General features: G+C 58.5%; 54 protein-coding genes, 1 tRNA gene and 1 pseudogene (2 of these 56 cut by a window edge). 33 read left to right on the top strand and 23 right to left on the bottom strand.

Annotation, left to right across the window (positions count from 1 at the left end; all coding sequences use genetic code 11):
- Positions 1–68: the end of a hypothetical protein gene (locus tag ACTG2U_RS12180; RefSeq protein WP_021231493.1), read on the top strand. 148 nt of this gene lie to the left of the window's left edge; 68 of the gene's 216 nt are visible here — the last part of the coding sequence; the start codon falls outside the window, past its left edge; it ends in the stop codon at positions 66–68.
- Entirely contained in the window at positions 65–1405 is a 1341-nt protein-coding gene (gene rmuC, locus ACTG2U_RS12175) for a DNA recombination protein RmuC (protein WP_439974532.1), read from the top strand. Before ACTG2U_RS12180 ends, rmuC begins: the two co-directional genes overlap by 4 nt.
- A 151-nt stretch (positions 1406–1556) precedes the next feature.
- Here rmuC and add read toward each other — a convergent pair whose 3' ends face one another.
- From add to glnA, 5 genes and pseudogenes are all read right to left on the bottom strand, one after another.
- The gene (add, locus tag ACTG2U_RS12170; protein ID WP_021231491.1) at positions 1557–2558 is read right to left on the bottom strand and encodes an adenosine deaminase; all 1002 of its coding nucleotides are present in this window, start codon (positions 2556–2558) and stop codon (positions 1557–1559) included.
- 141 nt (positions 2559–2699) lie between these two features.
- On the bottom strand, positions 2700–4118 hold the full coding sequence (gene glnG / locus ACTG2U_RS12165) for a nitrogen regulation protein NR(I) (RefSeq protein ID WP_439974531.1): 1419 nt from the start codon (positions 4116–4118) through the stop codon (positions 2700–2702).
- 9 nt (positions 4119–4127) lie between these two features.
- Positions 4128–5182, bottom strand: a pseudogene (glnL, locus tag ACTG2U_RS12160) (nitrogen regulation protein NR(II)).
- Positions 5183–5268: 86 nt separating this feature from the next.
- Positions 5269–5847, bottom strand: coding sequence for a DUF4124 domain-containing protein (locus tag ACTG2U_RS12155; RefSeq protein WP_021231489.1), 579 nt, complete (start codon positions 5845–5847; stop codon positions 5269–5271).
- A gap of 115 nt (positions 5848–5962) precedes the next feature.
- On the bottom strand, positions 5963–7372 hold the full coding sequence (gene glnA, locus ACTG2U_RS12150; RefSeq protein WP_005339672.1) for a glutamate--ammonia ligase: 1410 nt from the start codon (positions 7370–7372) through the stop codon (positions 5963–5965).
- A gap of 351 nt (positions 7373–7723) precedes the next feature.
- On the opposite strand from glnA, the gene typA reads away from it, so the two are divergent.
- Complete coding sequence (gene typA / locus ACTG2U_RS12145) at positions 7724–9535, top strand: translational GTPase TypA (RefSeq protein WP_201981586.1); 1812 nt, start codon at positions 7724–7726, stop codon at positions 9533–9535.
- Positions 9536–9775: 240 nt separating this feature from the next.
- Here typA and ACTG2U_RS12140 read toward each other — a convergent pair whose 3' ends face one another.
- From ACTG2U_RS12140 to def, 5 genes are all read right to left on the bottom strand, one after another.
- On the bottom strand, positions 9776–11218 hold the full coding sequence (locus ACTG2U_RS12140) for a TrkH family potassium uptake protein (protein WP_005341967.1): 1443 nt from the start codon (positions 11216–11218) through the stop codon (positions 9776–9778).
- 96 nt (positions 11219–11314) lie between these two features.
- Positions 11315–12691: a Trk system potassium transporter TrkA gene (gene trkA / locus ACTG2U_RS12135; RefSeq protein WP_005339689.1), complete on the bottom strand. Its 1377-nt coding sequence runs from the start codon at positions 12689–12691 to the stop codon at positions 11315–11317.
- 79 nt (positions 12692–12770) lie between these two features.
- A complete protein-coding gene (gene rsmB, locus ACTG2U_RS12130; protein ID WP_429031137.1) occupies positions 12771–14063 on the bottom strand; it encodes a 16S rRNA (cytosine(967)-C(5))-methyltransferase RsmB in 1293 nt (430 codons plus the stop codon).
- A gap of 60 nt (positions 14064–14123) precedes the next feature.
- Complete coding sequence (gene fmt, locus ACTG2U_RS12125; RefSeq protein WP_439974530.1) at positions 14124–15068, bottom strand: methionyl-tRNA formyltransferase; 945 nt, start codon at positions 15066–15068, stop codon at positions 14124–14126.
- Positions 15069–15080: 12 nt separating this feature from the next.
- On the bottom strand, positions 15081–15593 hold the full coding sequence (gene def, locus ACTG2U_RS12120) for a peptide deformylase (protein WP_005357510.1): 513 nt from the start codon (positions 15591–15593) through the stop codon (positions 15081–15083).
- Positions 15594–15701: 108 nt separating this feature from the next.
- On the opposite strand from def, the gene ACTG2U_RS12115 reads away from it, so the two are divergent.
- The 9 genes from ACTG2U_RS12115 to ACTG2U_RS12075 all read left to right on the top strand — a co-directional run bounded on the left by ACTG2U_RS12115 (position 15702) and on the right by ACTG2U_RS12075 (position 22466).
- Positions 15702–16793, top strand: coding sequence for a LysM peptidoglycan-binding domain-containing protein (locus ACTG2U_RS12115; RefSeq protein WP_429013393.1), 1092 nt, complete (start codon positions 15702–15704; stop codon positions 16791–16793).
- A gap of 1 nt (position 16794) precedes the next feature.
- Complete coding sequence (gene dprA, locus ACTG2U_RS12110; RefSeq protein WP_439974529.1) at positions 16795–17910, top strand: DNA-processing protein DprA; 1116 nt, start codon at positions 16795–16797, stop codon at positions 17908–17910.
- The gene (locus ACTG2U_RS12105; protein WP_005339699.1) at positions 17903–18376 is read left to right on the top strand and encodes a DUF494 family protein; all 474 of its coding nucleotides are present in this window, start codon (positions 17903–17905) and stop codon (positions 18374–18376) included. The genes dprA and ACTG2U_RS12105 overlap by 8 nt, the downstream gene beginning before the upstream one ends.
- A 55-nt stretch (positions 18377–18431) precedes the next feature.
- Positions 18432–18989 (top strand): DNA topoisomerase family protein, encoded by a 558-nt coding sequence (locus ACTG2U_RS12100; RefSeq protein ID WP_005339702.1) that lies wholly within the window; start codon positions 18432–18434, stop codon positions 18987–18989.
- Positions 18990–19063: 74 nt separating this feature from the next.
- Complete coding sequence (gene purE, locus ACTG2U_RS12095; RefSeq protein ID WP_005339704.1) at positions 19064–19567, top strand: 5-(carboxyamino)imidazole ribonucleotide mutase; 504 nt, start codon at positions 19064–19066, stop codon at positions 19565–19567.
- Positions 19568–19702: 135 nt separating this feature from the next.
- A complete protein-coding gene (locus ACTG2U_RS12090; protein WP_101530326.1) occupies positions 19703–20263 on the top strand; it encodes an L-threonylcarbamoyladenylate synthase in 561 nt (186 codons plus the stop codon).
- Between the two features lie 112 nt (positions 20264–20375).
- Positions 20376–21284, top strand: coding sequence for an oxygen-dependent coproporphyrinogen oxidase (gene hemF, locus ACTG2U_RS12085; RefSeq protein ID WP_236272009.1), 909 nt, complete (start codon positions 20376–20378; stop codon positions 21282–21284).
- 103 nt (positions 21285–21387) lie between these two features.
- The gene (gene aroE, locus ACTG2U_RS12080; protein ID WP_252656550.1) at positions 21388–22209 is read left to right on the top strand and encodes a shikimate dehydrogenase; all 822 of its coding nucleotides are present in this window, start codon (positions 21388–21390) and stop codon (positions 22207–22209) included.
- Positions 22206–22466: a DUF1488 domain-containing protein gene (locus ACTG2U_RS12075; RefSeq protein WP_106844297.1), complete on the top strand. Its 261-nt coding sequence runs from the start codon at positions 22206–22208 to the stop codon at positions 22464–22466. The genes aroE and ACTG2U_RS12075 overlap by 4 nt, the downstream gene beginning before the upstream one ends.
- Before the next feature lie 776 nt (positions 22467–23242).
- Here the strand turns inward: ACTG2U_RS12075 and yihA are convergent.
- Positions 23243–23899 (bottom strand): ribosome biogenesis GTP-binding protein YihA/YsxC, encoded by a 657-nt coding sequence (gene yihA, locus ACTG2U_RS12070; protein WP_335843568.1) that lies wholly within the window; start codon positions 23897–23899, stop codon positions 23243–23245.
- Positions 23900–24041: 142 nt separating this feature from the next.
- Here yihA and ACTG2U_RS12065 point away from each other — a divergent pair, with 142 nt between their 5' ends.
- The 5 genes from ACTG2U_RS12065 to hemN all read left to right on the top strand — a co-directional run bounded on the left by ACTG2U_RS12065 (position 24042) and on the right by hemN (position 29001).
- Entirely contained in the window at positions 24042–24659 is a 618-nt protein-coding gene (locus tag ACTG2U_RS12065) for a c-type cytochrome (protein ID WP_005339710.1), read from the top strand.
- Between the two features lie 158 nt (positions 24660–24817).
- A complete protein-coding gene (locus tag ACTG2U_RS12060) occupies positions 24818–25735 on the top strand; it encodes an IS5 family transposase (RefSeq protein ID WP_439974528.1) in 918 nt (305 codons plus the stop codon).
- A gap of 821 nt (positions 25736–26556) precedes the next feature.
- Positions 26557–27144, top strand: coding sequence for a Der GTPase-activating protein YihI (gene yihI, locus ACTG2U_RS12055; RefSeq protein WP_019445784.1), 588 nt, complete (start codon positions 26557–26559; stop codon positions 27142–27144).
- 11 nt (positions 27145–27155) lie between these two features.
- Positions 27156–27596, top strand: coding sequence for a DUF2489 domain-containing protein (locus tag ACTG2U_RS12050; protein WP_439975123.1), 441 nt, complete (start codon positions 27156–27158; stop codon positions 27594–27596).
- Positions 27597–27627: 31 nt separating this feature from the next.
- Positions 27628–29001, top strand: coding sequence for an oxygen-independent coproporphyrinogen III oxidase (gene hemN / locus ACTG2U_RS12045; protein WP_335812535.1), 1374 nt, complete (start codon positions 27628–27630; stop codon positions 28999–29001).
- Between the two features lie 737 nt (positions 29002–29738).
- On the opposite strand, the gene ACTG2U_RS12040 is transcribed toward hemN, so the two are convergent.
- From ACTG2U_RS12040 to ACTG2U_RS12030, 3 genes are all read right to left on the bottom strand, one after another.
- The gene (locus ACTG2U_RS12040; protein WP_005339715.1) at positions 29739–30107 is read right to left on the bottom strand and encodes a hypothetical protein; all 369 of its coding nucleotides are present in this window, start codon (positions 30105–30107) and stop codon (positions 29739–29741) included.
- A gap of 1 nt (position 30108) precedes the next feature.
- Positions 30109–30756 (bottom strand): AAA family ATPase, encoded by a 648-nt coding sequence (locus tag ACTG2U_RS12035; RefSeq protein WP_005339716.1) that lies wholly within the window; start codon positions 30754–30756, stop codon positions 30109–30111.
- A gap of 97 nt (positions 30757–30853) precedes the next feature.
- Positions 30854–31030, bottom strand: a complete 177-nt coding sequence (locus ACTG2U_RS12030) for a hypothetical protein (protein ID WP_005339717.1) — start codon at positions 31028–31030, stop codon at positions 30854–30856.
- A 747-nt stretch (positions 31031–31777) separates the two neighbouring features.
- Here ACTG2U_RS12030 and arcA point away from each other — a divergent pair.
- From arcA to ACTG2U_RS12010, 4 genes are all read left to right on the top strand, one after another.
- The gene (gene arcA / locus ACTG2U_RS12025) at positions 31778–32998 is read left to right on the top strand and encodes an arginine deiminase (RefSeq protein ID WP_058056224.1); all 1221 of its coding nucleotides are present in this window, start codon (positions 31778–31780) and stop codon (positions 32996–32998) included.
- A gap of 62 nt (positions 32999–33060) precedes the next feature.
- Entirely contained in the window at positions 33061–33987 is a 927-nt protein-coding gene (arcC, locus tag ACTG2U_RS12020) for a carbamate kinase (RefSeq protein ID WP_005339719.1), read from the top strand.
- 79 nt (positions 33988–34066) lie between these two features.
- The gene (argF, locus tag ACTG2U_RS12015; RefSeq protein WP_021231476.1) at positions 34067–35071 is read left to right on the top strand and encodes an ornithine carbamoyltransferase; all 1005 of its coding nucleotides are present in this window, start codon (positions 34067–34069) and stop codon (positions 35069–35071) included.
- A 123-nt stretch (positions 35072–35194) separates the two neighbouring features.
- Entirely contained in the window at positions 35195–36601 is a 1407-nt protein-coding gene (locus ACTG2U_RS12010) for a YfcC family protein (RefSeq protein WP_005339725.1), read from the top strand.
- Positions 36602–36733: 132 nt separating this feature from the next.
- Here ACTG2U_RS12010 and ACTG2U_RS12005 read toward each other — a convergent pair whose 3' ends face one another.
- The 5 genes from ACTG2U_RS12005 to ACTG2U_RS11985 form a co-directional block, all read right to left on the bottom strand.
- A complete protein-coding gene (locus tag ACTG2U_RS12005) occupies positions 36734–37225 on the bottom strand; it encodes an arginine repressor (protein ID WP_005339728.1) in 492 nt (163 codons plus the stop codon).
- Positions 37226–37425: 200 nt separating this feature from the next.
- Positions 37426–37890, bottom strand: coding sequence for an aspartate carbamoyltransferase regulatory subunit (gene pyrI, locus ACTG2U_RS12000; RefSeq protein WP_005339730.1), 465 nt, complete (start codon positions 37888–37890; stop codon positions 37426–37428).
- A gap of 15 nt (positions 37891–37905) precedes the next feature.
- The gene (pyrB, locus tag ACTG2U_RS11995) at positions 37906–38826 is read right to left on the bottom strand and encodes an aspartate carbamoyltransferase (RefSeq protein WP_005339735.1); all 921 of its coding nucleotides are present in this window, start codon (positions 38824–38826) and stop codon (positions 37906–37908) included.
- Positions 38807–39001, bottom strand: coding sequence for a hypothetical protein (locus tag ACTG2U_RS11990; RefSeq protein WP_133249581.1), 195 nt, complete (start codon positions 38999–39001; stop codon positions 38807–38809). The genes pyrB and ACTG2U_RS11990 overlap by 20 nt, the downstream gene beginning before the upstream one ends.
- A gap of 99 nt (positions 39002–39100) precedes the next feature.
- Positions 39101–39643 (bottom strand): hypothetical protein, encoded by a 543-nt coding sequence (locus ACTG2U_RS11985; protein ID WP_439974527.1) that lies wholly within the window; start codon positions 39641–39643, stop codon positions 39101–39103.
- A gap of 201 nt (positions 39644–39844) precedes the next feature.
- Between ACTG2U_RS11985 and ACTG2U_RS11980 the strand changes: the two genes are divergently transcribed.
- Positions 39845–39921 (top strand) — tRNA-Trp (locus ACTG2U_RS11980).
- Positions 39922–40065: 144 nt separating this feature from the next.
- Here the strand turns inward: ACTG2U_RS11980 and ACTG2U_RS11975 are convergent.
- Positions 40066–40938 carry a LysR family transcriptional regulator gene (locus ACTG2U_RS11975; RefSeq protein ID WP_439974526.1) on the bottom strand — a complete coding sequence of 291 codons (873 nt, stop codon included), beginning with the start codon at positions 40936–40938 and terminating at the stop codon, positions 40066–40068.
- 100 nt (positions 40939–41038) lie between these two features.
- On the opposite strand from ACTG2U_RS11975, the gene ACTG2U_RS11970 reads away from it, so the two are divergent.
- The gene (locus tag ACTG2U_RS11970) at positions 41039–41536 is read left to right on the top strand and encodes a lactoylglutathione lyase family protein (protein ID WP_042031906.1); all 498 of its coding nucleotides are present in this window, start codon (positions 41039–41041) and stop codon (positions 41534–41536) included.
- A gap of 209 nt (positions 41537–41745) precedes the next feature.
- Positions 41746–43638, top strand: a complete 1893-nt coding sequence (locus ACTG2U_RS11965) for a methyl-accepting chemotaxis protein (protein WP_439974525.1) — start codon at positions 41746–41748, stop codon at positions 43636–43638.
- A gap of 65 nt (positions 43639–43703) precedes the next feature.
- Here ACTG2U_RS11965 and ACTG2U_RS11960 read toward each other — a convergent pair whose 3' ends face one another.
- Together ACTG2U_RS11960 and ACTG2U_RS11955 are read right to left on the bottom strand one after the other, a co-directional pair.
- The gene (locus ACTG2U_RS11960) at positions 43704–44216 is read right to left on the bottom strand and encodes a lipocalin family protein (RefSeq protein WP_005356301.1); all 513 of its coding nucleotides are present in this window, start codon (positions 44214–44216) and stop codon (positions 43704–43706) included.
- A gap of 17 nt (positions 44217–44233) precedes the next feature.
- Complete coding sequence (locus ACTG2U_RS11955; RefSeq protein ID WP_019446575.1) at positions 44234–45136, bottom strand: AraC family transcriptional regulator; 903 nt, start codon at positions 45134–45136, stop codon at positions 44234–44236.
- A gap of 157 nt (positions 45137–45293) precedes the next feature.
- Between ACTG2U_RS11955 and yqhD the strand changes: the two genes are divergently transcribed.
- The 8 genes from yqhD (at position 45294) to ACTG2U_RS11915 (ending at position 55965) form a co-directional block, all read left to right on the top strand.
- Positions 45294–46457, top strand: coding sequence for an alcohol dehydrogenase (gene yqhD, locus ACTG2U_RS11950; protein ID WP_139734458.1), 1164 nt, complete (start codon positions 45294–45296; stop codon positions 46455–46457).
- Positions 46458–46964: 507 nt separating this feature from the next.
- Complete coding sequence (gene pntA / locus ACTG2U_RS11945; RefSeq protein ID WP_421322318.1) at positions 46965–48491, top strand: Re/Si-specific NAD(P)(+) transhydrogenase subunit alpha; 1527 nt, start codon at positions 46965–46967, stop codon at positions 48489–48491.
- Positions 48492–48502: 11 nt separating this feature from the next.
- Positions 48503–49987: a Re/Si-specific NAD(P)(+) transhydrogenase subunit beta gene (gene pntB / locus ACTG2U_RS11940; RefSeq protein ID WP_439974524.1), complete on the top strand. Its 1485-nt coding sequence runs from the start codon at positions 48503–48505 to the stop codon at positions 49985–49987.
- 98 nt (positions 49988–50085) lie between these two features.
- Positions 50086–50865, top strand: coding sequence for a substrate-binding periplasmic protein (locus ACTG2U_RS11935; RefSeq protein WP_439974523.1), 780 nt, complete (start codon positions 50086–50088; stop codon positions 50863–50865).
- A 147-nt stretch (positions 50866–51012) separates the two neighbouring features.
- Positions 51013–51681 (top strand): helix-turn-helix transcriptional regulator, encoded by a 669-nt coding sequence (locus ACTG2U_RS11930; RefSeq protein WP_439974522.1) that lies wholly within the window; start codon positions 51013–51015, stop codon positions 51679–51681.
- 21 nt (positions 51682–51702) lie between these two features.
- Positions 51703–53004, top strand: coding sequence for an L-cysteine desulfidase family protein (locus tag ACTG2U_RS11925; RefSeq protein ID WP_439974521.1), 1302 nt, complete (start codon positions 51703–51705; stop codon positions 53002–53004).
- Between the two features lie 133 nt (positions 53005–53137).
- On the top strand, positions 53138–54538 hold the full coding sequence (locus ACTG2U_RS11920; RefSeq protein WP_005339766.1) for an L-cystine transporter: 1401 nt from the start codon (positions 53138–53140) through the stop codon (positions 54536–54538).
- A gap of 98 nt (positions 54539–54636) precedes the next feature.
- Complete coding sequence (locus ACTG2U_RS11915; RefSeq protein ID WP_439974520.1) at positions 54637–55965, top strand: CoA-disulfide reductase; 1329 nt, start codon at positions 54637–54639, stop codon at positions 55963–55965.
- Between the two features lie 135 nt (positions 55966–56100).
- On the opposite strand, the gene ACTG2U_RS11910 is transcribed toward ACTG2U_RS11915, so the two are convergent.
- Positions 56101–56856, bottom strand: coding sequence for an outer membrane protein assembly factor BamD (locus ACTG2U_RS11910; RefSeq protein WP_019446583.1), 756 nt, complete (start codon positions 56854–56856; stop codon positions 56101–56103).
- Positions 56857–56973: 117 nt separating this feature from the next.
- On the opposite strand from ACTG2U_RS11910, the gene rluD reads away from it, so the two are divergent.
- Positions 56974–56999, top strand: partial view of a 23S rRNA pseudouridine(1911/1915/1917) synthase RluD gene (rluD, locus tag ACTG2U_RS11905; RefSeq protein WP_005339771.1) — the start only. The gene runs 955 nt beyond the window's last position; 26 of the gene's 981 nt are visible here — the first part of the coding sequence; its start codon is at positions 56974–56976; its stop codon lies off the right edge, out of view.

Genomic DNA, 56999 nt, shown 5'->3' with positions numbered 1-56999 from the left:
ACGTGGTGATCTGGATCCTGGTTAACCGTTATCTCGAACTCTTCCTGCGTCAGCGGAGCCGCAAATGATTGACCCCGGACTCTGGGGGATCTTGCTGCCTGCCGCCGCACTGGCCCTCGGGCTTGGCTGGCTGATCGGGCGGCGGGCTGCCACGGCGCAAGCTCAGGAGCTGCTGCTGGCGCAGGAGCGTTATCAGGCGCTCCAGGATCGCTTCGACGAGTTGCAGGATGAGCGGATGCAGGGCCAGCAGAAGCTGGATCAGCAGCAGACCCTGCTGATCAAGCTCACCGCCCGCCTCAAGGATGCGGAAGCGACCCTGCGCAGCGAGCGGCTGGCTGCCGCCGAGAAGCTGCAACTGCAACAGGAGGCGGAGCAGCGCCTCAGCCAGCAGTTCGAGAATCTCGCCAACCGGATCTTCGAGCAAAACTCCGGCAACTTCCGCGAATTGAACCAGAACAGCCTCGATCTGCTGCTCACCCCGCTCAAAGAGCAGCTCGAGGGCTTTCGTCGTCAGGTAGGCGAGACCCACGCCCAGGAGACGGCCCAGCGCCACAGCCTCAAGTTCGAGCTGGAGCGTCTCGCCGAGCTCAACGCCCGCATGACCGAAGAGGCGGCGGCGCTGACCCGCGCCCTCAAGGGCGACAGCAAGCAGCAGGGCAACTGGGGGGAAGTGGTGCTGGCACGGATCCTCAGCGAATGCGGCTTGCGCGAAGGCCACGAGTACCACACCCAGGTCAATATCGAGGTGGAGAAGGGCAAGCGCTACCAGCCCGATGTCATCGTCCACCTGCCGCAGGAGAAGGACATCATCATCGACGCCAAGGTGTCGCTGACCGCCTACGAACGCTGGTACAACGCCGATGACGAGCTGGAGAAGGCGGTGGCGCTCAAGGAGCACGTCGCCTCGGTGCGCAGCCATATCCGCGAGCTGGGCCGCAAGGATTACCAGCAGCTGCCCGGGGTGCGCACCCTTGACTATGTGCTGATGTTCGTGGCGGTGGAGCCCGCCTTCCTCACTGCCATGGAAGCCGATCCCTCGCTGGTGCGTTACGGTCTCGACAACAACATCCTGCTGGTGAGCCCCACCAACCTGATGGTAGCGCTGCGCACCATCGAGAACCTGTGGCGCTACGAGCGGCAGAACCAGAATGCCCGCCAGATTGCCGAACGGGCCGGTCGCCTCTACGAAAAGCTGCGGCTGTTTGTCGAGGAGATGCAGCAGATGGGCGGCAGCCTGCACAAGGCGCAGGAGAGCTACGACAAGGCAATGGGACGGCTGGTCAACGGCCGTGGCAACCTGATTGCGCAGGTCGAGCGTTTCCGCGAGCTGGGGGTGGAGGTGACCAAGAGCCTGCCCGATCCGCTGGTGGAGCGGGCGCTGGAGCGCGACAAGGAGCAGGAGTAGTTTTTACCTGCACCGCAATCAGCAAAAGGCCCAAACCCGGTTTGGGCCTTTTGCTATCTGTCAGCTGGCCAAGTGCTGACCCATCATCAGAAATCCGCAAAGCAAACGGCCCACCGAAGTGGGCCGTTGTTATTTGCAGTGCCGGTGTTAATCAGCGGCTGGCTGCGCGGGCGCTCAGCTCGGCTTTCTCGCTATCGCTCAGGAAGGCCAGGGTCAGGCCGTTCTGCTGGGCGGTGCGGATCTCGCTGGCGGTCATACCAGCAGCCGGAGCGGCCACCTCATATTCGTGCGGCAGGTCGATCCCTTCCACCGCCGGGTCATCGGTGTTGAGGCAGGCCAGCACGCCGGCGGCCAGGAACTGGCGGATCGGGTGTTCGGTCAGGCTCGCCACCGTGGTGGTCTGGACGTTGGAGGTGAGGCAGGATTCGATGCCGATGCGGTGCTCGGCCAGATAGGCCATCAGGGCCGGATCCTGAATCGCTTTGACGCCGTGGCCGATACGCTCGGCGCCCAGTTCGCGAATGGCTTGCCACATGCTCTCGGGGCCAGCGGCTTCACCGGCGTGTACGGTGACGCGCATGCCTGCATCGCGCACCTTGCGGAAATGGTCGACAAAGAGTTCGCCCGGGAACCCCAGCTCGTCACCAGCCAGATCGATGGCCACCAGCTTGTCGCGGTGGGCCAGACAGGCGGCCAGCTCCTGATTGCACTGCTCGGTGCCGAAGGTGCGGCTCATGATGCCGATCAGGTTGGTCTTGATACCGAAGTCACGGCTGCCTGCGGCCACGCCGTCGATGATAGCTTCTACTACACCCTGCGGGTGCAGCTTGTGGGTCATCGCCATATAGGCAGGGCTGAAGCGTAGCTCGGCATAGTCGATACCGGCGCGCAGCAGATCTTCCACGTTTTCGTAGGCAACCCGGCGGCAGGCGTCATAGTCGGCCAGCACGGCCACACCCCAGTCCAGTTTCTTCAGGAAGGCAACCAGACTTGGCTCGTTTTCGACGATCTGTACGTGGGGGCGCAGCGCTTCCAGTTCGAAGGCGGGCAGCTGGATATTGTGTTGGCGACCCAGCTCGAGGATGGTTTGCGGGCGGATGTTGCCGTCCAGATGGCGGTGCAGGTCGGTCAGGGGGAGAGATCTGTCAATCATGGGGGCGCCCTCGTCGAGTCAGGTTTGAAAGCCTGCCATTCTAGGCGGGGCTTTCAAAAAAGATACCCCGTTTATGGTTAAACGGGGTTCTGGCGGACGGTGATTTGTCAGGGCGTGATGGGAATCGTTTTTCCCCGGGACTCAGGAGAGATCGAGTTCCTTCAGCTTGCGGGTCAGGGTGTTGCGGCCCCAACCGAGCAGGCGCGCCGCCTCCTGCTTGTGGCCGTGGGTGTGTTCCAGCGCCGTCTCCAGCATGATCCGTTCGAACTGGGGCATGGCATCGGCCAGGATGTCTGTCTCTCCCAGCGCCAACTTGCTGGCCACCCACTCTTGCAACTGTTGCTGCCAGCAACCGGGCAACGCCGGTTGACCTGGTTCGGCGTTGTGGGTGATGGGGGTGAGCAGCTCGGCAGGCAGGTCGCCGACCAGCACTTCTTGCCCCGAGGCCATCACGGTAAGCCAGCGGCAGACGTTCTCCAGCTGGCGCACGTTGCCCGGCCAGGGCAGGCGGCTGATATAGGCCTGGGTATCCGGGTGCAGGCTCTTGGCCTCGACGTTCAGCTCTTTGGCGGCGCGCAGCAGGAAGTGACGGGCCAGCTGGGGGATATCCTCACGGCGCTCCTTGAGGGCGGGGATGTGGATTCGGATGACGTTGAGGCGGTGAAACAGATCCTCGCGAAACTCGCCATCGGCGACCCGTTTCTCCAGATTCTGGTGGGTGGCGGCGATGATCCGTACATCCACCTGCACCGGCTGGTGGCCGCCGACTCGATAGAACTGGCCATCGGCCAAGACCCGCAGCAGCCGGGTCTGCACATCCAGCGGCATGTCGCCGATCTCGTCGAGAAACAGGGTGCCGCCGTCGGCCTGCTCGAAGCGGCCATGGCGGATGTTGTTGGCGCCGGTGAAGGCCCCCTTCTCGTGACCGAACAGCTCCGATTCGATGAGATCTTTCGGGATAGCCGCCATGTTGAGGGCGATAAAGTTCTTGTGGGCGCGCGGGCTGTGCTTGTGCAGGGCGTGGGCGACCAGCTCCTTGCCGGTACCGCTCTGACCGTTGATCAGCACCGAGATGCTGGAGCGTGACAGGCGACCGATGGCGCGGAACACCTCCTGCATCGCCGGTGCTTCACCGATGATCTCGGGAGTGGCGGTGGTCTCTTGCTGACGAGCCTTGCGCTTGGTGCGCTGCTCCTTGAGGTGATTCTCGGCGCGGCGCACCAGGGTCACCGCTTCGTCGATGTCGAACGGTTTGGGCAGGTACTCGAAGGCGCCGCGCTGGTAGGCGTTGACCGCGCTGTCGAGATCCGAGTGGGCGGTCATGATGATGATGGGCAGATCGGCCTGACGGCGATGGATCTGCTCAAGCAGGCTCAGGCCGTCGATGCCGGGCATCCGGATATCGGAGAGGATGACATCGGGCGAGCGCAGCTCAAGGGCGTGCAGCAGGGCTTCGCCATCGGCAAAGCTCTCGCAGTTGAAGCCTTCGCTGCCGAGAGTGCGCTCCAGCACCCAGCGGATAGAACTGTCGTCATCGACGATCCACACTTTGGCGGTCATGGGGTTCCCTTACTTGCGAAGCGGTAGAAAAATGGTGAATTCGGTGTGACCCGGCCAGCTGATGCAGTCAATCCGCCCCTTGTGTTGGTCGATCAGGTTCTGGGCGATGGAGAGGCCGAGCCCTGTTCCCCCTCCTTGCCGGTGATCATGGGATAGAACAGGGTGTCGCGAATGGCATCGGGAATGCCGGGACCGTTGTCGATGATCTTGATCTCCGCAGCCAGCCGGTAGCGCTGGCCGTGGATGGTGATCTGGAACGCGGTGCGGGTCTTGATACGGATAAGCCCGGTTTGATCGCCGAGCGCTTCGGCGGCATTGCGCACTATGTTGAGAAACGCCTGCTGCAGCTGATCCGGCTCCATCTCGAATTCGGGGATGCTGGGGTCGTAATCCCGCTCGATGCGAACAGAGGGAGGGAGTTCGAGCTCCACCAGTCGGCGTACCTGCTCCAGCACCGAATGGACATTGTGCATCTGGTGGCGGCCGGGGCGCTGGGGGCCGAGCAGCCGATCGACCAGTACCCGCAGCCGGTCAGCCTGTTCGATGATGATGCCGGTATATTCGCGCAGGGCCGGGTCCGGCAGCTCTTTTTGCAGCAGTTGGGCCGCGCCGCGCAGGCCGCCGAGGGGATTCTTGATTTCGTGGGCCAGCCCGCGCACCAGCTCCTTGGCCGCCAGCTGTTGGGCATGTTGCTGCTGCTCCTGACTGATCTTCTTCTGCTGGTCGATCTTGCGCAGCTCCACCACCAGCAGACGCTGTTCGTGGTCGGCCATCGGGGTTGCGCTCAGCTCCACCAGTCGCGGTTCTCCCTCTACCACCAGAGTCACTTCGCTATCGGTAAAGCCTTGCCCTGAAACGAGGCACTGCTTGAGCCGCTGCAAATCGAGGGAGATATGTTCCAGCAGATGGGGCAGTTCGATGCCGATTAGCCTGCGTTCACTGAGGGAGAGCAGCTGTTCAGCCGCCGGGTTGACGAACTGGATGCAGAGCCGCTCATCCATCAGGATCACGGCGGTCAGCAAATTATCCAAGAGTGTTTTGGCGTTGTCCGAGCGGGTTGGCACAGGTTTCTCCCTAAAACGGTGCTATACACCTGTTATGCACCGATATGGTGCATAGAGTTTACCCGCATCGGTGCGCTATATCACCCCTAGTCGGCTTTGGGGGTGGGTTTGGGAGCCGGTGTCACGCTCGCTCTATGCAGGTAAAAGGTGACTGCACTGGATTTAGCAAGGATCGTACCGTCTTTGGCGAGCAGCTCGAGCTGAGCTTCGTGGGCGCCGCGATCGACGTTTTCGACGCGGACAGAGAGGCTGTTGCTGACGATGGGGGCGGCTTTGCCATCCAGGGTCAGGCGCACATCATACTGGGTCGGAGGTTTGGGGCTGATGGTGCCCTGAAAGACGATGTTGCCTGTGTTGTCGCGCAGGGTGCTGCCCTGTTCCGGGGAGAGCAGTTCGATAGTCAGCTTGGCCGCCTCTTTCTCTTTCTTGGCATCGGCGCCGGTCAGGCTGTTGAAGTTATCCACCTGCACCGATCTGGGCGCGCTGCTGCCCAGCAGCGGGGCGACCCGCAGATCGACCTCTTTGGCGTTTTTGCCGGGTGGTGGCGCATCCGAGTAGTGGGTGATGCCATTGCCATCGACCCAGGAGTAGACCTTGGCCGCGTCCGCAGCGAACGAGGTCAGCAACAGGAGGCTGAGCACCCCTATGCCATGCTTGTTGTTCATCCATCTCTCCTTGACGGTATTTTGCTTAATCCTATCAGAGAAAAAACCCGCCAGATGGCGGGTTTTGTCACGATTAAGCAAGCTGACCAGATTTAAACGGCCAGTCTGCTGAGACTTAGACGGAGTAGTACAGCTCGAACTCCAGCGGGTGCGGGGTCATGCGCACACGGTCAACATCCTGTTGTTTCAGTTCCAGATAGGAGTTGATGAAGTCATCGCTGAACACGCCGCCACGGGTCAGGAACTCGCGGTCAGCATCCAGAGCGGCCAGGGCTTCGTCCAGAGAACCGGCAACGGTCGGCACTTCTGCGGCTTCTTCCGGCGGCAGGTCGTACAAGTTCTTGTCCATGGCATCGCCCGGATGGATCTTGTTGATGATACCGTCCAGACCGGCCATCAGCTGGGCTGCGAAGGCCAGGTACGGGTTGGCAGCCGGATCCGGGAAGCGCACTTCGATACGACGGGCTTTCGGGCTCGGTACCACCGGGATACGGATGGAGGCAGAGCGGTTGCGGGCAGAGTAGGCCAGCATGACCGGTGCTTCATAACCCGGAACCAGACGCTTGTAGGAGTTGGTGGTCGGGTTGGCGAAGGCGTTGATGGCCTTGGCGTGCTTGATGATACCGCCGATGTAGTGCAGCGCCATCTCAGACAGACCGCCGTACAGGTCACCAGCGAACAGGTTGACGCCGTTCTTGGCCAGAGACTGGTGGCAGTGCATGCCGGAGCCGTTGTCACCGAACATGGGTTTCGGCATGAAGGTAACAGTCTTGTTGTAGGCGTGGGCCACGTTGTGGATCACGTACTTCAGTACCTGTACTTCGTCAGCTTTCAGCGTAAGAGTGTTGAAGCGGGTAGCGATCTCGTTCTGACCGGCAGTGGCCACTTCGTGGTGGTGAGCTTCAACGACCTGGCCCATCTCTTCCAGCACCAGACACATGGCGGCACGGATATCCTGGGAGGAGTCGACCGGTGCAACCGGGAAGTAACCGCCTTTCACGAACGGACGGTGACCCTTGTTGCCATGCTCATAGGCAGTGCCGGAGTTCCATGCGGCTTCTTCAGATTCGATTTTCACGAAGCTGTGGCCCATGGTGTTGGAGAAAGTAATGTTGTCGAACATGAAGAATTCCGGCTCCGGCCCGAACAGCACGGTGTCAGCGATGCCGCTGGACTTCAGGAAATCTTCTGCACGCTTGGCGATAGAGCGCGGATCGCGATCGTAGCCCTGCATGGTGGCAGGCTCCAGCACGTCACAAACGATGTTCAGGGTGGTCTCTTCGGTGAACGGGTCCAGCTTGGCGGAGGCTGCGTCCGGCATCAGTACCATGTCGGATTCGTTGATGCCCTTCCAGCCGCCGATGGAGGAACCATCGAACATCTTGCCGTCTTCGAAGAAATCTTCATCAACCTGGTGAGCAGGGATGGATACATGCTGCTCTTTACCCTTGGTGTCGGTAAAGCGCAGATCAACAAACTTGACTTCGTGTTCCTGGATCAGGGCCAAAACGTTCTGGGCTGACATGCTAAGTAACCTCCGGTGTTAAAACTCTCTGGGTGAATGCGTCGTCGTATTCACATAAGCCAGTATCGTGCCAAGTTTGTGACAGCTTGATTTCAGGGCAATCTCGCTGAAGAGGCTCCCCAAAATCAGGCGATCTCGACTCGCGTTGCATCAATTTAGTGCGATGGTGGATCGTTTTGGTGCACTGTAATGGTGCGCGAAATACGGTCACCGCCCATCTAAGCAGGGTTTGTCAGAGAGGTCTATGATCCAGATCTGTTGTTATGCGCGAATGTACTGCAATTCTGCTAGGCAGATCACAAAGGCAAGAGTACAATTAGCGCCCAATTTTACCCGGTGATTGAGGCGAGAATGTTAGAGAATTTACGCAATATTGCGATTATTGCGCACGTTGACCACGGCAAAACGACTCTGGTTGATAAGCTGCTGCAGCAGTCCGGCACCCTGGACCGCTCCACGGAAGGCCAGGAACGGATCATGGACTCCAATGATCTGGAACGGGAACGTGGCATCACCATTCTCGCCAAGAACACTGCGATCCGCTGGAATGACTACCGCATCAACATCGTTGATACCCCGGGTCACGCCGACTTCGGTGGTGAAGTAGAGCGCGTACTGTCCATGGTTGACTCCGTGCTGCTGCTGGTTGACGCCGTAGACGGCCCGATGCCGCAAACCCGTTTCGTGACCCAGAAAGCGTTCGCTCAGGGTCTGAAGCCGATCGTGGTCATCAACAAGGTTGACCGTCCGGGTGCTCGTCCTGACTGGGTAATGGATCAGGTATTCGACCTGTTCGACAACCTGGGCGCGACTGACGAACAGCTGGATTTCAAAGTTGTTTACGCCTCTGCACTGAACGGTTGGGCCACCATGGATCAGGACGTCGAGTCCGAGAACATGGAGCCGCTGTTCCAGGCTATCGTTGACAACGTTGAAGCGCCGAAGGCTGATGCCGAAGGTGGTTTCCAGATGCAGATCTCCCAGCTGGACTACAACTCCTACGTGGGCGTTATCGGTATCGGCCGTATCACCCGTGGTCGCGTCAAGACCAACCAGCAAGTCACCATCGTTGGTGCTGACGGCAAGACCCGTAACGGTAAAGTCGGTCAGGTGCTGGGTTACCTGGGTCTGTCCCGTACTGAAGTTGCCGACGCGCAAGCGGGTGACATCATCGCTATCACCGGTCTGGGCGAGCTGAAAATCTCCGACACCATCTGTGACAACGGTGCCGTTGAAGCCCTGCCGCCGCTCTCTGTTGACGAGCCGACCGTGAACATGACCTTCCAGGTCAACACCTCACCGTTCGCCGGTAAAGAGGGCAAGTTCGTGACCTCCCGTAACATTCTGGAGCGTCTGAACCAGGAGCTGGTCCACAACGTGGCCCTGCGCGTTGAAGAGACTGATGATCCGGACAAGTTCCGTGTATCCGGTCGTGGTGAGCTGCACCTCTCCATCTTGATCGAAAACATGCGTCGCGAAGGTTACGAACTGGCTGTGTCCCGTCCGGAAGTAATCCTGCGTACCGTTGATGGCGTTCTGCAAGAACCGTTCGAAACCGTAACTGTGGACGTTGAAGAAGCCCACCAGGGTTCCGTGATGGAGCAACTGGGTCTGCGTAAGGGCGAAATGACCAACATGACCCCGGATGGCAAGGGTCGTGTCCGTCTGGACTTCATGATCCCGAGCCGTGGCCTGATCGGTTTCCAGACCGAGTTCATGACCATGACCTCAGGTACCGGTCTGCTCTACCACACCTTCGACCACTACGGTCCGCACAAGGGTGGCAGCATCGGCGAGCGTCAGAATGGCGTGCTGATCTCCAACGCTACCGGTAAAGCACTGACTTACGCCCTGTTCGGTCTGCAAGACCGTGGTCGTCTGTTCATCGGTCACGCGACCGAGGTGTACGAAGGCCAGGTGATCGGTATTCACTCCCGTTCCAACGACCTGACTGTTAACTGCCTGAAAGGCAAACAGCTGACCAACATGCGTGCCTCCGGTACCGACGAAGCTCAAGTGCTGACTCCGCCGATCCGCATGACTCTGGAACAGGCTCTCGAGTTCATCGATAACGACGAACTGGTAGAAGTGACTCCGAAGAACATCCGTATCCGCAAGAAATTGCTGACCGAACTGGATCGCAAGCGCTCTGGCCGTGGTTAATGCTATGTGCTGAGTCTCGGCAGCCCTTGCGGCCGCTGACGGTTCACTGATAAACGGACCCAAACCTCTGGTTTGGGTCCGTTTTTTTATGCTTGTGATCCGCTCTGGCCATCCTGATGAGCTCGTTCAGGCTATCCGGTAATGGGGCTGATGAGCGTTGAGCGAAGGTCGTGGGGATGGGTGAGATAAAAAGCCGCAGCGGATGAACGCTGCGGCTTTTTGCTGGCTTGCAGTGAGGGATTACTGGCGCCAGAAGGAGGGGAAGAAGAGCACGGCGACCGTCAGGATCTCCAGTCGTCCCAGCAGCATGCCGAATGACAGCAGCCATTTGGCCGATTCCGGCAGGCTGGCAAAGTTGGTGCTGGGGCCGACCACAGGGCCCATGCCTGGGCCGACGTTGGCAACTGCGGTGATGGAGCTGGATATGGCCGTCAGAGGGTCAAGCCCGATGGCGCCCAACAGTGCAGCTATCACCAGAATGATGGCGAAGTAGGCTAGTACGAATGAGATCATCGAGCGGATGATGGCGTCATTGACCGTCCGGCCGTTGTACTTCTGCGGGAAGACAGCAGAAGGGTGCATCAGTTGGCGCATCTGCTTTCTGAACAGGGCGAATGCCACCTGTACCCGGAAGATCTTGAGACCACCCGCAGTGGAGCCTGAACAGGCCCCAAGAGCCAGCAGCACGATGAAGACGATGCTGGCGAGCGGCCCCCAGGTGCCGAAGTCACCAAGGCCGTAGCCGGTGGTGGTGAGCACCGAGACGATGTTGAAGCAGCTGATGCGCAGGGCATCCCAGAAGCCGAACAGGTCTCTCTCCCACAGATAGAAGGTCATGATGACGGTGACCCATACCACCAGCCAGAAGAAGCCTCGTACCTGGGCATCCTTGAACAGGCTGTTGTCCCTGTGGTTGAGGCTCTGCACATAGAGCAGGAAGGGCAGGCCGCCAAGGAACATGAACAGGGTGCCAATCCAGTGGGCCGAGTTGGAGAAGTGGGACATGGATTGATCGGAGGTGGAGTAGCCGCCGGTACTGAGAGTGGTCATGGCATGGTTGATCGCCTCGAACATGTTCATGCCGCTGGCCCAGTAGGCCATGAAGCAGAGCATGGAGAGCACCAGATAGACTACGACGATGTTGTTGGCGACCGTCTTGGCACGCGGGGCGCTTTTGTCCGACCAGTCCGAGCTCTCGGTCTGGAACAGCTTCATACCGCCGACGTTGAGGTAGGGCAGCACGGCTACCGCCATCACGATAAAGCCGACCCCGCCCAGCCACTGCAGGATGGAACGCCACAACAGGATGCTGTGAGCCATGTTGTCGAGGCCGGAGAGCACGGTAGAGCCCGTGGTGGTCACCCCCGACATGGTCTCGAAGTAGGCGTCGGTGAAGTTGATGTGGGTGATGAAAACAAAAGGCAGGGCGCCGAAGGCGCAGGCCACCACCCAGACCGAGGTGGTGAGCAGGAACATCTCCCGCACCCCAAGATGAAACTCCGCCTTGCGGCCATAGTGGAGGCAGAGCAGGGCGGCGCCGTGGGTGATCAGCACGGACTTGAGAAACTCGACAAATCCCTCTGACCCGGTGAGCAGTGCCAGCAAGGTGGGCAGCCACATGAAGAGCGCCAGCTTGGAGAGCACCAGCCCGAGGGTGAAGATAATGGGACGCAGCTTGATCATGTTCGATAACCTGGTCGTTGATTAACAAAAGACCCGGACCATCCCCTTGGGGGAGCTGAGCCGGGTCTGGTTTGACAGCCTGTGCGCATGAAGACGTTACAGGAAGAAGGGGCTTGGCTGGAACAGCCGCTCCACTTCCGGGATGTACTTCTTGTCCACCAGGAACATGACCACGTGGTCATCCTGCTGGATTTTGGTGCGATCGTGGGCGATCAGCACCTCATCCCCGCGCACCACGGCACCTATGGTGGTGCCCGGCGGCAGCTTGAGCTCGCCCACCGTCTTGCCGACCACCTTGGAGGTGTTCTCATCGCCGTGGGCAATCGCCTCGATCGCCTCGGCCGCGCCGCGGCGCAGGCTGTAGACGTTGGCGATATCGGCCCGGCGCACGTGGGTCAACAGGGCCGAGATGGTGGCCTGCTGGGGCGAGATGGCGATATCGATGGAGCCACCCTGCACCAGATCGACGTAGGCGCCGCGCTGGATCAGCACCATGGTCTTCTTGGCGCCCATCTTCTTGGCGAGCAGCGCCGACATGATGTTGGCCTCATCCTCGTTGGTCACGGCGATGAATACGTCGATCTGATCAATATGCTCCTCGGCCAGCAACTCCTGATCCGCCGCATCGCCGCAGAAGACGATGGTGTTCTCCAGCAGTTCGGAGAGCTGCTCCGCCCGCTTCTGGTTGCGCTCGATAAGCTTGACGCTGTAGCGCTTCTCCAGCTGGCGGGCGAGACCCGCGCCGATATTGCCACCACCGACGATCATGATGCGACGGTAGGGGCTCTCGAGGCGCTGCAGCTCCGACATCACGGCACGGATATGGCCCGCGGCGGCGACGAAGAAGACCTCGTCATCCGCTTCGATGATGGTGGTGCCTTGCGGACGGATCGGGCGGCCCTGACGGAAGATGGCCGCTACCCGAGTTTCGATGTTGGGCATGTGCTCGCGCAGGGTCGAGAGGGCGTTGCCCACCAGCGGGCCACCGTAGTAGGCCTTGACCGCTACCAGACCGACGCGGCCACCTGCAAAATCAACCACTTGCAGGGCGCCCGGATATTCGATCAGGCGACGCACATAGTCGGTCACCAGCTGCTCCGGCGCGATCAGGTGATCCACCGGCACCGATTCGGGCAGGAACAGGCGATCCCGTTCGGTCAGATAGGCTGGCGAGCGGATCCGTGCCACCTTGTTCGGGGTGTTGAACAGGGAGTAGGCCACCTGACAGGCGATCATGTTGGTCTCGTCACTGTTGGTGACGGCGACCAGCATGTCGGCATCCTGAGCGCCCGCTTCGCGCAGCACCTTGGGGTGAGCGCCGTGACCGTTGACCACCCGCAGGTCAAACTTGTCTTGCAGTTCGCGCAGGCGCTCGCTGTCGGTATCGACGATGGTGATGTCGTTGTTCTCTCCGGCCAGGTTCTCGGCCAGAGTGCCGCCGACCTGGCCGGCTCCCAAAATGATGATCTTCATAGGGAACGTCTACTCACGTTGAGGCAGTAAAGGGGCATTTCGCCTGCATGGCGATTGCCCCGGAAGAAGCATGTCAGCGTCACAGCTTGACCAGCTTGGCGTAGTAGAAGCCATCCATCTCGGCTTCACCCGGCAGGAACTGGCGACCCGGGCAGTCCGGAATGTCCTGTTCGTGCAACGGTACCAATTTGGCATCTTTGGTCGCGGCAAGGAAGGCGCGGATCTGGTCGCGGTTCTCTTCCGGCAGGACGGAGCAGGTGGCGTAGAGCAGGGTGCCGCCGCTTTTCAGCTTGCCCCAGAGGGCATTGAGAATGCGGCGCTGCAGCTCGGCCAGCTCGCGGATGTCCTGATCACGGCGCAACCACTTGATGTCGGGGTGGCGACGGATAACACCAGTGGCGGAGCAGGGGGCATCCAGCAGGATGCGGTCGAACTGGCCCTCCGGCCACCACTGTTCCGGTGCCGCGGCATCGCCGTGGATCACTTTGGCGGTCAGGCCGATGCGATCCAGGTTCTCCTGCACCCGCTTGAGGCGGTTCTCGTCGGCATCAACGGCAACCACGCCAGCCAGCTTGGGCTGACGCTCCAGCAGGTGGGCGGTCTTGCCGCCGGGGGCGGCGCAGGCATCCAGCACCCATTCACCCGGTTGCGGGTCGAGCAGGGCGGCAGCCTGTTGTGCTGCACCATCCTGTACCGAGCAGTCACCGACCTCGAAGCCGGGCAGCTTGGTCACATCGCAAGGACGCTCCAGCAGGATGCAATCCTCGCCCTCTTCACCGGCCACGGCATTGATGCCGGCTTCGGCCATGCGAGCCAGCATGGCATCGCGGCTCTGGCGCTGGCTGTTGTTGCGGATCCACATGGGGGGGCGCTGGTTGTTCGCCTCCATGATGAATTCCCACTCATCGTGATAGGCCTGACGCAGGCGCTTGGTGAGCCACTCCGGATGACCGAGGCGAATGCTGGGAACGCGGTCGATACGCAGCAGAATGACTTCGGCGCTGCGCTGGAAGTTGCGCAGCACGCCGTTGATGAGGCCACGCAGGGAGGTGCCCTTGAGCAGTTTGACGGCGTTGACGGTCTCGGCCACCGCGGCGTGAGCCGGAATGCGGGTGTAGATGAGCTGATAGAGACCGACCAGGATGAGGTAGTGGAAAATGCGGCTCTTGTTCTTGAGCGGTTTGTCCATCATCTCGTTAACTGCCGCATCGAGGCGGGGCAGCCAGCGCAGGGTGCCGTAGCAGAGTTCTTGCAGGAGAGCGCGATCACGGGGCGCAACCTTCTCCTGGGCAGCAGGCAGAACAGCGGAGAGGGATTGACCCTGATCCAGCACCTGTTGAATAACGAGAGCGGCCTGTGCACGTGTTTTCATAGAGTTACCTTAGATGCGCAAGTCGGGGCCTGGGCCCCGCTTGTGTCAATTCAATCCAGTTCAATTCAATTGCGTGCCGGGTTCAAACCAGTCGCGGCGAGAGTTGAGCAGATCCGCAACGGACATCGCCTTCTTGCCGGGCGGTTGCAGGGTCAGCAGGCGCAGTACCCCTTTGCCGGTGGCGATGTCGATCCCCTGCTTGTCGGCCTTGAGCAGGGTGCCGGCGGGTTGGCCGTGGTCGCTGTCAATGACGGCGGCTTGCCATACCTTGACGGTCTGGTCAGCCACTTCAAACCAGCTGATGGGCCAGGGGTTGAACGAGCGGATGCAGCGTTCGATGGCAACAGCCTCCATCGACCAGTCGATGCGGGCCTCTTCCTTGGAGAGCTTTTCGGCGTAGTTGGCCAGCGCATCATCTTGCGCCTCGGCAGCGGTTTCACCGGCGGCCATGGCATTGATGGTGTCGACCAGTGCTTGCGGGCCCAGCTCGGCCAGCTTGTCATAGAGGCTGGCGGAGGTCTCGTCGGCGGCGATGGGGCAGATCACTTTGCGGATCATGGCGCCGGTATCCAGTCCCACATCCATCTGCATGATGGTGACGCCGGTTTCGGCATCGCCCGCCCAGATAGAGCGCTGGATCGGTGCGGCACCGCGCCAGCGGGGCAGCAGGGAGCCATGGACGTTGATGCAGCCCAGCCGCGGGGTATCGAGCACCACCTTGGGCAGGATCAGGCCGTAGGCCACCACCACCATCAGGTCGGCACCCAGTGCAGCAAGCTCGGCTTGTGCCTCTTCCTTGCGCAGAGAGGCAGGTTGGTAAACCGGCAGGTTGTGGGCCAGTGCCAGCTCTTTGACCGGGCTGGCGGTGAGCTTCTGGCCACGGCCAGCAGGCTTGTCAGGCTGGGTATAAACGGCAACGACCTCGTGGTCGGAAGACAACAACGCCGCCAGGTGACGGGCGGCGAAGTCGGGAGTACCGGCAAAAATCAGTTTCAGCTTATTCAATGGGGCAGATCCTCAGAGGACTTTGCGATCTTCACGGGCCATCTTTTCCAGCTTCTGGCGAATGCGCTGGCGCTTGAGCGGGGACAAGTAATCCACAAATAGCTTGCCGACCAGATGATCCATCTCATGCTGGATGCAGATGGCGAGCAGATCGTCGGCTTCCAGCTCGAACGGCTTGCCGTTGCGATCCAGGGCGCGGATTTTGATCTGTTCAGCGCGAGGCACCAGAGCACGGCTGCCGGGCACGGAGAGGCAACCCTCTTCAATGCCGGTGCTGCCGCATTGCTCGATGACCTCCGGATTGATCAATACCAGAGGATCTTCACGGTTTTCAGAGACATCGATCACTATGATGCGCTGGTGAATGTCGACCTGAGTCGCGGCTAGGCCAATGCCTTCCTCCGCGTACATGGTTTCGAACATATCATCTACAATCTGTTGTAACTCGGGTGTAAAGGTCTCGACAGGGGCTGCAACGGTGCGCAGGCGCTCATCGGGAAAACGCAATACATCTAGAATGGCCATAGTTTTTTCTTTAGTTTCGTATAAATGCAGTCAATATTGGCGTAATTCTAGTCATTTACGCCGACAAAAAACAGCAACACTTTGCGTACAGAAGTAACAGGGAGTGTTATGTATCTGAAGCAAACCATCCTCGCCTGCCTGCTGGTGACCGTGAGTCAGGCAGCATTGGCCGATCAGCTCAGGCTGAAAGCGGGTTACCCCGAAAGTTATGTAGTGCAAAAAGGCGACACCCTGTGGGATATCTCCGGCAAGTATCTTTCCGAACCCTGGCTCTGGCCCCGTCTCTGGAACATCAATCCGCAGATTGCCAATCCTCACTGGATCTACCCCGGTGATGTACTGCATCTGAGCTGGGTCAATGGTGAACCCCGGCTCGGCAAGGCGATGCAGGGTGGCAAGCAAGTCATCCGTCTCGGCCCGAAAACCCGTTACGAGAACAAAGCGAACCCCATTCCGACCCTGCCTATCAGCGAGATCGGCCCCTTCCTGCAAACCGACCATATTCTGGCTGAGAGCCAGCAGCAGAAAACCTTGCCCTATCTGCTGGGGTCGGATCAGAAACATATCGGCATGCTGGAGGGGGACACCCTCTATGTACAGGGCTCCCTGACACCGGGGCAGGTCTATGGCATTTATCACCCCGGAGTGGTCTACAAGGATCGCGAAACCGGTGAACTGCTGGGCCAGGAGGCGATCTTTGCCGGTGTGGTGCGGGCCGTGGCGCGTCTTGATGGCGATCGGACCGAGGTGACTCTGACTCATAACCAGCGCGAAGTGCTGCAGGGCGACAAGGTGATGCCGCTGCCCGCTCAGGAGAACATGCCCGCCGTCTTCACACCGAAAGCGGCACCTGCCATCACGCCTGGCTATATCATCGATTTGCCGAACAAGACCCGGGGCGGTGGCAAGTTTGATGTGGTGCTGATCAACCGGGGAGGCCGCGATCAACTGGTCGCAGGGGATGTACTGGATGTCAGACGGCCCGGTGCTGCTCTGGTCACCAAGAATGGCGATGTACAGTACAAGGAGCTCTCGTCGGTTTTTAACCGGGTGTTTTACAGCAGCAACAAGAAGGCACCACTGCCCTCTGAAGCGATTGCCCGTGTCATGTTGTTCAAGGTGTATGACAAGCTGAGTTACGGTCTCATCATGCAGAGTAACGACATGGTGAGTGCGGGCTATCAGGTCACTCACTTCTGACGTGAACTACCCCGACGCACGTCTGGCGCTCTGGCTAACTCTCGATGCGGTCACCGGTATCGGTCCGGTGACCGCTGCACGTCTGTTGGAACGGGCTGGGGGAAGTATTGAGGCCCTGTTTCAGAGCGATGAAGCGCAACTGCATGGTATGGGTTTGTCGTCAGAGCAGGTCAGGCAACTGCGCTGGCCCTCGCCGGTGGTTGAGCTGAGCCTGGCTTGGGCCGCGTTGCCTGACAATCTCCTTATTCCGCAAGATCACCCGATTTATCCACCCTTGTTGCGGGAAATTCCCGCGGCCCCCCTGTTGCTCTACTGTCGTGGCGATCTTGCTGCGCTGTCGCTACCCCAGCTGGCAATGGTGGGGACACGCCATCCTACCTATGCAGGCAAAGATAATGCGTCACGCCTCTGTAGCGAGCTGGTTGGATGCGGGTTCGCCATCACCTCGGGTCTTGCTCTTGGTATCGATGGTGTCTGCCATCAGCAAGCGCTGGCTGGTGGCGGTATCACCCTTGCCGTGTTGGGTTCCGGGCTGGATTGCCTCTACCCCAAACGCCATCAGGGGCTGGCAGGCCAGATTCTGGAGAGCGGTGGTTTGCTTATCTCCGAGCTGGCGCCGGATAAAGGGCCGCTGGCTGAACATTTTCCTCGTCGCAACCGTATTATCAGTGGTCTGTCGCTGGGAACTCTGGTGGTGGAGGCGACCGAGCAGAGCGGTTCGCTGATCACTGCCCGCTATGCATTGGAGCAGGGGCGCGAAGTGTTTGCGGTACCCGGCGCCCCGCAAAATGCCCAGGCGATAGGGTGTAACAGATTAATTCAGCAGGGGGCCAAACTTGTGCTGAGTGCGGCCGATATAGTGGAAGAGCTGCCAGAGTGGGTCGCACGGCCACATTCCTCGGTCATACCATCTGAGCAACCGCATAATAGCGAATTGCCTTATGCCGATTTGTTGGATAACGTAGATTATGAGACCACGAGCGTGGATACCGTTGCCGAGCGGGCCCAGCTTCCTGTCGAAGTGGTATTGGGCAGGTTGGTAGAGCTGGAGCTGGCCGGTGCAGTGATGGCGGTAGCCGGTGGATACGTCAGAGCGAGGAGGGCGAATCATGTTTGATGTATTGATGTACCTTTTCGAGACCTACATCCACAGCGATGCAGATGTGATGGTCGAGCAGGATGAGCTCACCGACGAGTTGAGCCGGGCCGGTTTCGATAAAGAAGAGATCGACAAGGCGCTCGACTGGCTGGAGCGGCTGGCCAATCTGCACGACAGCGAGCGGGAGGTCTATGTTACCGCCAGCGCGCAAGGCTCGATGCGTATCTATGCTCCGCAAGAGCTGGCACGCCTCAGCACCGAGTGCCGCGGCTTCCTGCTCTTTCTGGAACAGGCCCAGGTGCTGAATGCCGAAACCCGCGAGATCTGTATCGAGCGCCTGCTCGAGCTGGACAAGCCGGATATCGAGCTGGATGACCTGAAGTGGGTCGTCATGATGGTGCTGTTCAACGTACCGGGCAGTGAAAATGCCTACCAGCAGATGGAAGAGCTGGTGTTTGATGAGTCAGACGGCGTCATTCACTGACAGTCCGGTGCCGCGCTGGTAGAATTCAGGCCATCTGGATTTCAAGGCGCGGCCTATGTCAAAAATCGATCATCACCTCTTTTCAGCCCACGAACATGCCTTCGAGCGCGAGCCGTGCCCGCAGTGCGGGGCCGAGCTGGTGATCCGCCAGGGCAAACATGGCCCCTTTCTCGGCTGTTCTGCCTATCCTGCCTGTGATTACATTCGCTCCCTGACGCCATCCGGCCGCGACATCGAAAAGGTGCTCGAAGGCTCGGCCTGTCCCGATTGCGGAGAGCCGTTGGCGATCAAGAAGGGGCGTTACGGTCTCTTTGTCGGTTGTACCCAGTATCCGGCCTGTCAGCACATCGAATCCCTGCAGGAGAGCGATGATACCCAGATCCTCTGCCCCGAGTGCGGCAAGGGTCATCTGGTGAGCCGCACCTCCCGCTACGGCAAGCAGTTTTACTCCTGTGATGGCTATCCACACTGCAAATATGTGGTGAACGACAAGCCGATCCCCATGCCTTGTCCCGCGTGTGGTTGGGGCATCATGGTAGAGAAAAAAGTGAGGGGAACTCTGCGTTGGGTCTGTCCGCAAAAGAAATGCGGCCACCAAAGTGAGCAGGTATAATCCCGCCGCCGCAACCGGATTGAAACGTTTTCGGTGAACTTCAACCCCCCACTTGGAGTAAGGAAATTCCCACCATGAATAAACCCTTTGTTGCCGTATTGATGGGCTCTGATTCTGATTTCCCCGTGATGCAAACCACCCTCGAGGTGCTCAAGTCATTTGATATCGCAGTGGAAGTCAAAGTCACCTCCGCGCACCGCACGCCGGCTGCGACCCATCAGTATGTGACCGATGCCGAGGCCCGTGGCTGCAAGGTCTTTATCTGTGCTGCCGGTCTGGCGGCGCATTTGGCGGGTGCCGTAGCCGGCATCACGACTCGTCCCGTGATCGGGGTGCCCATCGATGGTGGCCCGCTTAAGGGGCTGGATGCGCTACTCTCCACCGTGCAGATGCCGGGTGGTGTACCGGTGGCGACCGTGGCGATCGGCAAAGCCGGTGCCAAGAACGCAGGTTATCTGGCAGCCCAGATGCTGGCAGTAGCCGATGATGAACTGGCGGCCAAGGTTCGGGCCGAACGCCAGAAGAATGCCGAAGAGGTGATGGCCAAGGATGCCGCCCTGCAGGCTCAACTCAAGTAAGTGAATAGGTGGCGATCCGGATGTGTCGTATTTTTCCTGTGCAACAGCAACACGTCACTTTGCCATGGTCGCCGCCATACGGATTCAACTTGCTACTAAGTGACGAGGCGGCAGCTTGGCTGCCGCATTTTTCCTATGCCAAATGAATTTGAACAGGCGGTTGCCGCCCTCCAGCAGGAAGGGGTGATTGCTTATGCGACCGAGGCCGTGTTTGGTCTGGGGTGTGATCCCGACTCCGAAGCTGCGGTGCAGCGACTGCTGGCCATCAAGCAGCGTCCGGTTGAGAAGGGGTTGATCCTGATTGCTGCCGACATAGCACAGCTGCAGGACTACATCGATCTGAGCCAGCTTAGCGATGAACAACTTGCTCGGGTTGAAGCCAGCTGGCCCGGCCCCTTTACCTGGATCATGCCTGCCCGTGCAACGACGCCGACCTGGCTGACCGGGCAGTTCGAGACCCTGGCGGTACGCGTGACGGCTCATCCTCAGGTGCAGGCCTTGTGCCGTGCCTTTGGCAAGCCGCTGGTCTCTACCAGCGCCAACCTGACCGGTGAGGAGCCTGCCCGTCGGGTGGCCGATATTGGTGAGCGGCTGGCAAGCAAGTTAGCCTATATCCTGCCCGGTGAAGTGGGTGGTCAAGCTAACCCATCCGAGATCAAGGACGCCCGAACCGGCGCCATTATTCGCCCCTCCTGAGCTGGCGGATACGTCATGATTTGCTATCAATCCGCTGAACTGTGAGCTCATCGGATTGATTTAACTATAAAAATGGACAGGGCGTTCACGATCCTGCCTGACTGGAGACAAGATGAGCAAACCGGATGTGGCCCAGGTCAAGGCCTTCCTGTTGCAGTTGCAGGACGAGATCTGCCGTGGTCTGGAGCAGGCCGATGGCAGTGGACACTTTGTGGAAGATGCCTGGAGCCGTGAAGGCGGTGGCGGTGGTCGCACCCGTGTGCTGCGCCACGGCGCGGTGATCGAGCAGGGGGGCGTCAACTTCTCCCATGTCTATGGCGATGCCATGCCTGCCTCTGCTACAGCCCATCGGCCCGAGTTGGCCGGTCGCAAGTTCGAGGCGATGGGCGTGTCGCTGGTGATCCATCCGCACAACCCCTATGTGCCGACCAGCCACGCCAACGTCCGTTTCTTCATCGCCGAGAAAGAGGGTGAAGAGCCCATTTGGTGGTTTGGCGGTGGCTTCGATTTGACGCCATTCTACCCGTTTGCCGAGGATGTCCAGCACTGGCATCAGGTCTCCCGTGATCTCTGCCAGCCATTTGGTGATGAGATCTACCCCGAGTTCAAATCTTGGTGCGATCGCTACTTCTTCCTCAAACACCGCAACGAGACGCGGGGGGTGGGCGGTCTCTTCTTCGACGATCTGAATCGCTGGCCCTTTGCCGACTGCTTTGCCTTTATGCGGGCGGTAGGTCGGGGTTATCTCGACGCCTACCTGCCGATCATCGAACGACGCAAGGCACTGCCCTATGGCGAGCGGGAGCGGGAGTTCCAGCTCTATCGTCGCGGCCGTTATGTGGAGTTCAATCTGGTGTATGACCGTGGCACCCTGTTCGGGCTGCAGACCGGCGGACGTACCGAGTCAATCCTGATGTCGATGCCACCGCTGGCACGTTGGGAGTATGACTGGCAGCCGGAGGCGGGCACTCCTGAAGCCTTGCTCTACACCGATTACCTCACGCCGCGAGAGTGGCTGTGACCCGAGGGACCATGATGGTCCCTTTTTACTGGCCGTTATTCGGCTTGTTCCCGAGAGTGAAAACCCGTTAAATCGGAATATTGCCCTCTGATGGAACTCTTTGATGGATCGTTATCTGGTTTTTGGCCACCCGGTGCGCCACAGCAAGTCCCCCTTCATTCACACCCTGTTTGCCAGACAAACCCAGCAAGAGCTGGAGTATGGGCTGGCTGAACCCGCCGTCGACGAGTTTGCCCAAGCCCTGTGCACCTTCTTTGACCAAGGGGGCAAGGGCTGCAACGTCACTGTGCCGTTCAAGGAGCAGGCATTCACTCTGGTCGATCGCTTGAGCCCGAGGGCCAAGCGGGCGGGCGCGGTCAATACCATCAAGCTGACCGATGATGGCGTGTTGCTGGGGGATAATACCGATGGCGCTGGATTGGTCGCCGATCTCAAGTCCCATGGTGTGACGCTGGCGGATAGCCGGATCCTGCTGCTGGGTGCCGGTGGCGCTGCTCGCGGTGCATTGGCGCCGCTGCTGGCTGAGTTGCCGAGCGAGCTGGTGATCGCCAACCGCACCCACACAAAAGCGCAACAGTTGGCTGCCGAATTCTGCGATCTGGGGCCTGTGACTGCCCAGACCTATGAGCAGTTGGCAGGGCTATTCGATCTCGTCATCAATTCGACTTCTGCCAGCCTGCAAGGAGAGCTGCCGCCGTTGGCCCCTGCCCTGATCCACACTGATATTGCCATCTACGACATGATGTATGGCGCCTCGGATACGGCGTTTATCAGTTGGGCCAAACAGCATGGGGCCCGTCAAACCATGGATGGACTCGGCATGCTGGTGGAACAGGCAGCCGAAGCGTTTACCGTGTGGCGCGGAATTCGTCCCGGGACTAAACAGGTATTGAGAGAGTTGAAGCGTAACTTGGGGGTGATATGAACCAGGGTATTCTGTTTCCCGACCTGATGGAGTGGCAGGCTGACCAACAGCGGGTGCATTTTCCTGCCCAGCAGATGGGGGCGCTGATAGATTGTTACATTAGCCAGCGGCGACTGGAGAGAATGACAGGTCTGGCGCTGACGAGAGAGGATGACATCGTCAGAGCCTTCGAAAGTGTACGTTTTGATATTGAAGATATGGCTGAAAAACTCATTGAAGAACAAGAGTTTGCTGAAGATGGCGCTATCTACCTCTGATTTTTCAAAGTTTTTTTGTTTTGTAGCGGAACTACTTTGAAATGGCGCTGACTAACTAGATAGTTGAGGAAGTGCTAGCTAGTCACCTTTATAACTCCCCGGTATTCGTACTGGGGATTTTTTTATCTGCATGAAAGTAAAAGATTTTTTCTTGATCTGAAAGTTGTGAAACTAAATTACATAAATTACTTTCACTTTCTGCTGCTTTGCTGTACAGTTGACTGCGTAGGGTACAGAGGTAAGATGTTCTATCTTTCAGACCTTTTATTTCACGTAATTGAATGTGGCTGAATAGCTGCCCCGATGAGGTTCTCGTCGGGGTGTTTTTTTATGCGCACCATTTAGAGTAAATGCTTTAAATTGGCGATGCATTTGATAGAATGAGGCTGCTTCTTGAGGAATACCTGTCGTCTGGTACTCAAGATTCAGCTTCTTCCCAATTTTTTGAACTTATTATTTCAGGCTGGATGGCATCACTGTCGTCCGGCCTCATTTTTATCCCTTCCGGTTAGATCTTGTAATTAAATTTCATTTTTGTCTCTTTTTGTAATTATTGTTCGTTTTGAAAGAACGAATTTGAAAACGCTATCAACGCCTACTTAAGTTAATTCTTTATGTGAATTAACTGCCTATCTATATGAACTGTAAGCGGTAATAGATATAGCAAGGGAGCCGAATGCGGGGTGTTTGTCGTGAGGCAGGTGAAAGCGGCAATCTGAAACCCTTTCAATCAGCGGAGGAGTGCTCCGCCAATTGCAAGGAGAGCGAGGAGTAGATTACTCCTCGGCAGGTTGCTGTTTGTCAGCGTTCAGCAGGTCGGTATCGTCACCACTGACGTACCATTCGGTCAGGGTTTGCGCCAGCTTCTCCACACCGATATTGGTGAGAGAGGAGAATGCTTCGACCTGGATCTGGGAACCGAGGTTGGCAACGGCCTGGCGCACCTTGATTACCTGGTTGTTGCGCGGGCCGGGGCTCAATTTGTCAGCCTTGGTCAGCAGCAGCATGACGGGCAACTGACGGTGCGAGCTCCACTCCAGCATGTTCATGTCGGTATCTTTGAGCGGGTGGCGGATGTCCATCAGGATCACCAGGCCTTTCAATGACTCACGGCGCTGCAGATACTCTGCCAGTGACTTTTGCCACTTGAGCTTCATTTCCAGCGGAACTTGCGCATAACCATAACCCGGCAAGTCGACAAGACGCTTACCCGGTTCCAGTTCAAACAGGTTGATCAGCTGGGTACGACCTGGAGTCTTACTGGTGCGTGCCAGGTTCTTGTGTTTGGTTAAGGTGTTCAATGCAGATGACTTACCGGCGTTGGAACGGCCGGCAAACGCGATCTCGACACCTCCATCATTTGGCAGGTGACGGATGTCGGGTGCGCTGGTCACAAAATGCACCTTATTGAAATTCAGAGTTTGTGTATCCAACGTAAATTCCCCATGGAGATAGAGGGTTATAGAGTTACTTTTTTGTAAAATGGTGTAAAATAGCGTCGCTTAAACGCGTTTATTTTAACATGCCTTCAGCGGCATGGGATCTGGAAGCCTAATAACGAAAAGTTGGAACGCCATGAAGAACCTAGTCATTACTCTTGCTCTGATGGTTGGCGTAACGGGGATGGCACAAGCCAAGGGCGATGCCGCTGCGGGACAGACCAAGGCTGCCGTTTGTGCGGCTTGTCATGGACCGGACGGAAACAGCCTGGTTGATATGTACCCCAAAATTGCTGGTCAGCACGCATCATATATCAAAAAGCAGTTAGTTGAACTGAAGGCTGCCGCTTCTGGTCAAATTGGCCGGGTTGCGCCAGTGATGGGGCCGATGGCGTTACCTTTGTCGGAACAGGACATGGATGACCTGGCGGCTTATTTCTCCAGCCTGAAGGTTACCCCTATCGCTGTCCCTGACGACGTGGTCGAAGCGGGCAAGGCTCTCTATATGGGTGGTGACATGAGTCGTGGTCTGGCAGCTTGTACGGCTTGCCATGGTCCCCGTGGCTCGGGTGTCGAACAGGCGAAGTATCCAAACCTGTCCGGCCAGCATCCTGCCTATATCAAAGCTCAGCTCACCGCATTCCGTGCCGGCACTCGTGACAACGATCCGAATGGCATGATGCGGGATGTTGCCAAGAAACTGACTGATCAGGATATCGAAGCCCTCTCCAAATATGTGGCGGGTCTGCACTGATATAGTCGATACGGTCGATTTGAGTTGAAACGGGGAGCCTGGGCTCCCCGTTGTTTTTATGGCTTTCAGAGGCGTTGTTTCCCAAATCGATGCCGCTTGAATGGAACTAACTGAGGACTTGGTGATCTGATCACCACCATCCTCTTCAAGTCTGCATCATGGGCATATCGCTTCATCCCATCACCAACTGGCCTCAATACAACAAGTCTTTGATTAACCGTGGTTCACTCACTTTCTGGGTTGATGCTGAGGCCATGAGCAACTGGTTTCACCACGACCATCATGGGCGGCGGGGCCGCAGCCAGCTTTACACTGACCAGACCATCGCAACCTTCCTGATGCTCAAGGGGATTTTCAGCCTCACTCTGCGAGCAACACAGAGACTACTCGACTCCCTGTTCGAGTTGATGAACGTACCGCTGTGTGCACCGGACTATAGCTGCGTAAGTAAGCGGGCCCGTACGGTAGCTGTGGCCTATCGACAACCCGCCAAGAGACGTATCACCGACCTGGTTATCGACTCAACCGGCCTGAAGGTATTTGGTGAAGGCGAGTGGAAGGTCAGAAAACACGGCGCCGAGAAACGGCGAGTGTGGCGCAAGTTGCATCTGGCGGTAGACCCTGTGACCCACGATATCGTGGCGGCGGAAGTGTCGTTGGAAAATGTCCATGACGCCGAGGTGTTGCCCACCTTACTCAACCCTCTGCGGCGTAAGCTGGGACATGTTTATGCGGATGGCGCTTATGACAGCAACGCCAGCCATCAGCTTATCTCGCGCAAAGGGGCGACAGCCTGTATCCCGCCCCGCAAGAACGCTGGGCTATGGAAAAAGGGGCATCCAAGAAATGAGGCCGTGCTGGTGATGCGCAAGGAAGGGCTGGCGAACTGGAAGAAGATATCGGGGTATCACCGTCGCTCGCTGGCAGAGACGGCGATGTATCGGTTCAAGCAGTTAATGATGGGCAAAATCAGTCTGCGAACATACAACGGTCAGGTAGGGGAAGTGATGGCGTATGTGAGTGCGATAAACAAACTGAACAGGCTTGGTCTGCCAGTCAGAAAGCCCCGAGTGTAACGGTCACCTGGGGCTGGGGAAGCCATGACTTTTTAGCTGATTTGGGAAACAACGCCGCTTTCAGATAATTCTCGGTTTAATCCCCCCGTTCTGTAAGAGATCTCCCATTCTCAAGGCAGGTCAAGGCTCATAAAATTGCATAAAATATTAAATAATCATTATTTATCAATGAATTATATAAATATTGATATTTTTCGACATGTTGAGAATGTTTTGAGTGGATTGAGCCGCTTTATAGAGTTGGTACAGTAGGCTTAATGGATTCACCCACGGATTGGGTGGCGGTTTCACGACAGGGTGTTGTGAGCAGAGGATGGCTAGCGTGGCGGGATGCCATGGGCTCGGATGAGCTGGCAAAGGATTGAAGGATCAGGATGGTGACCATCTCCGGAGCGGGATGGGGTTGCGGGATGCAGACTCCCCGGCACGATGGCAGGATGCGGTCGAGACGGGTCAAACAGGCACACGCACATTCAGGAACGACCAATATAAGGTCAGGATGACCACACAACGATATGATGCGGCGACAAGTTGTCACGGAGAGGACGAAACAGATTGTTTTGCCATTCAGGATGGCGCACGCATGAACATATCAAGGCAGCTTCGGCTGCCTTTTTTCTTTTGGGTCATTAACCCGATTAGCCATTCTGTGTCAAAATACCAGCAACATGCCCAGAGGATACCGATCCTGCGGTGTTCAGTGGCCTGATTGGTGCGGGATCCTGCTCTTGTTCCAGCCTTACTGTTCCTCGCATCGTATCCCACCGGGTGAGATCATCCCGGGTACGGGTCAAACCAGTTATTTTCGGAGTTAGCCATTCATGTCTGCCAAACAACCCACTCGCAAGCCTACTGGCAAGCGCAAAGAATCTGATGTCAGTGCTCAGGAAGGCCGTGAGCGTAAACGGGCTGCCAAGCGCAAGGGCCTGAAGGCTGGTTCTCGTCAGCAAGTTGAGCAGCCGAAGAACAAGTCTGGCAACAGCCAGTCCAAAGATCCGCGTATCGGTTCCCGCAAGCCGGTAGTTCTGGTGGTGGATGACAAACAGAAGAAGCCGGCAGCACCCAAGGCGGTGAAAGAGAAGAAGCTGGTGATGACGCCCGAGCAGGAGCTGGCTTCCATCGAAAACGATGACCGCTTGAATGATCTGCTGGATCGTCTTGATGCCGGTGAAACCTTGGAAGCGGCCGAGCAGGCCTGGGTTGATCAGCGCGTCGACCGTTATCAGGAGCTGATGGATGAGCTGGGCATCATCGACAACGACGATGATGAAGATGACGAGCTACCGTTTGATGATGGCGATGACGCCGAGTTCGACGAGCAGAAACCAGCTTCCGAAGAGGAGCTGTGGGACCGTTTCAACCAGGTCGATTTCAAGCCGGAACCCAAGCCTGAGCCGAAGAAAAAGTGATGAGTGGATGGATGCTGGCCGCCCTGTTGGGCGGCCTGATTTTGTCAGGATTGGCCATCTATGCAGGCATGCTGCTGGCCAGGCTGAGACGACAGCAAGCGATGCAGTGGCAGGCGATTACCGCTCGCAATGAACGAATTCTGGAGAGCGTGCGGGTCATTGCTCATGCGGTGCAGGAGGGGCAGTGCGATTACTCCGAAGGCGCCATTCGGCTGACCAATCTGCTGGATGCGTTGCAGATCAAGGGGGGGCGGGCGTTCGTTGCCGAGTTCCCGGGTCTGTACGGGCTGTATGAGAAGGTGAAAGATATGCCGACTCATGAGGCCAGACGCGCCCTCAAGCGCAATGAAGTGATGAAGATGGATCTCGAACGAAGCGGCTACGAGGCCGAGCTGGAGGCTCAGATCCTCAAGGATGTTGCCCAGCTGAAGCATTTTCAGTTAGGTCGGTGAGCCAACAATAACAACAAGAGAGGAAGCGAGCGTGCAAGCAGAACAGATTGTGTGGGATCAGGCCCTGATCGAAAAATATAACTACAGTGGCCCGCGATACACCTCTTATCCCACTGCGCTGGAGTTCAACGAGAGCTTCGGCTATCCGGATTTTGTCCGCGCTGCCGGCCAGTATCCTGAGCGCAATCTGTCGCTCTACGTGCACATCCCTTTCTGTCACAAGCTCTGCTACTACTGCGGCTGCAACAAGGTCATTACCCGCCATCAGCACAAGGCTGACGAGTACCTCGACTACCTGGAGCAGGAGATCAAGGCGCAAGCCCCGCTCTTCAAGCACCGTCTGGTCACCCAGCTGCACTGGGGTGGCGGTACACCCACCTATCTGGATGAAGCGCAAACGCGCCGCCTGATGGCCATGCTGCGTGAGCACTTCCATTTCGCCGAAGAGGGGGAGTTCAGCATCGAGGTCGATCCGCGCGAGATTGCCATTACCATGCTGGATGTGCTGCGAGACGTCGGCTTTAACCGCATCAGCCTCGGGGTGCAGGACTTCAACAAGGATGTACAGGTCGCAGTCAACCGCGAGCAGGACAACGACTTTATTAAAGCCATGTTGGAACGGGCTAGAGAACTGGGTTTCCGCTCGACCAACCTCGACCTTATCTATGGCCTGCCGCATCAGGATCGTGCCAGCTTCCACCATACGCTGGAAGAGGTGCTCAAGACGGATCCGGCGCGCCTTTCCATCTTCAACTATGCCCATCTGCCGAGTCGCTTTGCCGCCCAGCGCAAGCTGAAAGAAGACGACATGCCTGCTCCGCAAGAGAAGCTGGCCATGCTGCAGGACACCATTGCCTTCCTCACTGGCCAGGGTTATCAGTTCATCGGTATGGACCATTTTGCCAAACCCGATGACGAGCTGGCGGTCGCGCAGCGCGAGGGCAAGCTGCACCGCAACTTCCAGGGCTATACCACCCAGGGAGATTGTGATCTGCTGGGGCTGGGGGTCTCCTCCATCAGCATGATCGGTGATGCCTATTCCCAGAACCAGAAAGAGCTCAAGGCGTATTACGCACAGGTTGCAGAGCTGGGTCATGCCCAGTGGAAAGGCTGCTCGCTCAATCAGGATGATCTGATCCGCCGTGAGGTGATCAAGCGGCTCATCTGTGATTTCCGCCTGAACTTTGCCGCTGTCGAGCAGGCGCACGGTCTCAATTTCAGAGAGTATTTTGCCGACGATCTCAAGCTGCTGCAGACCTTCATCAACGATGGATTGGTGCGTATGACGGAGGATGGTCTGGAGGTCTCCTCCACGGGGCAGCTGCTGATCCGCAATATCTGCATGTGTTTCGACGTGTACTTGCGCAACAAGGCGCGCCAGCAACAGTTCTCTCGCGTGATATAAGCTTGTTTGCCGATTAGAAAACAGAAAAGGGCGCCATCGTGGCGCCCTTCTCATCTGTATTTTTGCTTAAGCAGCGGGTCGGAAAGGTTCTGGTAAGAAGTCTCTGCGCTGAGGCAAGCAATTGAGAGCCAAGCAAGGGGACGGTGAAATGCAGATAAAAAGATGGGGGCGACTTGCGTCGCCCCCGGTAGTCGTATCGCTCAGATCCTTGAACGAAGTTGCTCCCTGCAATCCCTGACTGTTTACCTCTTCCTTTAGGTTTCCCCTTCCCAATCCTTTGGGGTGTCCTTTAGCCATCTTGGCCTGACGAGTCATCCTGTCCCGTCGCACTTTCTCCGTCCTGGGAGGTGTCCTTTACCACATCCTGTGGTGAGTCCATTTGCCCAACCCTGGCAGCCAGTCTTCCTGACCGACTTCATTGCGTCCGTGCTTGAGTAACTATAAGGATTTTCTAGCCGGCTACAACGCCAGATTGGAAAACGTTTTTGTCATTAGCTATTTCGAAAGTAATGAGTTTCGATTTATTCATTTATAAACAGCTAGTTAAGTTGCTCATCTTCATGTTTTAAGATCTTATCTTCCGATTATCTCGGGGATCTTTTCGGCTGTTGGCTTACATGTGGAATGGCAGATATCTTACACGGCGTTTTGGTTGCTTCAGAAACAGATTTTGCAGTCTGATGATGGTCATTCGGGGTGAGTTGGCGAGGCACACAAAGAGCGGCTGAATGGAGAAATTATGAGCGCTGGTTGAGTCGCTCATAGATGGTCTGGCGCTCTTCCGGGGTGAGCGAAGAGAAGTAGTGGGTAAAGAGGCGCAGCAACAGGGACTTGTTCATGCCATCTTGCTGGGTCAGATTACCCAGCTCGTCGATGGCCACCGTGCTCATGGAGAAGGTGGCTTTTTTGTAGCTGGGCTTCAGGTGCTCGCCGCTCTCGATAAAGGCCAGCGCCGACAAGGCTTCGTCACGATGCAGGCCCAGTTCGAGGCTGACCACCTTGGGTTTGCCCTTGGCGTAGAACTCCGCATCTTCGATAAATTCGTCGACGGTGAACTTCTTCTGGTGATGCAACTGGTGCTTTTTCTTCAGATCGGCCAGACCCATCTCACACCCCTACTTGCAGGAACTCTTTGGCGATGGCCCGGATCTCTTCGGCGGATTTGCCATCCGGCTCGATCTCCATCACCGACAGTCCCTTCTCTTCGCTGTCGTCATAGACGTTGCGACCATAGGTGATGGCGTTCAGGACGTCGACACCGAACGAGGAGCAAACCTCTTTCGCTTCGAGAATGCGTTTTACCTGATTGGGCAGGGCGGGGCACTGGGTCAGCACTACTGCTGCATTGAGGGTCGGGTTGACCATCTTGCAGGTGGTGATGAGATCTTCCATGTGGGGCAGGGTCTTAAGGTCGCGGCGTTTCGGACGCAAGGGGATCAGGGCGTGGGTGGCGACAGCCATGGTGGAGCGCAGAGCCCGGTTATCTTGCCCGCCGCAATCGACGATGACATAGTCGTAGCGGTTTTTCAGGCTGAGCAGGTCGTTGCGAATATTGCCATAGAGCTGTACGCAGTTGATTTGTGGCAGCTCCGGGTTGTCGTTGCGCTCCTGAATCCAGTCAGAGGTGGTGCGCTGCGGGTCGCAGTCGACCAGTAACACCTCCCCCTGAAATTGGGATCTGAGGTAGACCGCCAGATTTTGTGCCAGGCAGCTCTTGCCACTCCCCCCCTTCTCTCCACCGACCAACAAGATCATGACGTTCCCCTATCCATGAGAAAACCGCTGATTTCAGTATAGGAGGGGCCAGTCTCATCACAAGGCGAGAGGAGTGATGCTCCTCTCGTTGTTTCGACTAGTAATGAACGCTGCCTCCCTGCCAGCGGCAGACATAGTCAGGCACCAGCATCTGGGGGGCCTTGTCGACATGGCATACCACCATGGGCATGGCAGGAGCTCCTTCAGCCTGACTGAGGGTGGGGAGCGCAGAGAGCAGCAAAGTCGCGAGCAACAGCATGGGTTTCATCTTCATAACAACTCCTTGGTAGTGCCATTCCTGTGTGATCTGGATCACTTTCTGAGTTAAGTCGAGGTTGGCGCCAGCGCAAGGTGAGACGAATAAATTCAATTAATGAAAAAAGTATCAAAAGGCGTTGTGGTGACCGACGAGGATGGCTGCCCACCTTGATGCGGACTTTGTGCATATTAAGTTGAACTGCACAAAGAGGTGATGACTGATGAGGCCTGGCCTGATGGGGTTGGCATCAATGCCATGATCTGGAACAAGAAAAGATTTATGCAGTGAATGTGGTCGAGGTGAATATTTATTTCTCCCGCGTTCCTCCCGTCACGGCGATGTATTCAATACCTAGGGAGTAATATTCAAATTTTATTTGTAAAGTTATTTATGATAATGATTTTTAACGGTTTTTGTTATTTTCATTTAATCACTCCAGTGAACTGGCATGAATAAAAAATGAATCAATCTGAAATATAGCAGGGTGGTTTTGCATGGTTATTCGGTGCGCTTTGTGTGGAAAATGCGCAATTTGCTACCGGAGTCATAGATTGGATGGTGAATATATTCAGTTCTGGGTGAATGTGATCAATGTCTAAGTTTGTCGTGATTCGCAGGGCTAACCTCGGTCTCGAAAGGCAAGGGCAGGATAGAACATAAGCCGATTACCCTACATAAAGAATATCCCGCCTTAGCCACGAGCATGAATAGAAGGAATCTATTCAATCACTCGCAGGGACCACTGCTAGACGGAATATAATCATGAGCAAATTTTATGTAGGTTCTGAAGTTGGCCAATTGCGCCGTGTCATGTTGCACCGCCCCAACCTCAGTCTGAAGCGTCTGACTCCTTCCAACTGCCAGGATCTGCTGTTCGATGACGTCCTGTCAGTTGAACGCGCCGGTCAGGAGCACGACAAATTCGCTCAGGTACTGCGCGATCAGAATGTCGAAGTTTTCCTGCTGACCAATCTGCTGGCCGAGACCCTGGATGTGCCGGAAGCCAAAACCTGGCTGCTGCAACATCAGGTCTCCGACTACCGCCTCGGCTCTTCTTTTGCCAATGACGTGCGCTGCTTCCTGGCTGACATGCCGCACCGCGAACTGGCCCGCATTCTCTCCGGCGGCCTGACTTACTCCGAGATGCCCTACAGCGGCATCAACATGGTAGTGGGCATGCACGCTCCGACCGATTTCATCATCGAGCCGCTGCCCAACCACCTCTTTACCCGTGACACCTCCTGCTGGGTTTACGGTGGCGTCTCCATCAACCCGATGGCCAAGCCGGCTCGTCGCCGCGAGACCAACCATGTGAAGGCCATCTACCGCTGGCACCCGATGTTTGCCGGTCAGGACTTCATCAAGTACTTCGGTGACGAGGAGCGTGACTACGACAACTCCACCATCGAGGGTGGCGACGTACTGGTGATCGGCCGCGGCGCTGTGCTGATCGGGATGTCCGAGCGCACCACCCCGCAAGGTGTCGAGCATCTGGCTCGCAGCCTGTTCAAACATGGTCAGGCCAAACAGGTCATCGCCATGGAGCTGCCGAAACACCGCAGCTGCATGCACCTGGATACCGTGATGACCCACATGGATATCGACACCTTCTCCGTCTATCCGGAAGTGATCCGCAAGGATGTGCAGTGCTGGAGCCTGACTCCGGGCGGCGCCACCGGCATGAACATCAAGGAAGAGGGTTACTTCGTCACCGCTATCGAGAAAGCACTGGGCGTGGATCAGCTGAAGATCATCACCACTGGCGGTGATAGCTTCGAAGCCGAACGCGAGCAGTGGAACGACGCCAACAACGTGCTGACCGTACGTCCCGGCGTGGTGGTGGGTTACGAGCGCAATACCTACACCAACGAGAAATATGACAAGGCCGGTATCACTGTTCTCTCCATCCCGGGTGATGAACTGGGCCGTGGCCGCGGCGGCGCCCGCTGCATGAGCTGCCCGATGGAACGCGACAGCATCTGATGAGACGGCGTGGCGCCGGCAGATGCTGGCGCCACACAGAACCAAACTCGAGATTAACCACTATGAAAAAACCAACTGTCGTCGTCGCTCTGGGTGGCAATGCACTGCTCCGTCGTGGTGAGCCACTGGAAGCGGATATCCAGCGCAAGAACATCGCAACTGCCGCCAAGACCATCGCCCTGATCGCTCAGGAGTACAACGTGGTGCTGGTGCATGGCAACGGCCCGCAAGTCGGCCTGCTGGCCCTGCAAAACAGCGCCTACACCAAGGTATCCCCCTATCCGCTGGATGTGCTGGGGGCCGAGTCCCAGGGCATGATCGGCTACATGCTGATCCAGGAACTGAAAAACCTGATGCCGAGCCGCAACGTCACCGCGCTGCTGACTCAGGTGCAGGTCGATCCCAAGGATCCGGCGTTTGCCAATCCGACCAAATTTATCGGCCCCGTCTACGAAGAGGCTGAAGCCCGCACCCTGGCAGAAGAGAAGCACTGGGTGGTCAAGGCTGACGGCAAGTTCTTCCGCCGCGTAGTGCCATCCCCGCTGCCCCAGCGCATCGTCGAAGGCGACGCTATCGAGACTCTGATTGCCCAGGGCCATCTCATCATCTGTACCGGTGGTGGCGGTATCCCGGTGACTTGGGATGGCCAGAGCCTGACCGGTATCGAAGCCGTCATCGACAAAGACATGTCTGCCGCCTACCTGGCCAAGCAGATCAAGGCCGACGCCCTGCTGATCCTGACCGATGCCGATGCCGTCTATCTGGATTGGGGCAAACCGACCCAGCGTCCGCTGCGGGTCACCAGCCCGGACGAGCTGGCCGGGGTCAAGTTCGACGCAGGTTCCATGGGACCGAAAGTCGAAGCTTCCTGTGAATTTGTCAAAGCGACCGGCGGCATGGTCGGCATCGGCTCGCTGGAAGATGGCCTCGCCATCCTCAAGGGTGAAGCCGGCACCAATATCGTCGCCACCCGCACCGTACATGCGTAATTACCGATATCTGTACTGAGAATGCGTAGTCAACACTACTGCCCGAACTGGTCTGAAACATATATAGAGAGAACTCATCATGGCTTTTAATCTGCGTAACCGTAACTTCCTGAAACTGCTGGACTTCACCCCGCGCGAAATCCAATACATGATCGACCTGGCCATCGACCTGAAGAAAGCCAAATACGGTGGCTACGAGCGCAAGCATCTGGTCGGCAAGAACATCGCCCTGATTTTCGAGAAGACCTCCACCCGTACCCGCTGTGCGTTTGAAGTAGCGGCCTTCGACCAGGGCGCACAAGTCTCCTACCTTGGCCCGAGCGGTTCCCAAATCGGTCACAAGGAGTCCATGAAGGACACCGCCCGTGTATTGGGTCGCATGTATGACGGTATCGAATACCGCGGCTACGGTCAGGAGATCGTGGAAGAGCTGGGCGCCTACGCCGGTGTTCCGGTCTGGAACGGCCTGACCAACGAATTCCACCCGACCCAGATCCTGGCCGACTTCATGACCATGCTGGAGCATGGCAAGGGCAAGCGTCTGGATCAAATCAAGTTCGCCTACCTGGGTGATGCCCGCAACAACATGGGCAACTCCCTGATGGTCGGCGCCGCCAAAATGGGCATGGATATCCGTCTGGTCGCGCCGAAAGCCTTCTGGCCGGAAGAGGAGCTGGTTGCCAAGTGCCGCCAGATCGCCGAAGAGACCGGCGCACGCATCACCCTGACCGAAGATGTGAAAGAGGGTGTGCTGGGTGCGGACTTCCTCTACACCGACGTCTGGGTATCCATGGGTGAAGCGAAAGAAGCCTGGGATCAGCGCGTCAAACTGATGACCCCGTATCAGGTCAACATGGATGTCATCAACGCCACCAAGAACCCGGATGTGAAGTTCATGCACTGTCTGCCGGCGTTCCACAACGACGAGACCACCATGGGCAAGGAAGTGGCTGACAAATATGGCATGAAAGGCCTGGAAGTGACCGAGGACGTGTTCGAATCCGAGCACAGCATCGTGTTCGACGAGGCCGAAAACCGGATGCACACCATCAAGGCAGTGATGGTTGCTACGCTGGGCGACTAAGGTCGCAGTAGTGGTGCCGGGGGGCGACCCCCGGCTTTTCGACCATGTGACAGCGGCATAATACCTCTAACCCTACAACCCGCAGCCTGCATGGATACCACACCCACAGAAGGAAGCTGGACCATGACCAAATTCAAGTTCCCGTCAGCCTATACGATACTGTTTGTGCTGATCGCCCTGGTGGCCGCCCTGAGCTGGATAGTGCCGGCCGGCAAATATGAGATGACCATGAACGAAGCCCTCGGCAAAGAAGTGCCGGTGGCGGGTACCTACAAACTGGTGGAGGGAAATCCCCAGGGGATCGTCGACGTGCTGCTGGCACCTATCGATGGCCTCTACAACCACGACACCTATGAGGCCGGTGCCATCGACGTCTCCCTCTTTATCCTGATCATCGGTGGTTTTCTTGGCATTGTGACCAAGACAGGTGCCATCGATGCCGGTATCGAACGTGTGACCGACCGTCTGCGTGGCCGTGAAGAGTGGATGATCCCGATCCTGATGGCGCTGTTCGCCGCAGGCGGCACCATCTACGGCATGGCCGAAGAGTCGCTGCCTTTCTACACCCTGCTGGTGCCGGTGATGATGGCCGCCCGCTTCGACCCTGTGGTCGCCGCGGCAACCGTATTGCTGGGCGCCGGTATCGGTACTCTCGGTTCCACCATCAACCCGTTTGCGACCGTTATTGCTGCCAACGCCGCCGGTATCTCCTTCACCGACGGTATCTGGCTGCGCGTTGCCATGCTGGTGGCTGGTTGGTTGCTCTGCGTTGCCTACGTCATGCGTTACGCCAAGATGGTGCGCAGCGATCCGAGCAAATCTCTGGTGGCTGACAAGTGGGAAGAGAACCGTGCCCACTTCCTCGGCAACAAGAGCGACCAGATGCTGGAGTTCACCCTGACCCGTAAAATCGTGCTGGGTATCTTCGTCGCCGCCTTTGCCGTGATGATCTACGGTGTGGCCGTGCTGGGCTGGTGGATGGCGCAGATCTCCGGCGTGTTCCTGGCTGCTGCCATCATCGTTGGTCTTATCTCCCGCATGAGCGAGGAGGAGCTGACCTCCAACTTTATCGATGGTGCTCGCGACCTGCTGGGGGTGGCGCTGATCATCGGTATCGCCCGCGGTATCGTGGTGGTGATGGATAACGGCATGATCACTCACACCATTTTGCACAGTGCAGAAGGGATCGTGACCGGCCTCTCCACCATCGTCTTTATCAACGTGATGTTCGTGCTGGAGGTGGTGCTCTCCTTCCTGGTGCCGTCCTCCTCCGGTCTGGCCGTACTGACCATGCCGATCATGGCGCCGCTGGCCGACTTCGCCAACGTGGGCCGCGATCTGGTGGTGACTGCTTACCAGTCTGCCTCCGGTCTGGTGAACCTGGTGACCCCGACCTCCGCCGTGGTCATGGGTGGCCTGGCCATTGCAAAGGTGCCTTATGTACGCTGGCTGAAGTGGGTGGCTCCGCTGCTCGGTATCCTGACCGTGCTGATCGTGGTCTGCCTGAGTCTGGGCGCCGTGCTCTCCTGAGGGATAACAAGCAAGATGAAACGGGAGCCTGCGGGCTCCCGTTTTTTATGGGCGCAAGAAGTGATGGACACAAAATAGCAGGCAACAAAAAGGCGACCCGCGGGTCGCCTCAGTGCATTTTGGGGAGAGAGCTTAGCGGGCCTGCGCCAGCGTGCGCACTACGGCGGCGTGGGCCTGACGGGTGCGGCTGATATGGCGCGGCGCGACCAGCACAACGTCATTGCCCGCGACAGCGCCCATGATTTCGGGATTGGCGTTGCGATCCAGCAGGCGGGCTACCACGGTGGCGGCTCCCGGAGTGGTGTGGATCAGCACCATCTGCTGGTTGTGTACCACTTCGCGCACCATGTCGTGGATCGAGCGGGTGCTGCCGGCGGGTTCCAGCTGCTCATCGACCAGGGTGTAGACCTTCTTGCCGTTGGCATTCTGCGCCTTGGCAACGCCGAGACGGCGTAGCAGGCGGGAGATGGTGGACTGGCTGATGTCGGCAAAGCCGCGCTCCGACAGCTCGCGGCGGATCTCTTCCTGGGTGCTGTAGCAGTGCTGACCGATGATCTGGCGACAGGCATCCAGCTGGGCCAGATCGGGCTCTTGGGCAACGGGACGACTGAGGGTTTTGACCACGGCGAATTCCTTTGATGATGACCGGAGGTAAACGCGCGATATCTGCCATGGCAGTCAGTTATCAGGTAAAAACACTGATAATCAACCTATATGCAGGGAATGAACGGGCATTACCATCTTGCGATGGCAAATTATAGCTGACTGGAAATTTGGTGATGTGACAGGGTTCAAAAATGGGCCCCGCGGGGCCCAATCAGATATCAGTAACGCTCGCTGACGATGTCCTGAGTGAAGGACTTCTCGCAATATTTGCACTTCATCCGTACCACGCCTTTCACTTCGCGCACCCGGAAGTAGCTGTCCACCGGCTCGTTGTGGGAGATGCAGTTGGAGTTGGGGCAGTGGAACACCCCGGCAATGAACTCCGGCAACTCCAGCTGGTGCTTCTTCACCACATTGAAGTCTTCGATGATGTTGACGGTCGCTTTCGGGGCGAACAGCGCCAGCTGGTTGGCCTGTTGCTCGGTCAGGCGGGTGTTCTCAATCTTGATGAGATCCTTCTTGCCCAGCGCGCCGGATTTCAGGTTGAAGCCGACGGTGATCCGCTCCTGGGTTTCGACCAGCTGGAACAGCTTGAGGATCTTGATGCCCTGGCCAGCGGGGATGTGATCGATGACGGAGCCGTGACGGATGGCTTCGACTTGCAGTTGGTTCTTGTCAGACATGATATTCCCCTAAGCTCAGACAGTTTCGTTCAGTACCAGTGCCAGCAGTGCCTGGCGTGCATAGACCCCGTTCTCCGCCTGCTGGAAGTAGCAAGCGTGGGGGGTCTTGTCGACCGCTACATCGATCTCGTCGACGCGGGGCAGGGGATGCAGGATCTTCATGGTGGGCTTGGCCCCTTCCAGAGTCGCCAGTTCCAGAATGAACTTGGCGGCCATGTGCTTGTATTCGGTCTCGTCGAAGCGCTCTTTCTGGACGCGGGTCATGTAGAGAATGTCCAGCTCCGGCATCACCTCTTCCATGGTCTGGTGGACGCTGAACTGGATACCCTTCTCTTCCAGCTCTTCGCAGATGTAGTCCGGCATCGCCAGCGCTTCCGGGGAGATGAAGAAGAAGCGGCAGTTGAACAGGCTGAGGGCCTGGGCCAGCGAGTGCACGGTGCGGCCATATTTCAGGTCACCGACGAAGGCGACGTTGAGGTTGTCCAGACGACCCTGGGTCTCATGGATGGTGAACAGGTCGAGCAGGGTCTGGCTCGGATGCTGGTTGGAGCCGTCGCCGCCGTTGATGACCGGCACGCGGGAGAACTCGGAGGCCAGACGGGCCGCGCCCTCTTTCGGGTGGCGCATCACCACCGCATCCGAGTAGGAGCCGATGATCTTGATGGAGTCAGCCAGCGTCTCGCCTTTCTTGGCGCTGGTGTTGCCACCGTCGGCGAAGCCGATGATGTTGCCGCCAAGGCGCTGTACCGCGGTCTCGAACGAGAGGCGGGTGCGGGTGGAGGCTTCGAAGAAGCAGCTGGCAACCAGCTTGTCTTTCAACAGGCTGGTGTCAGGTTCAGCCTTCAACCGTTGTGCGGTTGAGACTACCAGTTCCATTTCTGACCGGGTCAGGTCCGAAATGGAGATGACATGTTTCTTATAGAGTGGATTGGTCATCGTCTGCATTCCCTTTGACATCATTGGAGGTTTTTCGGGCACAAAAAAAAGCCCCTGAAACAGGGGCTTTTTTTAAAAATAACTGGGGATCTTTGGGGTGAGAACCGGAAACAACGGGGCCGCTCTGGTGCGCACCACCCGTCTGCAAGGCTGTTTTCTGAATCAAAAACTGCATCGTTTCGTCCCGACCTTTTTCAAAACCGGACAGATTATAGGGCCGGTTTTTTAATTGTCAAAATTTTATTTACGATGCCAATTTCAGCATGAAAAACGTTTAAGTAGCGGAAACATGACGACAAATCCACACTTTGTGCGTCTCTTGCAGCGATTCCCCATCGCGGGCCATGGCGCGCAAATAACCGAGTCTGTGGTGCCCTTCCAGCAGGCAGTAGGGGCGGGGCAGGGGATGGCCGTTCGGGTAGCTGGTTCCCTCCTCCGGCGCCAGTACGATGGCAGGTTCGGGCCAGGTGCCGTCGCTCAGCATCTTCTCGCCGAGCCAGGAGCGGCGCACATAGCGGTTGCTGCGCAGCATCTCCCCCCAGCGCTCGATCACCTCCATATGGCGGGAGTCCACCTGATCCACCAGTTGCGCGGTGGGCCAGCTTTCACAGGTGAACTGATGGCTGGCGAGATCGATAAAGCTCCAGTTGGACTCAAAACCGCGCCAATGACGGTAAATCCACTGGGAAAGCACATTTTCAGGAATAAAGGGCACCAGCGGCGCGACCCGTTCAAGATAGGCGGGCAGGGACTCTGTCTTGCGTTCATCCCTGAAATTGAGGGGCGCCAGTTGTTGGAGCAATCGGTAATTGAGCATAAGTGGCCTCCCGGTACCTGATTTCACCCTACCCCCATTTATGTCCCATTCCTACCCCGGCAGGGCTGCAAATACAGCAAGTTATCCCGCTTTGCTGCACAAACAACCGCGACTTGTTCGGGATTTGTGCAATCGCATCGAAAGCGTAAAAAAAGCCTTTACCTTTGATCTCCACTTTGTATACTACGCCTCGTTTGTTGCAGGGGCGTAGTTCCAATTGGTAGAACAGCGGTCTCCAAAACCGATGGTTGCGGGTTCGAGTCCTGCCGCCCCTGCCATTTTCAGAAAGGCCAGCTCATTGAGCTGGCCTTTCGCATTTCCGGCGTTCGCCAATTTATCCCTCTCTCCTTTCTCTTCTCCTTCTTGCCGCTAGCCCTCGGTGACTGTGGCCACATTGATCTCTATGTCTGCCGCAAGAGCGTTCAATGTGCTGCAACCCGCTGTTTCAGCACGGTGACCAGCCGCTGGTGGCGGGCGGGGAGCGGCCACTCGGCGCGGTAGATCAGCCAGAGGGTGTCGATCACTTCAATGCTGCTCTGGATCACCCGGATCTTCTCCTGCTGGGCAAAGGCGGTGACGGCGAAGCGGGGCAGCACGGTAAAGCCGAGGCCGCGGGCAACCGGCTCCAGGATCAGGCCGATCTGGTTGGTAAAGCCGCGCAGGGGGATCTCGTCAACGCGCTGGCCGGGGTAGCGTCGTCCCAGCAGGCGTTGTGCCATGCTGCGGCCATCCGGGTGATCGATAAAGCCGAGCTGACAGAGGTGCTGCCAGCTCTGCTCCTCGCCGTCGTTGGGTACCACCAGACAGAGGGGTTCGCGGGCAAAGGGCTCGGCGGCGATGCTGGGGTGCTCCGGCGGTTGATCCACCAGTCCCAGATCGCTGCGCCCTGCCAGTACCGCCTGCACTATGTCGGGGGTGGGGGCAAAGCGGTGCTGGATGGTGAGTCCGGGATGCTCCTGTTGCTGGTCGAGCAGCAGGGGATAGAGCAGCAGGCCGATGCTGCCGGGGGTGCTGAGGGTGATGGCGCCGCGGTGAGGATCGTCGTCAGAGAGACGGGCTCGCAGCTGTTCGGCGGCCTGCTCCTGCTGGCGAGCAAAGTCGAGCAGCACCAGCCCGCGCGGGGTGAGCTCCAGCAGACGAGGCTTGCGCAGCAGCAGGGGGCCAAATTCGGCCTCGAGGCGCGAGATATGCTGACTGACGGCGGCCTGAGTGAGATCCAGCCGATCGGCGGCACGGGTAAAACTGCCGGTTTCATGCACCACCACCAGGGTGTGGAGCCAGAGTGGATTAACCATAAATTTAATTTATGCCTTCCATTAGTTTGACCTTATTTTTCATTATGGCGCCTCTTCCTATCATGTCACCTGTTTCCCACACACAATTTCAAGGTGACTTATGACTTACCCGCGCAACTTCTCCCACATCGGCATCACGGTGACTGACCTCGACAAGGCGGTCGAGTTCTATACCAAGGTGATGGGCTGGTATCTCATCATGCCGGCGACCACCATCAGCGAGGATGACTCCGCCATCGGCGTGATGTGCAACGACGTGTTTGGCCCGGGCTGGGGCTCCTTCCGCATCGCTCACCTCTCCACCGGCGACAAGATCGGCATCGAGCTGTTCGAGTTCCCCAACAGCGAGCAGCGCGAAAACAACTTCGAATTCTGGAAGACCGGAGTGTTCCACTTCAGCGTGCAGGATCCGGATGTCGAGGGGCTGGCGGCGCGCATCGTCGCGGCGGGCGGCAAGCAGCGGATGCCGGTGCGCGAGTACTACCCGGGCGAGAAGCCCTACCGCATGGTCTACATGGAAGATCCCTTCGGCAACATCATCGAGATCTACAGCCACAGCTATGAGCTGACCTACTCCGCCGGTGCATATCAGGGGTAAGTGACAGGCCGCCTTCGGGCGGCCTGCTGCTTTGTTGTGGTGATGGTCAGTAGCATGGAATAGCGATCTTGCTCACACGGATAGCGGCTTCTGTTGTTGATAGATGTAAAAGTATACAGATTCACTAAAGTCTGTTCAGAGAGTGGCCGATAGCCTCTATTACATCAGGGTCTTTCCCTGCTTCGTCACAACAACAAGGATCTGTCGTCATGACCCTCTCTTTGCGCGGCAAGCTGCTGGCAACCAGTCTCGGGGTGGTGCTGCTGATGGCATCACTGCTCGGCATCGTTGCCTTTCACACCCTCAAATCCCGCACCATGAGCGCCATCCAGAGCGAGGCGGTCAACTATGGTCACGCCTACTCGGTCGCCATCGGCGAATGGATGACGGATCGCAAGAACACAGTCCACGCGCTGGTCAACCTGATCAGCGATAACCCCCAAGCCGAGCTGGTGCCCCACCTGAAGCAGGCCTACACCTCCGGTGGATTCGGGCTTACCTATTTTGGCTCCGCGCAGGGGGTGATGACCCGGCAGGACCCCTCCCTCAACACCGGTAACTATGACCCGCGCGAGCGCCCCTGGTATCAGGATGCGGTGAAAGCGGGTCAGCTCATCGTCACTGCCCCCTATGTCAGCGTCACCATGCAGAAGCTGGTGGTCACCCTCTCCGAGCCGGTACGCCATCAGGGCGAGCTGGTCGGTGCCGTGGGGGCCAACCTGGCGCTCGACAAGCTTATCGACGAAGTGCTGGCGATGAAGGTGCAGGGTGAGGGCTACGCCATGCTGCTCGACAGCAGCGGCCTCATCGTCGGCCATCCGCAGAAGGATCTGGCGCTCAAGCCCATCGCCGAGCTGGCGCCGGGACTCTCGGCCGCCACCTTCCAGCAGTGGGGCCGCGAAAACAGCGAGCTGCACGCCGCCACTCTCGACGGGCGGGATGCGCTGCTGGCGGTACAACCGGTACCGGGCACCGACTGGCTGCTGGCCATGGTGATGTATCGCGATGTGCTGGAGGCTCCGCTCAGCAGTCTGCTGTGGGAGCTGGTGGGGCTGACTCTGGTGCTGATGCTGGTATTCAGCGCTCTGCTCACCGCCACCTTCAAATACCTGTTCGCCGATCTCGGTCGGGTCGCGCACGCCCTGCACGACATTGCCCACGGCGAGGGGGATCTCACCGTTCACATCAACACCCACAGCAAGGATGAGGTGGGTCAGCTGGCCCAGAACTTCAACCAGTTCGTGGCGCGGCTGCACGGCATCGTCAGCCGGTTGCGGGATGTGACCGTCGAGCTGGCGGCCCAGTCTCGCGCTCAGGCGGCCGGGGCGCAGGCCCGCAGTCAGCGGGTGCGCCAGCAGCAGGACGAGATCGTGATGGTGGCGACCGCGGTGACCGAGATGGCCTCCGCCACCCAGGAGATCGCCGGCAACGCCGAGTTTGCCGCCACTACCGCCACCGATGCGGTTGCACTGGCGGTCGCCGGTCAATCCCAGGTTGGCCAGAGTCAGCGCAGCATTACCGGTCTGGCGGACGAAGTGGCCGATGCCAGCCAGATCATCAATGAGCTGGACAGCCATGCCCAGAAGATCAGCGGTATTCTGGCGACCATCAGCGGCATCGCCGAGCAGACCAACCTGCTGGCGCTCAACGCCGCCATCGAGGCGGCCCGGGCCGGTGAGCAGGGCCGTGGTTTTGCGGTGGTGGCGGACGAGGTGCGGGTGCTGTCACGTCGTACCCACGACTCCACCGACGAGATCCAGCAGATGATCGAGACCCTGCAGCAGACCACCCGTCGCGCCGTGGGTGGCATGGAGACCAGCCGTCAGCTGGCGGGTACCAGCGTCGAGGATGCGGAAGCGGCCAACCAGAGCCTTGCCCGGATCAACGAGGCGATCGGCTCCATCAGCGACATGGCGACTCAGATCGCGGCGGCGGCCGAGGAGCAGACTTCGGTGACCGGCGAGATCAGCCGCAATACCGAGAATATCCGCCACGTCTCGCAAGAGCTGGCCGAGCAGGCGGGCAGCGAGGCGGCGCAGTCGGCCGAACTCAAGTCGCTGACCGAGCGACTGGAGCAGGAGATCGGCCGCTTCCGGCTCTGACATCCCGCCACGCCAGCAACAGAAAGGGCAGCCCGTGGGCTGCCCTTTGTTATTTTACGGCTGGCTTAAGGGGTCTGCTTGACCCAAATCAGCTGGTCGGTGGCAAAGCCCAGCGACTTCGCTTTGGCGACCAGCGCATCCACCTTCGCCTTGGGCGGGTTGGGTGAGCGGGAGAGGATCCAGAGGTAGTCGTGGTTGTAGCTGGTCACCAGCGAGAGCTGGTAATCGGGGTCGAGGTCGATGACGTTGTAGCCGCCGTAGAAGGGGCCGAAGAAACTCACCTTGAGCCGCGCCTCGTCCGGGTTGCCGACGAAGTAGGCCTTGCCCTCGGCTTCGCGCCAGCTGCCATCGCTCTGCTTGCCGCGGTTGAGCACCTTGACGCCGCCATCATCCCGCAGGCTGTAGGTGGCGCTCACCTGCTCCAGCCCCCGCTCGAAGCTGTGGTCGAGGCGGGCAATCTCATACCAGGTGCCAAGATAACGATCGAGCTGGAAGCCGGTGACGGGGCGAATGCCGTCGGCAATCCCGGTACAGGCCGTCAGCAGTAAAGCGGTGAACAGGCAAAGCAGTGAACGCATAAGTAATCCCTCTCTTGTTATCCCTCGATGATGCGCAGCTGGCCATCCCGGAAGCGGGAGGCCTGATCCGTCGGCGTGCTGCCGAAGAAGCGCTTGTACTCCCGACTGAACTGGGAGTTGCTCTCGTAACCGACTCTGGCTGCCGCGGTGCCCGCCTTGATGCCATCGTGCAGCATCATCATCCGCGCCTTGTGCAGGCGAAACGACTTGATGTACTGCAGCGGCGAGGTGGCAGTGACCGCCTTGAAGTGGTGGTGAAAGGCGGAGACGCTCATGTTCACCTCCCGCGCTAGCTCCTCCATGGTGAGGTTGTCGGCATAACGAGACTCTATCATACGCAGCACCCGTGCGATCTGGCCCACATGGTTGTGGCGATTGGCGAGCGCTTGCAGCGCCGGGCCGCCCCCCTCGGTGAGGGCGTGAAACAGCATCTCGCGCACCGTCTGCGGTCCCAGCACCCTGGCGTGCAGCGGGTTGTCCATCAGCTCGATCAGTCGCTCGGCGGCGCAGAACATGGTTTCCGACAGGGGGACCGAGTGGACGCCGCTCTTTTGCGGCGCGGGTGCGGGCAGGGCATCGCCCAGCTCCAACAGCAGCTCTTGCAGGGTGACCAGATCGATCTCGATGGTAAACCCGATAAGCGGCTGCTCGGGGGAGGCGAAGCACTCGCACTCGCAGGGCAGCGGCAGGGTCATCAGCAGGTAGTGGTTGGGGTCGTAGCGAAACACCTGATCCGCCAGATAACCCACCTTGTGTCCCTGCAGGATAACGATCATCCGCGGTTGGTAGAGCACCGGGGTGCGGCCATGGTGCTCGGTGGTATAGATGAGGTTGACCTGTTTCACCGGTGATGGGGTGATGCCGGGGGCGGTGACGTGGCGGGTCAATCTGGCGGCGAGGTCGCTGTAACGGTTTTGCATGGGCACTCTTTGATTCGACAGTTCCGGTTTTCGCTGCTTTGTAGAAATAGGCAAGAATCAAGCAGGATGTTGTCTTGATGGTAGGGTGGTTCTGGAGAAAAATGCAATCACGATTTCGCGGCCAGGCCGCCCTGACTATCAGAAGAAGGCAATGTCGATGAACAACTTTACTCTCCATACCCCGACCAAAATCCTGTTCGGCCAAGGGCAGATCGCCCAGTTGCGCGAGCAGCTCCCGAGCGATGCCCGCGTCATGATCACCTATGGCGGCGGCAGCGTGGTGCGCAGCGGCCTGCTGGAACAGATCCGCAACGAGCTGGCTGGCATGACCCTGTTTGAATTTGGCGGCATCGAGCCGAACCCGGCCTACGAGACCCTGATGGGCGCCGTGGAGCTGGCCCGTGCCGAGCGGGTCGACTTCCTGCTCGCCGTTGGCGGTGGCTCCGTGCTCGATGGCACCAAGTTTATCGCCGCTGCTGCGCACTACGATCTGGCCAAGGATCCCTGGCACATTCTCGAAACCGTCGGCAGCGAAGTGCGTTCCGCCATCCCGCTCGGTTCCGTGCTGACCCTGCCGGCGACCGGTTCCGAAATGAACATGGGCGCCGTCATCACCCGTCGCAGCAGTGGCGACAAGGTGCACTTCTTCTCGCCGTTCGTGATGCCGCGCTTCGCCGTGCTGGATCCGGTGCTCACCTACACCCTGCCCGAGCGTCAGGTGGCGAACGGGGTGGTGGATGCCTTTGTTCACATCGTGGAGCAGTACCTCACCTATCCGGTCAATGCCAAGGTGCAGGATCGCTTCGCCGAAGGCTTGCTGCTGACCCTGATCGAAGAGGGCCCCAAGGCGCTGGCCGAGCCGCACAACTACGAGGTACGCGCCAACATCATGTGGAGCGCCACCATGGCGTTGAACGGCCTGATCGGTGCCGGTGTACCACAGGATTGGGCCACTCACATGTTGGGCCACGAGCTGACTGCCCTGCACGGCCTCGACCACGCCCAGACTCTGGCGGTGGTGCTGCCTGCCCTGCTGCAGGCCAAGCGCAAACAGAAGCATGCCAAGCTGCTGCAATACGCAGAGCGGGTGTGGGGTCTGCACAGCGGCAGCGAAGCGGAGCGCATCGACGATGCCATCGCCGCGACCCGCGACTTCTTCGAGCGGATGGGGGTCAAGACCCGACTGCGCGACTACGGTCTGAAAGATCTGGGTATCGACACCCTGATCGGCAAGCTGGGTGAGCACGGTATGACTGCCATCGGCGAGCACGGCGACATCGATCTGGTGCAGAGCCAGCATATTTATGAAGCGGCCTGGTAAGGGCCACCAATCGGTGCCAAACGGGCGAAACGATTGAATTGCCGGGGCCCTCTCCCGCCATCTGGCGGCTGAGCGGCCCCGCTTTTGTTGGGAAAATGTTACTTTTCGGCGTTTCGCTGCGAGAAGTGAGACGAAAGCGGATTTCGTAAGAACAAAAAACGCTAAGATAGAGGGCCGGTAAAACATTTTTTTTGACTGGTTGGATCACTTTTTTCAGCCGTTTTTACTGGTATAAGCCTCTAATTTGGTTTGTTTTTTTTAATCGTAGCCAGGGATGGGCTGAATTCTGTACGAGTGCCGTCGGGACTGCGGTTGTAATAAAACTCCAAAATTTGATACTAATCACCTTCGCGCCTGAAAAGCGGGGGCCTGACCATGACAGGAGGTTGAGGTAAAGCCTACTGATTTTCATAACAAAGAGCCCTGGACCTGCACTTTGGTCATGTCTTGTTTCGTCAGAAGTGAGACACTGGGCAGCGATTGTTTATTAACCATCAGGGAATAGTCATGCAGATTGGAATACCGAGAGAGAGTCTCGCCGGTGAGACCCGGGTCGCAGCGACCCCGGCTACCGTCGAGCAGCTGAAAAAGCTCGGCTTCGAGGTCGCCATCGAGACCGGCGCAGGCCTGTCGGCCAGCTTCGATGATGCCGCCTTCGAGGCTGCCGGTGCCAGCGTGGTGCCGAATGTCTGGCAAGCCGACCTTATCTTCAAGGTCAATGCGCCGACCGATGCCGAGATCGCACAAATTAAAGATGGCGCCACTCTGGTGAGCTTCATCTGGCCTGCCCAGAACCCTGAGCTGGTCAAGAAGCTGTCCGAACGCAACATCAATGTGATGGCGATGGATATGGTGCCGCGGATCTCCCGTGCCCAGTCCCTCGATGCCCTCTCCTCCATGGCCAACATCGGTGGCTATCGCGCCGTGGTTGAAGCTGCGCACCAGTTCGGTCGCTTCTTCACCGGTCAAATCACCGCAGCCGGTAAAGTGCCGCCTGCCAAGGTACTGGTGATTGGTGCCGGTGTTGCCGGTCTGGCTGCCATCGGTACGGCCGGTTCCCTCGGTGCCATCGTGCGTGCGTTCGATACCCGTCTGGAAGTGGCCGAGCAGATCGAATCCATGGGTGGGGAATTCCTCAAGCTGGACTTCGGTGGCGAAGACGGCGCATCCAGTGATGGTTACGCCAAAGTCATGTCTGATGAGTTCATCAAGGCCGAGATGGAGCTGTTCGCCCAGCAGGCCAAAGAGGTGGACATCATCATCACCACCGCCCTGATCCCGGGCAAGCCGGCTCCCAAGCTGATCACCAAAGAGATGGTCGACAGCATGAAGCCGGGCTCCGTCATCGTGGACATGGCCGCTCAGGCTGGCGGCAACTGTGAATACACAGTGCCGGGTGAACTGCATGTCACCGCCAACGGCGTCAAGGTGATCGGTTACACCGATCTGCCGGGTCGTCTGCCTGCCCAGTCCTCCCAGCTCTACGGTACCAACCTGGTCAACCTGATGAAGCTGATGTGCAAGGAGAAGGACGGCAACGTCGCCATCGACTTCGAGGACGTGGTTCAGCGCAACATGACGGTGATCCAGGCCGGTGAAGTGACCTTCCCGCCGCCCGCCATCTCCGTCTCTGCCGCCCCGCAGAAACCGGCCGCCGCCAAACCGGCCGCCAAGAAGGAAGAGGCCAAGCCTTCCAACAAGAAGTTCGTGTTCGGTGCCCTCAGCATCGCCGCCTTCGGCTGGATCGCCTCCGTTGCCCCGGCAGCCTTCCTCTCCCACTTCACCGTATTCATCCTGGCCTGTGTGGTCGGTTACTACGTGGTGTGGAACGTATCGCACGCCCTGCACACGCCGCTGATGTCGGTCACCAATGCCATCTCCGGCATTATCGTGGTCGGTGCCCTGCTGCAGATCGGGCAAGGGTCGACTCTGGTTACCGCATTGGCCTTCATCGCCGTGCTGATTGCCAGTATCAACATCTTCGGCGGCTTCACCGTCACTCAGCGCATGCTGAAGATGTTCCGTAAGGATTAAGGGGGTTTAACGTGTCTCAAGGACTGGTAACAGCATCCTATATCGTTGCCGCCGTGCTCTTCATCCTCAGTCTCGCGGGACTGTCGAAGCAAGAAACGGCCAAGCATGGCAACTTGTTCGGTATTGCGGGTATGGCTATCGCCCTGCTCGCCACCGTATTCAACCCGGAGACCAGTGGTGTTCACTGGATCATTCTGGCCATGGTGATCGGCGGTGCCATCGGCGTGCGTCTGGCACTCAAGGTCGAAATGACCGAGATGCCCGAGCTGGTGGCCGTGCTGCACAGCTTCGTGGGTATGGCGGCAGTGCTGGTGGGCTTCAACAGTTTCATCGATCTGCACCCCTCTGCACCTGCTGAGGTGGTCGTCTCCGTCGGTTCCAATCTGGATGCCACCCTGGCAGCCGCCCGTGCGGCGTTCGAGCAGGCCAACAGCGTTGCTCAGGTCGAGCACCTGACCGGCGCCATGCTGAACATCCACTTGGTCGAGATCTTCCTGGGCGTCTTCATCGGTGCCGTAACCTTTACCGGTTCCGTGGTTGCCTTCGGCAAACTGCGCGGTCTGATCTCCTCCAAGCCGCTGATGCTGCCACACCGCCACAAGCTGAACCTGCTGGCCGTGGTCGCTTCTCTGGCGCTGATGGTCTACTTTGTCAACGCGGGCGGCTCTACCTTCGCCCTGCTGGTGATGACCCTGATCGCCTTCGCCTTCGGCTGGCATCTGGTTGCCTCCATCGGTGGCGCCGACATGCCGGTCGTGGTCTCCATGCTGAACTCCTACTCCGGTTGGGCAGCAGCAGCTGCGGGCTTCATGCTCTCCAACGACCTGCTGATCGTCACCGGTGCTCTGGTAGGTTCCTCCGGTGCGATCCTCTCTTACATCATGTGCAAGGCGATGAACCGCTCCTTCATCTCCGTGATCGCCGGTGGCTTCGGCTCCGATGGCGTGGCCTCCACGGCTGATCAGGAGATGGGCGAATACCGCGAAACCAGCGCCGAGGAAGTTGCTGACCTGCTGAAGAACGCCAGCTCCGTCATCATCACCCCGGGCTACGGCATGGCGGTGGCTCAGGCCCAGTATCCGGTGGCTGAAATCACCCAGAAGCTGCGTGATCGTGGCGTCAAGGTGCGCTTCGGTATCCACCCGGTTGCCGGTCGTCTGCCTGGCCACATGAACGTGCTGCTGGCGGAGGCGAAAGTCCCGTATGACATCGTGCTGGAAATGGACGAGATCAACGACGACTTCGCCGATACCGATACCGTGCTGGTGATTGGTGCCAACGACACCGTCAACCCGGCCGCTATGGAAGATCCGGGCAGCCCGATCGCCGGTATGCCGGTACTGGAAGTGTGGAAAGCGCAGAACGTCATCGGCTTCAAACGCTCCATGAACACTGGCTACGCCGGTGTCCAGAACCCGCTGTTCTTCAAGGAAAATACCCAGATGCTGTTTGGCGATGCCAAGGCCAGCGTCGAGGCCATCCTGAAAGCACTGTAAGTGCCATTCAGAGAGTGGATATCAAGGAGGCTTCGGCCTCCTTTTTTATTGCTCATCCCTTGTATATCCTCAATCCATACGGACCATGAGGGATCTCCATGATGTGGTGTCAGGGTTGGCGAAGGATCGGGTTGTACGGCTGGCTGCTCGTCTCCCTGTTTGGTGCTGGTTCGGCCGTAGCAGCGGACGAGCCGCCGACACTGACGCTGCTGACCGAGCTGTGGCCCCCTTATGTGATGCGTGGTGACAATGGCGAGCTGGCCGGCGCCGATCTCGATCTGGCCTGCGCCGTGTTGCGCCAGATGGGTTATCGCACTGAAATCAGGGTGCTGCCCTGGAAGCGGGTTCTGCAGCAGGCCCGTCTCAGGCAGGGGGATGCGGTGCTCGATGTCTTCTTTGAACCTTCCCGCCAGCACTGGCTCCACTACCCCGAAGAGCCGCTCTCTTACAGCGGCGAGGTGCTCTTCTATCCGACGGCTCGTCCGGTGGATTTCAAGCAGCTCTCCGACCTCAAGGGTCTGCGGATAGGTATTCAGGAAGATTATGCCTACAGCCCCGATTTTCTGACCGATCCCGAGGTGCTCCGGATGCCGATGACGGGGGAGGGGAATGCCATCAAACAGCTGCATCTGATGATGGCCGGTCGTCTGGACGGGGTGGTGCTCAACGAGCGGGTCGGTCGCTACTTGCTGCACACTCAGGGGTTGCAGGATCAGGTGAACCACGGCTCGCGCCTGCTGACCGACGACAACCGCAACTTCCTCGCGTTTACCCACAAGCCCGGCCACGACCAGCTGGCTATCCGCTTCTCCTCTGCCCTCAAGGCGTTCAAACAGACCCCCGCCTACAAGCAGCTGCTGGCCCGCTATCACCACTGAGTTGCCGCCCTGCTGTGCGCCGCTTCACAATTTGTCGCACTTTGTTAAAAGGTGGGCATAATGGCGAACAAAAAGGGGATGCCGCTCAACATTAGTTGATCTTGTTGATAGTAGAATCAACTGCGGTTTACTCAAAGTTACTCATATATGTCCACAGCAGCCACCACTGACCAGATCAATTCGTTAACGGATGAAGAACGTCATCTGATCGCCAGTTTCGAGCCCGCAGTCGAGGCGCTGGCCGCGCTGTTTGGCGCGGGGTGCGAGGTGGTGTTGCATGCGTTCGATACGCTGGATGCATCGGTCATCAAGATTGCCAACGGCCATGTCACCGGTCGTCGGGAGGGGGCGCCGGTCACCGACTTTGCCCTCAACCGCTTGCAGGGGGAGGCGGGCAGCCAGTGGAGCAGCTACTTCAGCCGTACCCGCGACGGGACGCTGATGAAGTCCTCCTCCATCACCATCAGCAACCGGCAGGGCAAGCCCATCGGCATGCTCTACGTGAACTTCAGTCTGGATACCTCCCTTGGCAGCCTGCTCGATACTTTTGCGCTGCCAGCGGCACCGGCGCCGCTCAACAACGAGACCTTTGCCAGCTCGGTGGATGATCTGGTGACTCAAGTGATTGAGAAGGTGGATCGGGACGATTCGCTCTCCTGCACGGTGCGCAACAAGGAGATAGTGACCCGGCTCTTCGACATGGGGATCTTCGAGATCAAGGAGGCGGCCCAGCTGGTTGCCCGGATGCTCGGCATCTCCCGTCATACTGTTTATCTGCATATCCGTAATCACAAAGCGGATCTGAACAAGCAATAACTGCCTGCGGGCACCCTGAACATGAGAAACACTGCGATGAAAGCACAATGGACCGACTTTATTACCCTGCTCAAGCGTGAAGTGGTGCCGGCCCTGGGCTGTACCGAGCCGATGTCGGTGGCGCTGGCAGCGGCAAACTGCCGCAAGCTGCTGGGGGAGACCCCGACCCGCATCAGCGTCTGGGTCAGTGGCAATCTGTTCAAGAACGGCATGGGGGTCGGGGTGCCGGGCACCGGCATGATCGGTCTGCCGGTGGCCGCTGCGGTCGGCATCACAGGGGGCAATCCCGATGCCGGGCTGGAGGTGCTCAAGACTCTCACCCCGGCCCAGGTCGAGGCGGCCAAGGCGTTGCTGCCGGTGATCAAGATGGATGTGAAGGATGTACCGGACGTGCTCTACGCCGAGGTGCTGGCTGAAATTGAAGGGCACAGCGCCCGGGTGGTGATCTGTACCGACCACACCCGCATCATCCTGATGGAGAAGGATGGCGAGGTGCTGATGGAGCAGGCCAGTGCCCCCGGCGTGCAGATCCAGCCAGCCAAATCCGCCAAACCGACCATGACCCTGCGGGAGATCGTCGATTTTGCATTGGAAGTGCCGCTGGCGGAGATCGACTTTATCCGCGAGGCCGCCACCATGAATCAGGCGCTGGCAGATGAAGGATTACAGGGTTACGGTCTGAAGATCGGCAAGATCCTCACCGAACAGGTGGAGCGCAAGCTGCTCTCCGATGACCTGATGACGCTGGCGATGCGCCTCTCCTCCGCCGCCTCCGATGCGCGGATGGATGGCGCCATGCTGCCCGCCATGTCCAACTCCGGTTCCGGCAATCAGGGCATTGCCGCCACCATGCCTGTGGTCGCGGCCGCCCGCTTCCTCAAGGCGAGCGACGAGCAGCTGACCCGAGCGTTGGTGATGAGCCATCTGGTGGCCATCTACATCAAGACCTATCAGAACAAGCTGTCGGCCCTCTGCGCCGCCAGTACCGCCGCCATGGGGGCCGGTGCCGCCATCACTTGGCTGCTGGGCGGCCAGTATCAGCAGATCAGCCACTGCATCAACAACATGATTGGCGATGTCTCCGGCATCATCTGCGACGGCGCGGGCAGCGCCTGCTCCATGAAGGTCTCCACTTCCACCTCGGCGGCGGTTAAGTCTTCGCTGATGGCTATCAACAACCTGCATGTCCCCCAGAGCGAGGGGATCGTCTCCGATGATGTGGACCAGACCATCGCCAATCTGGGCCGCCTCTCCAAAGAGGGGATGCTGGATACCGACATCGAAATCATCAACATCATGCGAGCGAAACAGCAGAAGCAGTGAATCTGTGACAAGGGGGCGATAGACCCCCTTGTTCTTGTCACGACGGCGCAGACCGTCTGACACGGTTGCCAGGGCAAGCATGGCGCTTGCTCTTGTTTCTCGGGCGCAAGCCCACTTTTTGGGGAGTCATACCATGACATTTAGCGTTATCGGCAATCTGGCCATCGCCGCCATCTTGCTGTTCTTTCTCTACCGGTTACAGGAAAAACATGTGAGCTTCACCCGCCGGGTATTTGCCGGTCTGGGGCTCGGTATTCTGTTCGGCGCCGCGTTGCAACTGCTTTACGGTGCTGGTTCGTCCGTCATTGTTCAGACCATCGACTATCTGGATATTGTGGGTAGCGGCTATGTGAAGCTGCTGCAGATGATCATCATCCCGCTGATCATGGTCTCCATCATCAGCGCCATTCTCAAGCTCAATGGCGGCACTGCGCTGGGCAAGATCAGCGCCATGACCATAGGCGTGCTGATCTTCACCACCGCTATCGCCGCCGGGGCGGGCATCCTGATGTCCAACCTGTTTGGCCTGACCGCTGAAGGACTCACCTCCGGTGCTGCCGAAAGCGCCCGGGGCGCCGCGCTGCAGACCACCCTCGGCAGCGTCGAGAGCATGTCCTTTGCCAAGATGATGCTTGAGTTCATTCCTGCCAACCCCTTCCTCGACATGACCGGGGCGCGCAAGACCTCCACCATCGCCGTGGTGATCTTCTCCATCTTCATCGGCCTCTCTGCCACCGGCATTGCCCGCAAGAAGCCGGAGATCTTCGCCAGCTTCAGCCACTTCGTGGCCGTGGCTCATGCCATCGTAATGCGAATGGTGACTCTGGTGCTGCGCCTGACCCCATTCGGCGTACTGGCGCTGATGACCAAGGTGGTCTCCGGCTCCAACTATGCGGATATTCTTAACCTGCTCAGCTTTGTGATGGCCTCTTACGGCGCCATCGCCATCATGTTTGTCGTGCACCTGCTGCTGGTGAGCATGGTCGGCATCAACCCGCTGCGCTTCCTCAAGAAGATCACGCCGGTGCTGGCGTTTGCCTTCACCTCGCGCACCAGTGCGGGCTCCATCCCGATGAACGTGCAGACCCAGACCAAGTCGCTGGGTATTCCTGAGGGGATCGCCAACTTCGCCGCCTCCTTCGGTTCCACCATCGGTCAGAACGGCTGTGCCGGTATCTATCCGGCCATGCTGGCCGTGATGATTGCCCCGACCGTCGGGGTTAACCCGATGGATCCCGGCTTCATCATGACCCTGATCGCCATCATCACCGTCAGCTCCTTCGGGGTGGCCGGGATTGGCGGTGGCGCCACCTTTGCCGCGCTGATCGTGCTCTCCGCGCTGGACTTCCCGGTGGCGCTGGCCGGTCTGCTCATCTCCATCGAGCCGCTGATCGATATGGGCCGTACCGCGCTGAACGTCTCCGGCTCTATCACCGCAGGGACGGTCACCAGCCGTCTGATGGGCGAGACCGACATGCATGTGTTCAACAGCGATCACGAAGTGAGTTTGGACGGCGAAGAGTCCACCGTCTGATTTGCTGTCGGTTGATCTGCCCGTGGAAAGGGGTGACTCTTTCCCGTCATAGACCGCAGGGAGGGCATGCCCTCCCTGCGCCATTGAGAGGAAAAACTATGAGAATTCTGATCATCGGTGGTGAAGCCGCCGGTATGAGCGCGGCGGCCAAGGCGCGCCGTCTGGCCAAAGATGCCGACATCGTGGTGTATGAGGCCTCCGAGGTGATCTCTTTCGGTGCCTGCGGCCTGCCTTACTTCGTCGGTGACGAGTTTCAGGAGCCCGGTTACATGGCCGAGTTCACCCCCGAGCAGTTCGCCGCCAAGGGGATCGAGGTCAAGATTGGCCATCGGGTGCTGAGCGTCGATGCGGCTGCCCAGACTCTGGTGGTGGAGCACAACGGCGACACCTTCACCGATCGCTACGATCGCCTGATGATTGCCACCGGTGCCCGCGAAGTGATGCCCCCCATCCCCGGTCTGCAGCAGCAAGGGGTATTCGGTCTGCGCCGGATGGCCGACGGGCTGGCGCTCAAAGCTGCGGTGCAAGACAAGAACAATCGCCGCGCCCTGGTGATCGGTTCCGGCTTTATCGGGCTGGAAGTGGTCGAGGCGCTGGTCCATCAGGGTAAAGAGGTGCGCCTGATCGAGCTGGCGGAGCGGGTCATCCCCGATGCGTTTGATGGCGAGATCACCCAGCACATCGAAACCGAACTGCGCGAGCAGGGGGTCTCTCTCCATCCGGGTGAGCGAGTTGAAGCGCTGCTGGGGGATGGCCGGGTGACCGGCGTGCGTACCAGCCAGGGCGAGTACGAGGCTGATATCGTGGTGGTCTGCACCGGGGTCAAGCCCAACACCGAGTTTCTGGCCGATACCGGCATCGAGCGGCTCGGTAACGGCGCCATCAAGGTGGATCGTCAGGGACGCAGTTCGCTGACCAACGTCTGGTCGGCCGGCGACTGTGCCAGCGTCTGGCACAGCGTGAAGCAGCAGCAGGTTTATGTACCGCTCGCCACCATCGCCAACAAGCTGGGGCGCATGGTAGGCGAGAACCTGGCGGGTGCCGAGCAGGAGTTCCCCGGCACTTTGGGCTCTGCGGCGCTCAAGGTGCTGGGGCTGGAGGCGGGCCGTACCGGTCTTTCCGAGCAGGAAGCCAAGGCGATGGGCATCGACTATCGCACTGTGGTGATCAAGGACAAGTGCCACACCAACTACTGCCCGGGTCAGTCCGATATCCACGTCAAGCTGGTCTATGAGGCGGGCAGCAAGCGGCTGCTGGGCGGCCAGATCCTCGGTCGCAAGGGGGCGGTACACCGCATCGACGCGCTGGCGGTGGCCATCACCATGGGGGTGACCACCGAGCAGCTCGGCATGCTGGACTTTGCCTATGCGCCGCCCTTCTCCCGCACCTGGGATGCCCTGAACGTGGCGGGTAACGTCGCGAAGTAAGCGTTGCGATGACGGCGCCGTTACGCGGATTCTGCTCTGCAGAGCAATCTGCGGGTAATAGCTGAGGGTAAATTGCAGCGATAAAAAAACCGATGCCAAGGCATCGGTTTTTTGTTACCGGTTTATCCGTATCACTCAGCCACGGCCGAGGCGGTTCTCCGGGTAGTTCTTGGCAAGCACTTCGCGGGCATGCTTGGCCAGCTGCGGCATCTTCAGAGCGTCGTAAGACTCGACCATGATCTCCAGTGCCTTCTCGGTTTCGGCTGTGTCGGGGTAGGTCTCGACAATCAGCTTGGCCCGGTTGGCGGCTGCGACCAGTGCATCACGCTTCACATAATACTCGGCCACGCTCAGGTCATATCGGGCCAGACGATTCTTCAGGCCAATCATGCGAGCGCGGGCATCGGCGGCATAGACACTGTTGGGGTAGTTCTGCAACAGGGTCTTGAAGTCCTGGAATGCCTGACGGGCATAAGCCGGGTCTTTGTCGTCACGATCGATACCGAACAGGCTCTGGAAGAAGTTGTAATCCGCCGCCATGTTGGTTAGGCCGCGCATATAGAAGACGTAATCGATATTTTTATGCGCCGGATTGAGGCGGATAAAACGGTCGATATTGGCGATCGCCTGAGCGGTATCATCCTGCTTGTAGTAGGCATAGATGAGGTCAAGCTGCACCTGATTGGAGTAGGCACCGAACGGGTAGCGAGAGTCCAAAGCCTCCAGCAATTCAGTGGCTTGCACGTAATTGCCAACGTCCAGTTTGAGGCGTGCTTTCTGGTACAGGGTCTCCGGCGGTTCGTCGGGTACCTTGGGTTTGGTGCTGGAACAGCCTGTGATCAAGGTAGCGACCAAGGCGAGCGACATCAGCAGGTGAGACTTCTTTCCCATCAACAACATCCGGTCCATTTCCACGAAATTGGCAAAGTATCCGTTATGCTTGGCTAAAAGAAAAGCTAGAATACCCGGATTATTTCGAATTGATACCCCCCGCTCAAGAGACCATACATGAGCCAGCATATTGAACTGACAGG

Source organism: Aeromonas sp. 95A (assembly GCF_051919235.1).
GTDB lineage: Bacteria > Pseudomonadota > Gammaproteobacteria > Enterobacterales > Aeromonadaceae > Aeromonas > Aeromonas veronii.
Note: the sequence above shows the minus strand (reverse complement) of the source record. Positions and strands in the feature narration are given on the sequence as shown.

Bases quoted from the DNA above. Each gene is read 5' to 3' on its own strand.
- ACTG2U_RS12035 (WP_005339716.1), bottom strand. From the start codon at position 30,756: ATGATCTTGTTGGTCGGTGGAGAGAAGGGGGGGAGTGGCAAGAGCTGC.
- ACTG2U_RS12060 (WP_439974528.1), top strand. From the start codon at position 24,818: ATGGGCATATCGCTTCATCCCATCACCAACTGGCCTCAATACAACAAG.
- def (WP_005357510.1), bottom strand. From the start codon at position 15,593: ATGGCCATTCTAGATGTATTGCGTTTTCCCGATGAGCGCCTGCGCACC.
- ACTG2U_RS12030 (WP_005339717.1), bottom strand. From the start codon at position 31,030: ATGAAGATGAAACCCATGCTGTTGCTCGCGACTTTGCTGCTCTCTGCG.
- pntA (WP_421322318.1), top strand. From the start codon at position 46,965: ATGCAGATTGGAATACCGAGAGAGAGTCTCGCCGGTGAGACCCGGGTC.
- purE (WP_005339704.1), top strand. From the start codon at position 19,064: ATGAATAAACCCTTTGTTGCCGTATTGATGGGCTCTGATTCTGATTTC.
- ACTG2U_RS12090 (WP_101530326.1), top strand. From the start codon at position 19,703: ATGCCAAATGAATTTGAACAGGCGGTTGCCGCCCTCCAGCAGGAAGGG.
- add (WP_021231491.1), bottom strand. From the start codon at position 2,558: ATGATTGACAGATCTCTCCCCCTGACCGACCTGCACCGCCATCTGGAC.
- ACTG2U_RS11965 (WP_439974525.1), top strand. From the start codon at position 41,746: ATGACCCTCTCTTTGCGCGGCAAGCTGCTGGCAACCAGTCTCGGGGTG.
- arcC (WP_005339719.1), top strand. From the start codon at position 33,061: ATGAAAAAACCAACTGTCGTCGTCGCTCTGGGTGGCAATGCACTGCTC.
- glnG (WP_439974531.1), bottom strand. From the start codon at position 4,118: ATGACCGCCAAAGTGTGGATCGTCGATGACGACAGTTCTATCCGCTGG.
- ACTG2U_RS12065 (WP_005339710.1), top strand. From the start codon at position 24,042: ATGAAGAACCTAGTCATTACTCTTGCTCTGATGGTTGGCGTAACGGGG.
- ACTG2U_RS12140 (WP_005341967.1), bottom strand. From the start codon at position 11,218: ATGATCAAGCTGCGTCCCATTATCTTCACCCTCGGGCTGGTGCTCTCC.
- ACTG2U_RS11975 (WP_439974526.1), bottom strand. From the start codon at position 40,938: ATGGTTAATCCACTCTGGCTCCACACCCTGGTGGTGGTGCATGAAACC.
- ACTG2U_RS12010 (WP_005339725.1), top strand. From the start codon at position 35,195: ATGACCAAATTCAAGTTCCCGTCAGCCTATACGATACTGTTTGTGCTG.
- aroE (WP_252656550.1), top strand. From the start codon at position 21,388: ATGGATCGTTATCTGGTTTTTGGCCACCCGGTGCGCCACAGCAAGTCC.
- ACTG2U_RS11970 (WP_042031906.1), top strand. From the start codon at position 41,039: ATGACTTACCCGCGCAACTTCTCCCACATCGGCATCACGGTGACTGAC.
- ACTG2U_RS11915 (WP_439974520.1), top strand. From the start codon at position 54,637: ATGAGAATTCTGATCATCGGTGGTGAAGCCGCCGGTATGAGCGCGGCG.
- ACTG2U_RS12155 (WP_021231489.1), bottom strand. From the start codon at position 5,847: ATGAACAACAAGCATGGCATAGGGGTGCTCAGCCTCCTGTTGCTGACC.
- rmuC (WP_439974532.1), top strand. From the start codon at position 65: ATGATTGACCCCGGACTCTGGGGGATCTTGCTGCCTGCCGCCGCACTG.
- argF (WP_021231476.1), top strand. From the start codon at position 34,067: ATGGCTTTTAATCTGCGTAACCGTAACTTCCTGAAACTGCTGGACTTC.
- yqhD (WP_139734458.1), top strand. From the start codon at position 45,294: ATGAACAACTTTACTCTCCATACCCCGACCAAAATCCTGTTCGGCCAA.
- ACTG2U_RS11930 (WP_439974522.1), top strand. From the start codon at position 51,013: ATGTCCACAGCAGCCACCACTGACCAGATCAATTCGTTAACGGATGAA.
- ACTG2U_RS11935 (WP_439974523.1), top strand. From the start codon at position 50,086: ATGATGTGGTGTCAGGGTTGGCGAAGGATCGGGTTGTACGGCTGGCTG.
- hemF (WP_236272009.1), top strand. From the start codon at position 20,376: ATGAGCAAACCGGATGTGGCCCAGGTCAAGGCCTTCCTGTTGCAGTTG.
- rsmB (WP_429031137.1), bottom strand. From the start codon at position 14,063: ATGAAAACACGTGCACAGGCCGCTCTCGTTATTCAACAGGTGCTGGAT.
- ACTG2U_RS11925 (WP_439974521.1), top strand. From the start codon at position 51,703: ATGAGAAACACTGCGATGAAAGCACAATGGACCGACTTTATTACCCTG.
- pyrB (WP_005339735.1), bottom strand. From the start codon at position 38,826: ATGACCAATCCACTCTATAAGAAACATGTCATCTCCATTTCGGACCTG.
- yihI (WP_019445784.1), top strand. From the start codon at position 26,557: ATGTCTGCCAAACAACCCACTCGCAAGCCTACTGGCAAGCGCAAAGAA.
- ACTG2U_RS12105 (WP_005339699.1), top strand. From the start codon at position 17,903: ATGTTTGATGTATTGATGTACCTTTTCGAGACCTACATCCACAGCGAT.
- ACTG2U_RS12040 (WP_005339715.1), bottom strand. From the start codon at position 30,107: ATGGGTCTGGCCGATCTGAAGAAAAAGCACCAGTTGCATCACCAGAAG.
- ACTG2U_RS12050 (WP_439975123.1), top strand. From the start codon at position 27,156: ATGCTGGCCGCCCTGTTGGGCGGCCTGATTTTGTCAGGATTGGCCATC.
- ACTG2U_RS11955 (WP_019446575.1), bottom strand. From the start codon at position 45,136: ATGCAAAACCGTTACAGCGACCTCGCCGCCAGATTGACCCGCCACGTC.
- glnA (WP_005339672.1), bottom strand. From the start codon at position 7,372: ATGTCAGCCCAGAACGTTTTGGCCCTGATCCAGGAACACGAAGTCAAG.
- ACTG2U_RS11920 (WP_005339766.1), top strand. From the start codon at position 53,138: ATGACATTTAGCGTTATCGGCAATCTGGCCATCGCCGCCATCTTGCTG.
- typA (WP_201981586.1), top strand. From the start codon at position 7,724: ATGTTAGAGAATTTACGCAATATTGCGATTATTGCGCACGTTGACCAC.
- ACTG2U_RS12075 (WP_106844297.1), top strand. From the start codon at position 22,206: ATGAACCAGGGTATTCTGTTTCCCGACCTGATGGAGTGGCAGGCTGAC.
- ACTG2U_RS11960 (WP_005356301.1), bottom strand. From the start codon at position 44,216: ATGCGTTCACTGCTTTGCCTGTTCACCGCTTTACTGCTGACGGCCTGT.
- ACTG2U_RS12100 (WP_005339702.1), top strand. From the start codon at position 18,432: ATGTCAAAAATCGATCATCACCTCTTTTCAGCCCACGAACATGCCTTC.
- ACTG2U_RS11990 (WP_133249581.1), bottom strand. From the start codon at position 39,001: ATGCAGTTTTTGATTCAGAAAACAGCCTTGCAGACGGGTGGTGCGCAC.
- ACTG2U_RS11985 (WP_439974527.1), bottom strand. From the start codon at position 39,643: ATGCTCAATTACCGATTGCTCCAACAACTGGCGCCCCTCAATTTCAGG.
- ACTG2U_RS12115 (WP_429013393.1), top strand. From the start codon at position 15,702: ATGTATCTGAAGCAAACCATCCTCGCCTGCCTGCTGGTGACCGTGAGT.
- trkA (WP_005339689.1), bottom strand. From the start codon at position 12,691: ATGAAGATCATCATTTTGGGAGCCGGCCAGGTCGGCGGCACTCTGGCC.
- arcA (WP_058056224.1), top strand. From the start codon at position 31,778: ATGAGCAAATTTTATGTAGGTTCTGAAGTTGGCCAATTGCGCCGTGTC.
- pyrI (WP_005339730.1), bottom strand. From the start codon at position 37,890: ATGTCTGACAAGAACCAACTGCAAGTCGAAGCCATCCGTCACGGCTCC.
- ACTG2U_RS11910 (WP_019446583.1), bottom strand. From the start codon at position 56,856: ATGGGAAAGAAGTCTCACCTGCTGATGTCGCTCGCCTTGGTCGCTACC.